The organism is Microbacterium sp. LMI1-1-1.1, assembly GCF_040815675.1.
Lineage (GTDB): Bacteria > Actinomycetota > Actinomycetes > Actinomycetales > Microbacteriaceae > Microbacterium.
This window is the reverse complement of the sequence record NZ_JBFPNN010000007.1, coordinates 1-56,914: the sequence shown is the minus strand read 5'-3', so window position 1 is coordinate 56,914 and position 56,914 is coordinate 1. Positions and strand designations below refer to the sequence as shown.

General features: G+C 71.7%; 52 protein-coding genes and 1 tRNA gene (1 of these 53 cut by a window edge). 25 read left to right on the top strand and 28 right to left on the bottom strand.

The genetic code is table 11. The features are described from left to right. A protein-coding gene (locus MRBLMI1_RS06200) for an MFS transporter (protein ID WP_367728369.1) crosses the window boundary here: on the top strand, positions 1-557 show its final stretch. It extends 775 nt beyond the left edge of the window; the window shows 557 of its 1,332 coding nt (coding positions 776-1,332); the start codon falls outside the window, past its left edge; the stop codon is at positions 555-557. Positions 558-561: 4 nt separating this feature from the next. On the opposite strand, the gene MRBLMI1_RS06195 is transcribed toward MRBLMI1_RS06200, so the two are convergent. Continuing rightward, on the bottom strand, positions 562-1,524 hold the full coding sequence (locus MRBLMI1_RS06195; protein ID WP_367728368.1) for a serine hydrolase: 963 nt from the start codon (positions 1,522-1,524) through the stop codon (positions 562-564). A 47-nt stretch (positions 1,525-1,571) separates the two neighbouring features. Then, positions 1,572-3,863, bottom strand: coding sequence for a M13 family metallopeptidase (locus MRBLMI1_RS06190; RefSeq protein WP_367728366.1), 2,292 nt, complete (start codon positions 3,861-3,863; stop codon positions 1,572-1,574). A 91-nt stretch (positions 3,864-3,954) separates the two neighbouring features. Here MRBLMI1_RS06190 and MRBLMI1_RS06185 point away from each other — a divergent pair, with 91 nt between their 5' ends. Both MRBLMI1_RS06185 and MRBLMI1_RS06180 read left to right on the top strand, forming a co-directional pair. Then, entirely contained in the window at positions 3,955-5,277 is a 1,323-nt protein-coding gene (locus tag MRBLMI1_RS06185; RefSeq protein WP_367728364.1) for an MATE family efflux transporter, read from the top strand. Between the two features lie 49 nt (positions 5,278-5,326). Beyond that, positions 5,327-5,866, top strand: coding sequence for a hypothetical protein (locus MRBLMI1_RS06180; RefSeq protein ID WP_367728360.1), 540 nt, complete (start codon positions 5,327-5,329; stop codon positions 5,864-5,866). 177 nt (positions 5,867-6,043) lie between these two features. Here the strand turns inward: MRBLMI1_RS06180 and MRBLMI1_RS06175 are convergent, their stop codons facing one another. Continuing rightward, positions 6,044-7,294: an acyl-CoA dehydrogenase family protein gene (locus MRBLMI1_RS06175; protein ID WP_367728357.1), complete on the bottom strand. Its 1,251-nt coding sequence runs from the start codon at positions 7,292-7,294 to the stop codon at positions 6,044-6,046. A gap of 330 nt (positions 7,295-7,624) precedes the next feature. Then, a complete protein-coding gene (locus tag MRBLMI1_RS06170) occupies positions 7,625-8,263 on the bottom strand; it encodes a TrmH family RNA methyltransferase (protein WP_367728356.1) in 639 nt (212 codons plus the stop codon). A 183-nt stretch (positions 8,264-8,446) separates the two neighbouring features. Here MRBLMI1_RS06170 and MRBLMI1_RS06165 point away from each other — a divergent pair, with 183 nt between their 5' ends. Next, positions 8,447-9,823, top strand: a complete 1,377-nt coding sequence (locus MRBLMI1_RS06165) for an Nramp family divalent metal transporter (RefSeq protein ID WP_414685811.1) — start codon at positions 8,447-8,449, stop codon at positions 9,821-9,823. Positions 9,824-9,833: 10 nt separating this feature from the next. Next, positions 9,834-10,469, top strand: a complete 636-nt coding sequence (locus MRBLMI1_RS06160) for a metal-dependent transcriptional regulator (protein ID WP_367728354.1) — start codon at positions 9,834-9,836, stop codon at positions 10,467-10,469. A 284-nt stretch (positions 10,470-10,753) separates the two neighbouring features. Here the strand turns inward: MRBLMI1_RS06160 and MRBLMI1_RS06155 are convergent, their stop codons facing one another. After that, a complete protein-coding gene (locus tag MRBLMI1_RS06155; protein WP_367728352.1) occupies positions 10,754-11,695 on the bottom strand; it encodes an SDR family NAD(P)-dependent oxidoreductase in 942 nt (313 codons plus the stop codon). A 184-nt stretch (positions 11,696-11,879) separates the two neighbouring features. Here MRBLMI1_RS06155 and MRBLMI1_RS06150 point away from each other — a divergent pair, with 184 nt between their 5' ends. From MRBLMI1_RS06150 to MRBLMI1_RS06140, 3 genes are all read left to right on the top strand, one after another. After that, positions 11,880-12,050, top strand: a complete 171-nt coding sequence (locus tag MRBLMI1_RS06150) for a CsbD family protein (RefSeq protein ID WP_367728351.1) — start codon at positions 11,880-11,882, stop codon at positions 12,048-12,050. Positions 12,051-12,162: 112 nt separating this feature from the next. Next, a complete protein-coding gene (locus MRBLMI1_RS06145) occupies positions 12,163-12,993 on the top strand; it encodes an HAD-IIA family hydrolase (protein WP_367728348.1) in 831 nt (276 codons plus the stop codon). A gap of 13 nt (positions 12,994-13,006) precedes the next feature. Beyond that, positions 13,007-13,156: a hypothetical protein gene (locus MRBLMI1_RS06140; protein ID WP_367728346.1), complete on the top strand. Its 150-nt coding sequence runs from the start codon at positions 13,007-13,009 to the stop codon at positions 13,154-13,156. 238 nt (positions 13,157-13,394) lie between these two features. Here MRBLMI1_RS06140 and pyrE read toward each other — a convergent pair whose 3' ends face one another. Beyond that, the gene (pyrE, locus tag MRBLMI1_RS06135; protein WP_367728345.1) at positions 13,395-13,973 is read right to left on the bottom strand and encodes an orotate phosphoribosyltransferase; all 579 of its coding nucleotides are present in this window, start codon (positions 13,971-13,973) and stop codon (positions 13,395-13,397) included. A gap of 109 nt (positions 13,974-14,082) precedes the next feature. Here pyrE and MRBLMI1_RS06130 point away from each other — a divergent pair, with 109 nt between their 5' ends. From MRBLMI1_RS06130 to MRBLMI1_RS06115, 4 genes are all read left to right on the top strand, one after another. Beyond that, positions 14,083-15,291, top strand: coding sequence for a hypothetical protein (locus MRBLMI1_RS06130; protein ID WP_367728343.1), 1,209 nt, complete (start codon positions 14,083-14,085; stop codon positions 15,289-15,291). An 86-nt stretch (positions 15,292-15,377) separates the two neighbouring features. Further along, positions 15,378-16,220 (top strand): exodeoxyribonuclease III, encoded by an 843-nt coding sequence (locus MRBLMI1_RS06125; RefSeq protein WP_367728341.1) that lies wholly within the window; start codon positions 15,378-15,380, stop codon positions 16,218-16,220. A 610-nt stretch (positions 16,221-16,830) separates the two neighbouring features. Continuing rightward, positions 16,831-17,256: a YciI family protein gene (locus tag MRBLMI1_RS06120; RefSeq protein WP_367728334.1), complete on the top strand. Its 426-nt coding sequence runs from the start codon at positions 16,831-16,833 to the stop codon at positions 17,254-17,256. Then, the gene (locus MRBLMI1_RS06115) at positions 17,253-18,488 is read left to right on the top strand and encodes an RNA polymerase sigma factor (protein ID WP_367728333.1); all 1,236 of its coding nucleotides are present in this window, start codon (positions 17,253-17,255) and stop codon (positions 18,486-18,488) included. The genes MRBLMI1_RS06120 and MRBLMI1_RS06115 overlap by 4 nt, the downstream gene beginning before the upstream one ends. A 90-nt stretch (positions 18,489-18,578) precedes the next feature. On the opposite strand, the gene MRBLMI1_RS06110 is transcribed toward MRBLMI1_RS06115, so the two are convergent. After that, a complete protein-coding gene (locus MRBLMI1_RS06110) occupies positions 18,579-19,151 on the bottom strand; it encodes an NADPH-dependent FMN reductase (protein WP_367728331.1) in 573 nt (190 codons plus the stop codon). A 165-nt stretch (positions 19,152-19,316) separates the two neighbouring features. Beyond that, positions 19,317-19,574, bottom strand: a complete 258-nt coding sequence (locus tag MRBLMI1_RS06105; protein WP_367728328.1) for a hypothetical protein — start codon at positions 19,572-19,574, stop codon at positions 19,317-19,319. A gap of 192 nt (positions 19,575-19,766) precedes the next feature. Between MRBLMI1_RS06105 and MRBLMI1_RS06100 the strand changes: the two genes are divergently transcribed. The 4 genes from MRBLMI1_RS06100 to MRBLMI1_RS06085 all read left to right on the top strand — a co-directional run bounded on the left by MRBLMI1_RS06100 (position 19,767) and on the right by MRBLMI1_RS06085 (position 23,996). Then, a complete protein-coding gene (locus tag MRBLMI1_RS06100; RefSeq protein ID WP_367728327.1) occupies positions 19,767-21,098 on the top strand; it encodes a sensor histidine kinase in 1,332 nt (443 codons plus the stop codon). After that, complete coding sequence (locus tag MRBLMI1_RS06095; RefSeq protein ID WP_367728326.1) at positions 21,091-21,765, top strand: response regulator; 675 nt, start codon at positions 21,091-21,093, stop codon at positions 21,763-21,765. Before MRBLMI1_RS06100 ends, MRBLMI1_RS06095 begins: the two co-directional genes overlap by 8 nt. A gap of 228 nt (positions 21,766-21,993) precedes the next feature. Continuing rightward, positions 21,994-22,878, top strand: coding sequence for an ABC transporter ATP-binding protein (locus MRBLMI1_RS06090; protein ID WP_367728324.1), 885 nt, complete (start codon positions 21,994-21,996; stop codon positions 22,876-22,878). After that, entirely contained in the window at positions 22,875-23,996 is a 1,122-nt protein-coding gene (locus MRBLMI1_RS06085) for an ABC transporter permease (RefSeq protein ID WP_367728323.1), read from the top strand. The genes MRBLMI1_RS06090 and MRBLMI1_RS06085 overlap by 4 nt, the downstream gene beginning before the upstream one ends. A gap of 72 nt (positions 23,997-24,068) precedes the next feature. Here MRBLMI1_RS06085 and MRBLMI1_RS06080 read toward each other — a convergent pair whose 3' ends face one another. Next, positions 24,069-24,449 (bottom strand): VOC family protein, encoded by a 381-nt coding sequence (locus MRBLMI1_RS06080; RefSeq protein ID WP_367728321.1) that lies wholly within the window; start codon positions 24,447-24,449, stop codon positions 24,069-24,071. A 154-nt stretch (positions 24,450-24,603) separates the two neighbouring features. On the opposite strand from MRBLMI1_RS06080, the gene MRBLMI1_RS06075 reads away from it, so the two are divergent. After that, positions 24,604-25,242 (top strand): nucleoside deaminase, encoded by a 639-nt coding sequence (locus MRBLMI1_RS06075; protein WP_367728320.1) that lies wholly within the window; start codon positions 24,604-24,606, stop codon positions 25,240-25,242. 94 nt (positions 25,243-25,336) lie between these two features. Here MRBLMI1_RS06075 and MRBLMI1_RS06070 read toward each other — a convergent pair whose 3' ends face one another. Further along, positions 25,337-27,112: a glycoside hydrolase family 15 protein gene (locus MRBLMI1_RS06070; protein ID WP_367728318.1), complete on the bottom strand. Its 1,776-nt coding sequence runs from the start codon at positions 27,110-27,112 to the stop codon at positions 25,337-25,339. Positions 27,113-27,225: 113 nt separating this feature from the next. On the opposite strand from MRBLMI1_RS06070, the gene MRBLMI1_RS06065 reads away from it, so the two are divergent. Together MRBLMI1_RS06065 and MRBLMI1_RS06060 are read left to right on the top strand one after the other, a co-directional pair. Then, the gene (locus MRBLMI1_RS06065) at positions 27,226-28,611 is read left to right on the top strand and encodes a glucose-6-phosphate dehydrogenase (RefSeq protein ID WP_367728316.1); all 1,386 of its coding nucleotides are present in this window, start codon (positions 27,226-27,228) and stop codon (positions 28,609-28,611) included. 139 nt (positions 28,612-28,750) lie between these two features. Then, a complete protein-coding gene (locus MRBLMI1_RS06060) occupies positions 28,751-29,335 on the top strand; it encodes a nitroreductase family protein (protein ID WP_367728315.1) in 585 nt (194 codons plus the stop codon). A 281-nt stretch (positions 29,336-29,616) separates the two neighbouring features. On the opposite strand, the gene MRBLMI1_RS06055 is transcribed toward MRBLMI1_RS06060, so the two are convergent. Both MRBLMI1_RS06055 and MRBLMI1_RS06050 read right to left on the bottom strand, forming a co-directional pair. Beyond that, complete coding sequence (locus MRBLMI1_RS06055) at positions 29,617-31,812, bottom strand: ATP-dependent Clp protease ATP-binding subunit (RefSeq protein WP_367728313.1); 2,196 nt, start codon at positions 31,810-31,812, stop codon at positions 29,617-29,619. Between the two features lie 205 nt (positions 31,813-32,017). Beyond that, a complete protein-coding gene (locus MRBLMI1_RS06050; protein ID WP_367728311.1) occupies positions 32,018-33,025 on the bottom strand; it encodes a GlxA family transcriptional regulator in 1,008 nt (335 codons plus the stop codon). An 86-nt stretch (positions 33,026-33,111) separates the two neighbouring features. On the opposite strand from MRBLMI1_RS06050, the gene MRBLMI1_RS06045 reads away from it, so the two are divergent. Then, complete coding sequence (locus MRBLMI1_RS06045; protein WP_367728309.1) at positions 33,112-33,324, top strand: hypothetical protein; 213 nt, start codon at positions 33,112-33,114, stop codon at positions 33,322-33,324. A 7-nt stretch (positions 33,325-33,331) separates the two neighbouring features. Here the strand turns inward: MRBLMI1_RS06045 and MRBLMI1_RS06040 are convergent, their stop codons facing one another. The 4 genes from MRBLMI1_RS06040 to MRBLMI1_RS06025 all read right to left on the bottom strand — a co-directional run bounded on the left by MRBLMI1_RS06040 (position 33,332) and on the right by MRBLMI1_RS06025 (position 39,759). Next, entirely contained in the window at positions 33,332-34,567 is a 1,236-nt protein-coding gene (locus MRBLMI1_RS06040; protein WP_367728292.1) for a glycosyltransferase, read from the bottom strand. A 4-nt stretch (positions 34,568-34,571) separates the two neighbouring features. Further along, positions 34,572-35,780 carry a glycosyltransferase gene (locus MRBLMI1_RS06035; protein ID WP_367728290.1) on the bottom strand — a complete coding sequence of 403 codons (1,209 nt, stop codon included), beginning with the start codon at positions 35,778-35,780 and terminating at the stop codon, positions 34,572-34,574. A gap of 101 nt (positions 35,781-35,881) precedes the next feature. Further along, positions 35,882-38,035, bottom strand: coding sequence for an ABC transporter ATP-binding protein (locus tag MRBLMI1_RS06030; protein WP_367728288.1), 2,154 nt, complete (start codon positions 38,033-38,035; stop codon positions 35,882-35,884). Further along, a complete protein-coding gene (locus tag MRBLMI1_RS06025; RefSeq protein ID WP_367728287.1) occupies positions 38,032-39,759 on the bottom strand; it encodes an ABC transporter ATP-binding protein in 1,728 nt (575 codons plus the stop codon). Before MRBLMI1_RS06025 ends, MRBLMI1_RS06030 begins: the two co-directional genes overlap by 4 nt. Positions 39,760-39,938: 179 nt before the next feature. Between MRBLMI1_RS06025 and MRBLMI1_RS06020 the strand changes: the two genes are divergently transcribed. Continuing rightward, entirely contained in the window at positions 39,939-40,529 is a 591-nt protein-coding gene (locus MRBLMI1_RS06020) for a hypothetical protein (RefSeq protein WP_367728286.1), read from the top strand. A gap of 61 nt (positions 40,530-40,590) precedes the next feature. Here MRBLMI1_RS06020 and MRBLMI1_RS06015 read toward each other — a convergent pair whose 3' ends face one another. From MRBLMI1_RS06015 to MRBLMI1_RS05980, 8 genes are all read right to left on the bottom strand, one after another. Continuing rightward, positions 40,591-42,102, bottom strand: coding sequence for a glycosyltransferase family 2 protein (locus MRBLMI1_RS06015; RefSeq protein WP_367728284.1), 1,512 nt, complete (start codon positions 42,100-42,102; stop codon positions 40,591-40,593). A 158-nt stretch (positions 42,103-42,260) separates the two neighbouring features. Next, on the bottom strand, positions 42,261-42,950 hold the full coding sequence (locus tag MRBLMI1_RS06010; protein ID WP_367728280.1) for a response regulator transcription factor: 690 nt from the start codon (positions 42,948-42,950) through the stop codon (positions 42,261-42,263). A 22-nt stretch (positions 42,951-42,972) separates the two neighbouring features. Continuing rightward, positions 42,973-44,262, bottom strand: a complete 1,290-nt coding sequence (locus tag MRBLMI1_RS06005) for a sensor histidine kinase (RefSeq protein WP_367728269.1) — start codon at positions 44,260-44,262, stop codon at positions 42,973-42,975. A gap of 113 nt (positions 44,263-44,375) precedes the next feature. Further along, on the bottom strand, positions 44,376-44,819 hold the full coding sequence (locus MRBLMI1_RS06000; protein ID WP_367728267.1) for a heat shock protein transcriptional repressor HspR: 444 nt from the start codon (positions 44,817-44,819) through the stop codon (positions 44,376-44,378). A 75-nt stretch (positions 44,820-44,894) separates the two neighbouring features. Beyond that, positions 44,895-45,890, bottom strand: coding sequence for a DnaJ C-terminal domain-containing protein (locus tag MRBLMI1_RS05995; protein WP_367728265.1), 996 nt, complete (start codon positions 45,888-45,890; stop codon positions 44,895-44,897). A gap of 8 nt (positions 45,891-45,898) precedes the next feature. Continuing rightward, complete coding sequence (locus MRBLMI1_RS05990; protein ID WP_367728261.1) at positions 45,899-46,510, bottom strand: nucleotide exchange factor GrpE; 612 nt, start codon at positions 46,508-46,510, stop codon at positions 45,899-45,901. A 10-nt stretch (positions 46,511-46,520) separates the two neighbouring features. Beyond that, on the bottom strand, positions 46,521-48,395 hold the full coding sequence (dnaK, locus tag MRBLMI1_RS05985) for a molecular chaperone DnaK (RefSeq protein WP_367728258.1): 1,875 nt from the start codon (positions 48,393-48,395) through the stop codon (positions 46,521-46,523). Between the two features lie 336 nt (positions 48,396-48,731). After that, positions 48,732-50,486, bottom strand: a complete 1,755-nt coding sequence (locus MRBLMI1_RS05980) for a DEAD/DEAH box helicase (protein WP_367728255.1) — start codon at positions 50,484-50,486, stop codon at positions 48,732-48,734. 115 nt (positions 50,487-50,601) lie between these two features. Here MRBLMI1_RS05980 and MRBLMI1_RS05975 point away from each other — a divergent pair, with 115 nt between their 5' ends. Continuing rightward, a complete protein-coding gene (locus MRBLMI1_RS05975; RefSeq protein WP_367728251.1) occupies positions 50,602-51,978 on the top strand; it encodes an MFS transporter in 1,377 nt (458 codons plus the stop codon). 131 nt (positions 51,979-52,109) lie between these two features. On the opposite strand, the gene MRBLMI1_RS05970 is transcribed toward MRBLMI1_RS05975, so the two are convergent. Further along, positions 52,110-52,637 (bottom strand): MarR family winged helix-turn-helix transcriptional regulator, encoded by a 528-nt coding sequence (locus MRBLMI1_RS05970; RefSeq protein ID WP_367728245.1) that lies wholly within the window; start codon positions 52,635-52,637, stop codon positions 52,110-52,112. 106 nt (positions 52,638-52,743) lie between these two features. On the opposite strand from MRBLMI1_RS05970, the gene MRBLMI1_RS05965 reads away from it, so the two are divergent. Then, the gene (locus MRBLMI1_RS05965) at positions 52,744-53,481 is read left to right on the top strand and encodes a hypothetical protein (protein ID WP_367728243.1); all 738 of its coding nucleotides are present in this window, start codon (positions 52,744-52,746) and stop codon (positions 53,479-53,481) included. A gap of 57 nt (positions 53,482-53,538) precedes the next feature. Here MRBLMI1_RS05965 and dcd read toward each other — a convergent pair whose 3' ends face one another. After that, on the bottom strand, positions 53,539-54,144 hold the full coding sequence (gene dcd / locus MRBLMI1_RS05960) for a dCTP deaminase (RefSeq protein ID WP_367728241.1): 606 nt from the start codon (positions 54,142-54,144) through the stop codon (positions 53,539-53,541). A 130-nt stretch (positions 54,145-54,274) separates the two neighbouring features. On the opposite strand from dcd, the gene MRBLMI1_RS05955 reads away from it, so the two are divergent. After that, positions 54,275-54,345, top strand: a tRNA-Gly gene (locus MRBLMI1_RS05955). Positions 54,346-54,595: 250 nt separating this feature from the next. On the opposite strand, the gene MRBLMI1_RS05950 is transcribed toward MRBLMI1_RS05955, so the two are convergent. Continuing rightward, complete coding sequence (locus tag MRBLMI1_RS05950; protein WP_367728230.1) at positions 54,596-55,306, bottom strand: TetR/AcrR family transcriptional regulator C-terminal domain-containing protein; 711 nt, start codon at positions 55,304-55,306, stop codon at positions 54,596-54,598. Positions 55,307-55,462: 156 nt separating this feature from the next. Further along, positions 55,463-56,281 carry an aquaporin Z gene (gene aqpZ / locus MRBLMI1_RS05945; RefSeq protein ID WP_367728228.1) on the bottom strand — a complete coding sequence of 273 codons (819 nt, stop codon included), beginning with the start codon at positions 56,279-56,281 and terminating at the stop codon, positions 55,463-55,465. Between the two features lie 320 nt (positions 56,282-56,601). Between aqpZ and MRBLMI1_RS05940 the strand changes: the two genes are divergently transcribed. Next, positions 56,602-56,914: Asp23/Gls24 family envelope stress response protein (locus MRBLMI1_RS05940; protein WP_367728226.1), on the top strand; the 313-nt coding region annotated here is incomplete at its 3' end.

Genomic DNA, 56,914 nt, shown 5'->3' with positions numbered 1-56,914 from the left:
GCCGCTGGATCTGGATCGTCGTGCTGCAGTTCGCCGTGCTCAACGCCGCCTTCACGGGCGCGGTGACGGTGCTCGGACCGCTCGTCGCCGACGAGAGCTTCGGCCGCGCCGGGTGGGGGCTGGTCGTGGCGGCGCAGACGGTCGGGTTCGGCGCCGGCGCACTCCTCGCCCTGCGCTGGCGCCCGCGCCGGGCGCTCGGGATCGGCGTCGCCGCCATGGCGGCCGCAGCCATCCCGGTGGTGGCGCTCGCCCTGACGCCGACGCTCCCCGCGCTCGTCGCGGCGTTCGCCCTCGGCGGTCTGGCCATCGAGCTGTTCGCCATCGCGTGGGACCAGTCGCTGCAGGCGCATGTCCCCCGTGCCGCGCTGTCGCGGGTCTACTCGTACGACATGGTCGGGTCCTTCGTCGCGGTCCCGCTCGGGGAGATCCTCGTCGGCCCGCTCGCGCACGGCCTCGGCACCGTGCCGGTGCTGCTCGGGTGCGCGGCGGTGATCGTCATCGCCACCGCCGCCGCGTCGAGCTCCCGCAGCGTGTGGCGGATCCGCGCGACCGCCTAACGGGTCAGAACACGTACTCCATCAGCTCGACGCCCAGCACGCGGAAGGCGTCGTGCGCCCGCAGGCGGTGGGCGATGGAGAGGTCGTCGAAGTTGACGATGAGCGCGTAGGCGACCCCGGCCCGCGGACCGCCGAGGACCCCGGCCTCGGCGCGCACCCCGCCTGCCCGTCCCGTCTTGTTGACGAAGAGCAGCCCGTGCTGGTCGTTCTCGTGCGCGAACGGGTCGAGACCGGTCGCGGACGCCACGAGCGACAAGTCGCTGTTGAGGCTGAGCCATTCCGCGACCTGCGCGCTCACCCCAGGCGAGACGAGCGACGAGTTGACGAGGCCGGCGAACAGCTGCGCCATCTCTCCCGCCGTGGACAGGGCCAGGTGCGGGGCGTCGTCCGGGCCGCGGTCGTCGCGGAACCGGTCGAGCAGCGCCGTACGCCGCAGGCCCAGCTGCTCGACGCGCGCGCGGACGCTCTGCAGACCCACCCGGTGGAGCAGCGCGTTCGCGGCCAGCGCGTCTCCGGTGGCCGCCGCCAGGACCGCGAGGTCCGACAACGGCAGCGCCGGCGCCTTGAGGTGCTGCCAGACGCCCGCGACGGCCACGCCGGGCAGCTGCGCGCGATCGACGATCTCGAGCGCGTCCAGGCGTCCCGACTCGATCGCCGCGGCCGTCTCGATGAGCAGCGGCACGACGCCGAGGCCACCCACCGGCAACGTCACGTGGTCGTCGCCGGCGAGCACCACCGAACCGCCGTCGAGCTCGTCGATGCGCACCGACACGCGTGCGCCCGACGTGGCGAGCTCGTCCAGGGCGCGCAGCGTCGAGGTGAACGACCGTCGCCCCGCCGCCGCACGGCGGGGCAGCCGCTTATGCCCCTTGCGCCCCGCACCCCGTAACGAGGGCGCGTCCCGCCTCGACGACTCCGCCGGGGCGCCGGCAGGGTCGGGCGCGGCGGGTTCGGGGAGCGGGGGCATGCCCACGAGTGTGACTCCTTCGCATCAGGAGGGCGACAAACGGGGTCTCACCAGATGGTGACGCGTTGGTCCTCGTCGAGCCACAGGGCGTCGCCCTCGGTGACGTCGAACGCTTCGTAGAACGCCTCGATATTACGCACGATCTGATTGCACCGGAACTCGTTCGGCGAGTGCGGGTCGATCGTGAGCAGCCGGATCGTCTCGGCCTCCCGGCCCTTCTGCTGCCACACCTGCGCCCAGCTCAGCAGCAGCCGCTGAATGCCCGTGTACCCGTCGACCACCGGGCCGTCCGCCGTCGGACCGTGGACGATCGCGGCGTCCCCCGCGGGGGCGTCGGGGAGGGATGCCGCCCCCTCCGAGCCGTCGTCGGTGCGTGCGGGCGCGGCGTCGTCGTCCGACGCGTCGAGGGTGCCCTCCGCGGCGGCCGCGGTGTCCGGGGCCGCGTCGCCGTCGGAGACGGTCTCGATGGCGGCGCCCTCGTCCGACGCGGTGTCGTCGTCCGCGGCGGCCGCGGCGGCGTCGTCGTCCGCGGCGTCCGCGGTCGCGCCGGTCGTGGCGTCGGACCGGGCCTCGTCGTCGTCCGCGGTCGACAGGGACCCCGCCGGGGCGGCATCCGGAGTCGACTCCAGCGACAGACGGTACGCCGCGATGGCGATGCCCAGACCACCGAGGTCGCCGATGTTCTCACCGATCGTGAGGGCGCCGTTGACGTGGTGCTCCTCGCCGAGGCCCTGCGGGACGAGCGCGTCGTACTGGGCGATGAGGGCCTTGGTCCGCTCCTCGAACGCGGCGCGGTCGGCATCCGTCCACCAGTCGCGCAGGGACCCGTCGCCGTCGAAGCGGCTGCCCTGGTCGTCGAAGCCGTGACCGATCTCGTGACCGATGACCGCGCCGATCCCGCCGTAGTTGGCGGCGGCGTCGCGGTCGGCGTCGAAGAAGGGGTACTGGAGGATCGCGGCGGGGAAGACGATCTCGTTCATCAGCGGGTTGTAGTACGCGTTGACCGTCTGCGGGGTCATGTACCACTCGTCGCGGTCGATCGGCCGCCCCACCTTGGCGAGCTGGCGGTCGTGGTCCCACACGTGCGCCCGGCGCACGTTGCCGACGAGGTCCGCGGCGTCGATCTCGAGGTCCGAGTAGTCCTTCCACCGCACGGGGTAGCCGATCTTCGGGGTGAATGCGTCGAGCTTGGCGAGCGCGCGCTCGCGGGTCTCGGGGGTCATCCACTCGAGGGAGGAGATCGACCGGCGGTAGGCCTCGATGAGGTTGTCGACGAGGACGTCCATCTCCTCCTTGGCCGTCGGCGGGAAGTGCCGCTCGACGTAGACCTTGCCGACGGCCTCGCCGAGGGCGGCCTCGACGAGGCTGACGCCGCGCTTCCAGCGCTCCCGGTTCACGGGGACACCGGTCAGCTGCGTGCCGTAGAACGCGAAGTTCTCGGCGACGAACGGCTCCGACAGGAAGGCCGCGGAGGCGTGCACGATCTTGAACCGCAGCCACGCCTTCCAGTCCTCGAGGCGGTCCTCGCGCAGGAGGGTGCCGAGCGACTCGACGAAGCTCGGCTGGTAGACGACGGCCTCGGCGAAGACGTCGTCGTAGCCGGGGGCGACCCCCGCACGCCACGGCTCGAGGTCGACGCCAGCGAGGGCGACCGTCTCGTCCCAGGTCTTGAGGTTGTACGTCTTGACCGCGTCGCGGCTGTCCTCGCGCGACCAGTGGTGGCCGGCGAGCTCGGACTCCAGCGCGAAGATGCGCGCGGCAGCCTCGGCGGGCTCGGCGACCCCGGCCAGATCGAGGATGCGCTCGATGTGCGACCGGTAGGCGGCGCGGGTCTCCTCGAAGTTGTCGAGGCGGTAGTAGCTCTCGTCGGGCATCGACAGCCCGCCCTGGTAGAGCACCGGCACGTAGCGGGTCGGGTCGCCCGGATCGGGCTCCACGAAGAGCGTGACCAGGCCGCTGATCCCGTCGCGTTCCAGCTCGCCGATGAGGCGGAGGAGGGATGCCACGTCCCCGACCTCGTCGACGCGGTCGAGCTGCGCGGCGAGCGGCGTGCGGCCGAGCTCCTCGATGCGGTCGGTGTCCATGAAGCTCGCGAAGAGGTCGCCGATCTTGCGGGCCTCGCTGCCCGCCTCGGCATCCTGCGACTCCTCGACGATCGCGCGGACGTGCTTCTCGGCCTGCTCCGCGATGAGGTGGAAGGAGCCCCAGCGGGCCTTGTCGTCGGGGATCTCGGTGCGCTCCAGCCAACGTCCGTTCACGTGGCGGAACAGATCGTCCTGCGGGCGGATCTCGTCACTCAGCTCGTCGAGGGCGAGTCCGGAGCGGGGGGTCTCGGTCATGGAGACAGAATATGTGCCCCGCATCGGTGCGGGCGCGGGGGTGGACACGCCGCGCCATCGGCATCCCGTCCGCCCGCCCTAGGCTCGGAGGGTGACGAGCAGGCCGACCCTGAACCGCGAGATCCTGCGCCTGGCCCTGCCCGCGCTCGGTGCGCTGATCGCGGAGCCGCTGTTCCTCATCGTCGACTCCGCCATGGTCGGCCACCTCGGCGTCGCCCCGCTGGCGGGTCTCGGCATCGCCGGTGCGGTCCTGCACACGATCGTCGGCCTCATGGTGTTCCTCGCGTACTCGACGACCCCCGCCGTCGCCCGCCGCTTCGGCGCGGGCGAGTTCGGCCGCGCGGTGTCGGTCGGGATCGACGGCATGTGGCTCGCGCTCACGCTGGGCGCGGTCCTCGCCCTGGCCGGTGTGCTGACGACCCCGGCCATCGTCGACGTGTTCGGCGCCGCGCCCGACGTCGCCGAGCAGGCGCGCATCTACCTGTCGATCTCGATGTGGGGCCTGCCGGCGATGCTCATCGTCTTCGCCGCGACGGGCCTCCTGCGCGGCATGCAGGACACCGTCACCCCCCTGTGGATCGCCGGGCTCGGCTTCGGCGCGAACGCGCTGCTGAACGCCCTCTTCATCTACGGCTTCGGCTGGGGCGTCGCGGGTTCCGCGGCGGGGACGGTCGTCGCCCAATGGGGGATGGTCGGCGCCTACGTGATCGTCGTCGGTCGACTGGCCCGCCGGCACGAGGCATCCCTCCGCCCCGAGCGGGCCGGACTCAGCGGGACCGCGCAGTCCGGCGGCTGGCTGTTCCTTCGGACGCTGAGCCTGCGCGCGGCCTTCCTCGCGACGGTCGCCGTCGCCACCGGCCTCGGCTCGGCCGAGCTCGCCGGATGGCAGATCGCGTTCACCATCTTCTCCACGGCCGCCTTCGCCCTCGACGCCCTCGCGATCGCCGCTCAGGCGCTCGTCGGCAAGGCGCTCGGCGCCGGCGACCACGACAGCGTCACGCGCGTGCTCGGTCGCACCGTCGCGTGGGGCGTCTGGTTCGGCGTGATCGTCGGTGGCCTCATCGCGGCGGCGTCCGGCGTCATCGGGATCCTCTTCACGGGGGATGCCGCGGTGGCGGCCCTCATCCAGCCGGCGTTGCTCGTGCTCGCGGTGGCCCAGCCGCTCGCGGCCTTCGTCTTCGTCCTCGACGGCGTGCTGATCGGCGCGGGCGATGCCCGGTACCTCGCGCTCGCGGGCGTGCTCAACCTCGTGCCCTACATCCCCGCCCTCCTCCTCGTCGCCGCCCTCGCCGGCGGCGGCGGCGGAGGATTGGCCTGGCTGGCCGCCGCCTTCTTCGGCGTGTACCTGCTCGCCCGCGCCGTGACGTTGGGCCTGCGCGTGCGGGGCCGGGCCTGGATGACGGCGGGAGCGTGAGGCATCCCTCCCCTGGTCGTTCCCAGCCGCGGGGCGTACGGTGCGGGGCATGAGGTCGTCCCGCTCGGCCGTCGTCGCCGTCCTGTCCCTGTCCGCCGTCCTGCTGGCCGGCTGCACCGGCGCGGCCGACGAGTCCGCGCCGTCCTCGTCCGCTCCGGATGCGAGCCCCACCGCGCGGGCCACCGCCACCCCGACCGTGACCGTGTCGCCGCCGACCGCGCCGGACGCACTCCCCCGGGACGCGGCGTCGCTGCAGGCGTGGGCGGCTCTCGCTCTGCCCGAGAACGCGCTGGGCGGCAGCACCGCCATCGCCCGCGGCACCGGCCAGGTCGGTGAGACGGGCGCCAGCGTGACGCTCCCCGAGGACGCGGGAGCGTTCGAGGTGGTTCTCGCGTGCCAGAGCCTCGACGGGTCCGCGCTCGGGGTGCGGTTCGGCTCGCCGGGCGAGCTGTTCGAAGTCCCCTGCTCCGCGCCGGGCGGCGATCAGCCGGCGCCCACGCGCCTTCCCGTGCAGGCGGGCGCGGTGCTGGTCGACGCCACGGCCGACGCGGTGTTCGTCTACGAGGTCCACCCCCGCTCCGGCACCTGAGAGGTCAGCGGAGCCCCTGTGCTCCGACGTGCCGCAGATGCACGCCGAGCCCCCCGTCGTGCGTACATCTGCGCCCCCGTCACGGCCACAGGGCAAACCCCCAGCGCTGACTTGCCGCAAATGCACGCGAAAGACGCCGCCACGCGTACATCTGCGACAAGTCAGCGCAGGAAGACGTCAGGTGTACCAGGTGGGCGTCGGCACTTGGTTCAGCAGCACGTACTCGCCGACCTCGCGCTTCTTGTACGCGATCGGGTCGTGCAGGCTGTGCGTCCGGAGGTTGCGCCAGAAGATGTCGAGCCCGACGGCGTTCGACGTGGCCCGCGCCCCGGTCAGCTCGAACACCTTCGACGCGACCTCGAGGCCGTCGTCGACGATGCGGAGCTTGCCCGCGGCGATGCGCACGGCGATCTCACCGCGCCGACGCTCGGTGAGCTCTTCGCGCGGCGCGTGCAGCACGGCGCTGATCTCGGCCCCGGCGGCATCCAGGAGGGCTTCGTCCGCCCACAGCCGGGACTGCAGCTCGCCGTACCCCTCGAGGAGGTACCACTCGTCCGCGGCGCGGGCCTTGTCGTCACCGCCGTACGGCCACGGGCGGGTGCGCTCGCGCGTATACGCCGACGCGGTCTCCAGCGCCCCCTGCGCGATGCCCAGATAGAAGTTCGCGAAGACGAGCTGGATCGCCGGGACGTTCAACGTGTTGTACACGAGGGGCTGGAACTGCTTGTCGACGAAGCCGGCGGCATCCGCCCAGTTCACCCGGACGTCGCGGATCTCCACCGACCCCGACTCGGTGAGGCGCTGGCCGAGGTTGTCCCAGTCGCCGGCGAAGACGATGCCCTCCTGCGCGGTCGGGACGATGGCGAAGACATGCGTGTCGGTGCCCTCGAGCACCCCTTCGAGCACGGTGAGGTCGGACACGCGTCCGCCGGTCGAGAACGATTTCCGCCCCGAGAACACCAGCTCGTCGCCCTCCTCGCGGATGACGAGGTCGGAGTCGCGGGGGTTCACCGCTCCGCCGAACAGGAATGTGTTGCGCGTGTAGAGCTCCTCGACCGCGGAGATCTGCTCGTCGGTCGCGACCAGACGGGCCGCCCACGCCCACAGGTAGTGGTAGCCGAGAAGCTGCCCGATCGACCCGTCGCCGCGGGCCACCGCCCGGATCACGCGGTAGGCGGTGTCCCACGTCTCGCCCGCGCCGCCGTGCTCGCGCGGACCGAGCAGGGTCACCAGTCCGGAACGCTTGAGCAGCTCGACCTCGGTGAACGGCGCGAGGTTGGCACGGTCGCGCTCGACCGCGTCGGCGGCGAGGATGTCGCCGACCTCCCGGGCGCGGTCGATCCAGCCGGCGCTAGTGTGAGGAGCGGCTGCGTCCCGCCAACGGTCGGCCAGGCCCGTGGTCACTGAATCCGTGATCGTCATGGTCATTCCTTCCAGGGTGTGCGATTCGGTGTCGTGCCCTCCCCGGCTGCCACCGGCGATGGGCAGGTCCGCTCGGCGAGCGGCGGGACGCATCCGTCCTCATCGCCCGTGTCGCGGCTTCGTGGCCACAGTCAACAACCGTCCGCGCCCGCGGCCGAGGTTTGTTACCGACGAAGACCGTGTGCGTCGTCACACTCGCCGAACGGCGGGTTGGGTCTCGCGCCGGACGGTTGGCGGGGCGCTGCGCCGGACGGTTGGCGGGGCGTTTCGCCGGACGGTTGGCGGGGGGCGTCACGCCCAGCGGCGGGGGGCGCTGCGCCGGACGGCGGGGGGGCGTCAGGCCCAGCGACGGCACCACTCGTACATCACGACCGCGGCCGCGGAGGCGGCGTTGATCGATCGCGTCGAGCCGTACTGGGTGATCTCGACGACACCGGTGGCGGCGGCGAGCGCCTCGGGCGACAGCCCCGGCCCCTCCTGCCCGAACAGCAGCACGCACGCCTCGGGGAGCTCGGCCCGGTCGACCGGGACGGACCCGTCGACGTTGTCCACCGCGACGACGGGGAGGGATGCCGCCGCCGCCCACGCGGCGAACGCCGCCACGTCCTCGTGGTGCCGCACGTGCTGGTACCGGTCGGTGACCATCGCGCCGCGGCGGTTCCAGCGGCGTTTGCCGATGATGTGGACCTCGGCCGCGAGGAACGCGTTCGCGCTGCGGACGATCGACCCGATGTTCAGGTCGTGCTGCCAGTTCTCGATCGCGACGTGGAAGGGGTGCCTCTTGGCATCCAGGTCCGCGACGATGGCCTCCATCGTCCAGTACCGGTAGGCGTCGACGACGTTGCGGGTGTCGCCGTCGGCGAGCAGGTCCGGGTCGTAGCGCGGGTCGTCGGGCCACGCGTCCGGGCCGCCCGGCCAGGGCCCGACCCCGTGCGTCGGAGCCGGAGAGGTGCTGTCGTCGGCGTCCGTCGTCACCGGCCCAGGCTACCGGCGCCCCCGCGTCGTGCCCGGCGGCGACGGTCGGGGCTCGCGTTGCCGTGCGAGCCCGGCAGCTCGCAAGTGGCCCCGGGGCGCGGAGGGTGGCCCCGGGGCCACTCGCGCCGCACGGCGGACTCGCGCAGACTTTTCGGCATCCCGAAATCTCGCTAGGGTTTCGGCATGCCGAAAAATACGATGGATGCCGCCCCCACGACGGCCGCCCCGGACAGGCGCCACCGGCCGGGGCGCGCCGCCTGGCTCCTCGGCCCGGCGCTCGTCGCCGGCGTCGCGTACCTGGACCCGGGGAACGTCGCCAGCAACATGACGGCCGGGGCGGTCTTCGGCTACCTGCTGGTCTGGGTGGTCGTGCTCGGCAACGTGATGGCCTGGCTCATCCAGTACCTCTCGGCCAAGCTCGGCATCGTGACGGGCGAGAGCCTCCCGCAGGTGCTGGGCCGCCGCATCCGCCGTCCGTGGGCCCGTCGCGCGTACTGGCTGCAGGCCGAGCTCGTCGCGATGGCCACCGACGTCGCCGAGGTCATCGGCGGCGCCGTCGCACTGAACCTCCTCTTCGGCGTCCCGCTCGTGTGGGGCGGGGCGATCACGGGGGTGGTGTCGATGCTGCTGCTCGTCGTGCAGTCCCGCCGCGGCGCGCGCGCCTTCGAGACCGTGCTCATCGGGCTGCTCGTCATCATCGCGGCGGGCTTCACCTTCGGTCTCTTCCTCGCGCCGCCGGACGCGGGCAGCGTGGTCGAGGGTCTGGTCCCGCGGTTCGACGGGACGAGCTCGGTGCTGCTGGCGGCATCCATCCTCGGCGCCACGATCATGCCCCACGCGATCTACGCCCACTCGGCGCTCACCCGCGACCGCTTCGCCCCCGCGGCACCGGCGACCACCCCGGCGACCGGCGCCACGGCCGCCGCCACCCCGGCCGAGGCCACTCCCCCCGCCCCCGCCCCCGTCGTCGCCCCCGGCGCCGACCTGGAGCGGGCCCGCGGCATCGCCACCCCGCGCCTGCTGCGCGCCACCCGCTGGGACGTCACGATCGCCCTCGCCGTCGCCGGCACCGTCAACCTGGCGATCCTGCTGCTCGCCGCCGCGAACCTCGCCGGCGTCGACGGCACGGACAGCCTCGAGGGCGCCTACACGGCCCTCCGCGATGGGCTCGGACCGCTCGTCGCGACGATGTTCGCCGTGGGCCTGCTCGCCAGTGGCCTGGCCTCGACCTCGGTGGGCGCCTACGCCGGCGCGGAGATCATGCACGGCCTCCTGCGCGTCCGCGTCCCGCTCCTCGCCCGGCGGCTCGTCACCCTCCTCCCGGCGCTCGGCATCCTGGCCCTCGGCGTCGACCCCACGCTCGCGCTCGTGCTGAGTCAAGTGGTGCTGTCGTTCGGCATCCCGTTCGCCCTCGTGCCGCTGGTCGCCCTGACCGCACGGCGGGACCTGCTCGGCGCCTACCGCAACCACATGCTGACCACGGTCGCGGGAGTCCTGGCATCCCTCTTCCTGATCACGCTCAACGGGGTGCTCCTCTGGCTGGTCTTCACCGGCGCATAGACTGACGCCCGTGGAATCGCCCGTGGCCGACGACTACCTCAAGGCCATCTACCACCACACCGAGTGGCAGGACGACCCGATCACGCCGTCGCAGCTCGCGACGGTCCTGGGGCTCGCCCCCTCGAGCGTGACGGAGATGGTCAAGAAGCTCGCGGCGCAGGGGCTCGTGACGCATCGACCGTACGGCCCGGTCTCGCTCACCCCCGCGGGGCGGAAGCGGGCGGCCGGGGTCATCCGTCGGCACCGTCTCGTCGAGACCTGGCTGGTCCGCGAGTTCGGCTACGCCTGGCACGAGGTGCACGACGAGGCCGAGGTCCTGGAGCATGCGCTCAGCGAGCGTCTGCTCGACGGCATCGACGACCGCCTCGGTCACCCCCGGTTCGACCCGCACGGGGATGCGATCCCGGATGCCACCGGCGCCGTGCACCGCGAGCCCTTCGTCCTGCTGGCCGAGGCCGCGTCGGGTCATTCCGGCCGCGTGCTGCGCGTGAGCGACCGCGACCCGGAGCTGCTGCAGGCCATGGTGGAGCGGGGGATCGACGTGGGCCACGAGCTGGAGGTCGTCGGAGACGGCGTCGTGCGCGCCGACGGCGTCGCGGTGACGCTGCCGGCGGGGGCGCCGACGTCGGTCTGGCTCACGCGCTGACCCCCGGGTCTCGGCCGCGTTCGCGCCGACCCCCGCGCTGACTTGTCGCATATGCACGCCAGGGAGCGCCTCCGGCGTACATATGGGGCAAGTCACCGCTGTGGGCGCGAGGTCCCTGAAGCGCTGACTTGTCGCATATGCACGCCAGGGAGCGCCTCCGGCGTACATATGGGGCAAGTCACCGTCGTGGGCGCGAGGTCCCTGAAGCGCTGACTTGGCGCATATGCACGCCAGGGAGCGCCTCCGGCGTACATATGGGGCAACTCACCGCCGTGAGCGCGGCGTCAGGCGCGGCGGACCTTCGCGAACGGCCAGCGCACGTGCGTGGCCTTCTCGCACGCCTCCCAGAGGCCGGCACCCAGCGCGTCGCCGCGGGTCCGCCGGGCCGGCGTCGCCCGGCGCGGCCGACCGCGCGCGACGAGCGCGGGGCCGTACATCTGCCCGCCCTCGGCGAGCGGGTCGACGAGCGCGCGGACGAGGGACCACGCCCCCTCCTCCTTGGACTGCGTGACGGGCGCCTGGAGGTTGTCGAGGAACCGCGACAGGCGCGACGGCTCGTTGACCCCGCGGATGCCGCGCGTCCGGCCGCTCGTGGAGTAGCCGGGGTGCGCGACGAGACTCTCGACCGGGACGTCGTGGGCGCGCAGCCGACGATCGGCCTCGAGCGCGAGCGCGGTCGTCGCGGCCTTGGACTGGACGTACGCGCGCCAGGGCGTGTAGCCCTCGGTCAGCTCGGGGTCCGTGGGCACGTGGTTCCAGAGCGACGTGGACATGCTGCCCACCCACACCATGCGCCCGCGCGCGGCGGCGAGCGGCTTGAGGAGCTCCCCGCCGAGCGCGAAGTGCCCCAGGACGTTCGTCGCGAAGACGAGCTCGTGTCCGCCGGCCAGCTGCCGCTCCTTCGGCGGATGCACGACCCCCGCGTTGAGCAGGAGCCCGTCGAGGCGGCCGCGCGCGCGGACCGTCGCCGCGGCGGCACGCACCGACCCGAGGTTGCTCGTGTCGAGCAGGAGCGTCTCGATGTCGGCATCCGGAGTGCTGCGCAGCACGGCCGCCTTCGCCGTGACGAGCTTGTTCGGATGGCGTCCGGTGAGGATGACGTGCGCGCCGGCGCCGGCGAGCTGCTCGCACGCGAAGAAGCCGAGACCGCGGGTGGCGCCGGTGACGAGGTACGTGCGCCCCGAGAGGTCGCGAAGGCTCTCGGGGTCCCAGTCGTCGCGCGTCACCCCTCGACACTAACGAGAACACTCCCCGTCGTCACGGGTGCATTCCGGGAGGGGAATGCGGCCCGCTCGGAAGTTTTTTCCCGCGGCGCGTGACGAATCCGCCGCTCGACACGTCTCCATGGTGAACAACGCTCCGCACGGCGAACCCGCCGCTTGCGACGTCGATACGAGAAAGGGACAGATCATGGGTCTGGACGACAAGATCAAGAACGCCGCTCAGGACATCGTGGGCAAGGCCAAGGAGACCATCGGCAACGCCACCGACAACGACAAGCTCGCCGCCGAGGGCAAGGCCGACCAGGCCAAGGCCGACGCGAAGAAGGCCGGCGAGAACGTCAAGGACGCCTTCAAGTAAGCAGGCGCGACGGAACGGGGGCGGGGCCGCGAGGCTCCGCCCCCGTTGCCTGTTCCCGCCGGCCCCGAGGGGTACGCGGTGCCCGCGGAAGTGCCGGGTCTAGGCTGAGCGCATGCGAACCCGGCAGGACATCGAGTGCTGGCTGACCGACATGGACGGCGTGCTCGTCCACGAGAACACCCCGATCCCCGGAGCGTCCGAGCTCCTGGCGCAGTGGCGCGCCGAGGGGACGCCCTTCCTGGTGCTCACGAACAACTCGATCTTCACCCCGCGCGACCTGAGCGCGCGCCTGCGCGCGTCCGGACTGGTGGTGCCCGAGGCATCCATCTGGACCTCCGCACTCGCGACCGCGGACTTCCTCAAGGCGCAGATGCCCGGCGGGTCCGCCTTCGTCATCGGCGAGGCCGGACTCACCACGGCCCTGCACGAGGCCGGGTTCATCATGACCGAGACCGTGCCCGACTACGTCGTCGTCGGCGAGACGCGCAACTACTCCTTCGAGGCGATCACGAAGGCGATCCGCTTCATCCGCGCGGGCGCGCGGTTCATCGCGACGAATCCGGATGCCACCGGCCCCTCCACCGAAGGCGTCCTCCCCGCGACGGGCGCGATCGCGGCGCTCATCACGAAGGCCACCGGCAAGGAGCCCTACATCGTGGGCAAGCCGAACCCGATGATGTTCCGGTCGGCGCTGAACCGCATCGGGGCGCACAGCGAGAACACCGGCATGATCGGCGACCGCATGGACACCGACATCGTCGCCGGCATCGAGGCCGGGCTGCACACGGTGCTCGTGATGACGGGGATCAGCGATCAGCACGAGATCGAGAAGTACCCGTTCCGTCCGGACGAGATCCTCGGCTCCGTCGCCGAGCTCGTGCGCGACGAGCCGGTCGAGACGGACCTCGCCGACGGCGAGGACGGACTGTCCGCGGGGATCTGAGGGGATCGAGCGCATGGATGACCGCACACTCTGGCTGATCGTCGCCTTCTTCATCACCGCCGGCACGCTCGTGGCGTTCATCGTGCAGTGGGTGCGCGGACGGCGCGGCGGCGGGCACGATCCGTTCGACGGCCCCGGCCCGGACGACGACACCCCGCGCTGACGCCGGCCGCCGTTCCGGGACAGGCAGCGGCGCCGGGACAGGCAGCAGCGCCGGGACAGGCAGCGGCGCCGGGACAGGCAGCAGCGCCGGGACAGGCAGCGGCGCCGGGACAGGCAGCAGCGCCGGGACGGGGCACGGGAACAGGCAGCAGCGCCGGGACAGGCAGCGGCGCCGGGACAGGCGGATCCTCGGCGAAACGGCATGTCCTCGCCGTGGCGCCTGTCGCCGGTGAGGCGGGTTACTGCGGCTGCAGGCCCAGATCGTCGAGGTCGATCGAGCCGAGCCACTGCAGCCCCTCGGCCTCGACGGCGGCCTGGGCGCCGGTCTTGCGGTCGACGACGACGGCCACGGCGACCACCTCGGCGCCCTCGCGGCGCAGGACCTCGACGGCCTTCAGCGCGGACTGACCGGTGGTCGAGGTGTCCTCGACGACGACCACGCGCTTGCCGGCGACGTCGGCGCCCTCGACCTGACGGCCGCGGCCGTGGTCCTTGGGCTCCTTGCGCACGACGAACGCGTCGAACGGACGGCCCGCGCGCACGGACTCGTGCATGACCGCGTTGGCGATGGGGTCGGCGCCGAGCGTGAGGCCGCCGACGGCGACGACCCCGTCGATGTCCTTGACGAGGTCCAGCACCAGGCGGCCGATGGCCGGTGCGGCCCGGTGGTCGAGGGTCAGCTTGCGCATGTCGACGTAGTACGTCGCCTTCTTGCCGCTCGAGAGGGTGAAGTCGCCGTGGAACACCGCCTCGTCCGAGATGAGGCGGATGAGCGCCTGACGGTCTGCTTCGAGCTCGGGCGTGGAGGCGGCGGTCACGCCGTCGAGTCTATTGCGAATGGATGCCAGGGCCCGTGGCATCCATCCCCCTCGCCGCCCTGCGGAGTCGGGGTCCGTGTCGGGCACCGGAGCCGGGCATACTCGAGCCGTGCAGAAGAAGGGCTCCGCTCAGCTGATCGCAGCCCTCGAGGCAAGCGGGCGCGACGTCGATCCCGACGCCCGCGAGGAGGCGAAGCTGCGCGCGGGCACCGACGACGCCGTCCGGCGCGCGCTCGCCGAGCACTACCGCCGGATCCGCCAGCCTGCGCAGGCCGGGCGCTGGGGCATCGTCTTCCCGGGATGGGGGAGACCCCACGAGGTCGCGCAGCTGCGGCTCTGGCTCGCCGGCACCGCCGACCGCGGCGACTACGTCCGTCGAAGCCTGTCGCTCGCGGCATCCACGCCCCTCCCTCACGCCGTCGCCGATCTCTCGGACCCTGCCCTGAGGGAACGACGCCCGGGCGCGCGACGAGAGACCGTCGCCGAGGTCAGCGGCTGCGTGGCGGCGGCCCTGCTGGCGGCGGTCGCCCTGGTGCCGGTGTTCGGTATCGGGAAGGTCATCGTGGACGGCCTCGCCGGGGCGAGGTCGGCGGACGGGCCCGTCCTGGTGGTGACGGCGGCCGTCCTCCTCGGGCTCGCGCTGGTGTTCGGCCTCATCAGGACCGTCCGACCGCGACTCGGCCTCGATCCGACGTTCTTGCAGATGCGCGCCGCGGAACTCATGATCACCCGACCGCGCGAGGGACGGGCGATGCTGCGCGCGCTCGTCGCCGTCGACGATACGGACACGGCGCGACACGCTCTCGTCGACGACGCGCGCCGTCGTGGGCGTCCGGCTGAGGCGGCACGGTGGGGATGCACCATCGCGGGACTGACGACGGCGGAGGAGCGTTCGGCCTACGCCGACGTGTTGCTCAGCGGATCGCGCCCTGCGTACGCCGACGATCGCCTGGTCGACGCCTCCCGCGTGCCGTACGACGACCCGAGCGCAGGCGACGTCGACGCGGTGCGGGCGCTGCTCGGAGCACGCCCACCGCGGCCCGCTGTCGACCTCCCCCCACCCGACGGCGGGCCGCGTGTGCGGTTCCTGCTCCTCGCCCTCCTCAGCATCCCCGTCGGGGCGGGCGTCATCGTGTGGAGCGACGCCGCGCCCCGCGTGATCGCGTCGCTGAGCCTGGCGTTCACCGCCGGCATGTGGACCGTGCTCTTCGCTATCGCCGCGGTGCAGCACCCCCGCCGACCCGCCACCGGCCTGGTGTCGACCGCCATCGTCAGCGCCATCGCGACGGGCGCGGCCGTCGTCTTCGCGTTCGTCTGACCGTCGCCGTTCCTCGATCCGAGTGGCGATTCAGACGACGCCCCCGCGGGCGTCGGGTGTCGGCGGCCGAAAGTAGGCTGGATGCCATGCGCCTGGCCACCTGGAACGTCAACTCCATCCGTGCTCGCATCGACCGCACGGTCGAGTTCTGCGTCCGCGAGCACATCGACGTGCTGGCGATGCAGGAGATCAAGTGCAAGACGGAGCAGTTCCCGTACGCCGCCTTCGAGGAGGCCGGCTACCACGTGGCCGCGCACGGACTGAACCAGTGGAACGGTGTGGCGATCGCCAGCCGCGAGCCGCTGGAGGACGTGCAGATCGGCTTCCCCGGCATGCCGGGCTTCGAGAAGGGCAAGGAGGGCCCCGACCTGCCGAAGGAGGCCCGCGCGCTCGGCGCCACTGTCGGCGGCGTTCGCGTGTGGAGCCTGTACGTGCCGAACGGTCGCTCGCTCGACGACCCGCACTACGTCTACAAGCTCGACTGGCTTGAAGCGCTGCGGCAGTACACCGCGGACCAGCTCGCGGCCGACCCGCGCCTCGCGCTCGCGCTGACGGGCGACTTCAACATCGCCCCGACCGACGACGACAACGGCGACCCGACCGTCGTGGAGGGTGCCACCACCCACGTCTCCCCGCCGGAGCGCGCCGCGTTCGCCGCGTTCGAGGCGGCAGGGCTGACGGACGTCGTCCGCCCGCTCATCCCCACCGGTTACACCTACTGGGACTACAAGCAGCTGCGCTTCCCCCGCAACGAGGGGCTGCGCATCGACTTCATCCTCGGGTCCCCGGCGTTCGCCGACGCCGTGCAGGGCGCCGAGATCCACCGCAACGAGCGTAAGGGCGAGGTCCCGAGCGACCACGTCCCGGTCGTCGCCGACCTCGACCTCACCGGCGAGGACGACGACGACCTGCCGATGATCTTCGGCTGACGCGGCGCCGCTTCCGCGGCATCCGGGTACTGTTCCGCCCGCGCGGCGGGCTCGTCGGTGCGGGCCGCGGCGGCGCGGAATCGGATCAGAGCGCCGGAATCGGAGCGACTGGGCGGACCGGTCCGAATCCGAGGCATCCATCCGAATCTGCCGACCGCCACGTCGCTCGATCCTGCGGCGCGGAATCGGATCAGAGCACCGGAATCGGAGCGATCGGGCGGAAAGGTCCGAATCCGAGGCATCCATCCGAATCTGCTGACCACCACGCCGCGCGATCCTCGCAGTCCGGCACGCTTCTCGCAGATGCGCGACCGGAAACTGCGAGAGAGCCGCCATTCTGCGAGGAGCGCGGTCGGCGGCGGCGCGGAATCGGATCAGAGCGCCGGAATCGGAGCGATCGGGCGGAAAGGTCCGAATCCGAGGCATCCATCCGATTCCGCGACGCCCGCGCAAGCTCCGCACCTCCCGCGCGAGCCCTCCCCGGCCCCCGGCCCCCGCAAACTTTTCCCGCGCGCTGTCGATTCCGCTGGTCGCCGTTCGACGCGATAGTAAGGGGAGGCATTCGCTCCCCTCAGATCGCTCCAGAGAGCACCGACGAGAAGAGTTCACGATGAAGTTCATGCTGATCATGCGCGGCACCGACGAGGCGTACGCCGCGTACAAGCAGATCCCCTTCGAGCAGATCATCAACGACATGGGCGCGTACAACGAGTCCATGATGACCGCGGGCGTCCTTGTGGCCGGCGACGGCCTCGCCGAGGACATGAGCAAGAACTTCGTCGTGGAGTTCGGCGGCGAGGAGCCGGTCGTCACCGATGGCCCCTACGGCGAGACGCACGAGCTGTTCAACGGGTTCTGGATCATCGAGGTGTCCACCCGCGAGGAGGCGATCGAATGGGCGCGGCGCGCGCCGCTGATCGCCGGCAACAAGCTCGAGGTGCGCCGGGTGACCGACGAGACCGACTTCGCGGCCTTCGCCGACAACGAGTACATCCAGAAGGAGGAGGGCTGGCGCGAGGAGCAGGCCTCGCGGTGACCACCGACGTCGCGCGACGCGTCGCGGCGATCTGGCGCATCGAAGGCGCCCGGGTCGTCGCGACGCTCGCGCGCGTGGTCGGCGACCTCGGCACGGCCGAGGACCTTGCACAGGATGCCGTCGCGGAAGCCCTCGTACAGTGGCCGCGCAACGGCATCCCGAACAATCCCGGCGCGTGGCTGACAACCGTCGCCAAGCGCCGCGCGATCGACGGCTGGCGTCGACAGCAGAGGCTGGAGGAGCGGTACCGGCTGCTGGGCGCGGACCTCGAGGACGTCCCGGATGCCGACTGGCAGCCCATCCCCGATGACGTGCTGCGACTGGTGTTCGCTGCATGCCATCCGGTGCTGTCGCGGGAAGCGCAGGTGGCGCTGACGCTCAAGGTGGTCGGCGGCCTCGACACCGAGGCGATCGCGCGGTTGTTCCTCGTCCCGGTACCGACGATGCAGCAGCGGATCGTCCGCGCGAAGAAGGCGCTGAGCGCGGCACGGGTGCCGTTCGCGGTGCCGGAGCCGACGGAGTGGCCGGCGCGGCGGGCGGCGGTGCTCACGGTGATCTACCTGGTCTTCACCGAGGGCTACGGCGCGAGCTCCGGCGACGCGGTGCTGCGCACCGAGCTGGCGCACGAGGCCATCCGACTGGGTCGCGTGCTCGGCGCCCTGCTCCCGCGCGAGCACGAGGTGCTCGCGTTGTCCGCGCTCATGGAGCTGCAGGCCTCGCGCTTCGCGGCCCGCGTCGATGCGCGCGGGGATGCCGTCCTCCTCGCCGACCAGGACCGTCGCCGCTGGGACCGGTCGGCGATCGCACGCGGGCGGGATCTCCTTCAGCGGGCGGACGCCCTGGACCGGGGGCGCGGCCCGTACGCGCTGCAGGCAGCGATCGCCCTCTGCCACGCGGAGGCGCGGAGCGTCGAGCACACCGACTGGGACCGCATCGTGCTGCTGTACGAGATGCTCGGTCGGATCGCGCCGAGCCCCGTCGTGGAGTTGAACCGTGCGGTGGCGGTGTCGATGGCATCCGGTCCCCTCGACGCCCTCGCGATCGTCGACGGGCTCGCCGGCACCGGGGCGCTGAAGGGATCGCACCTCCTCCCCTCGGTGCGCGGGGAGCTGCTGTCGCGGCTGGGCCGGACGCGCGAGGCGCGTGAGGAGCTGCGCTCGGCCGCGGAGTCGACCCGGAACGAGCGCGAGGCGGCGCTGCTGCGACGGAAGGCCGACGCGCTGTCCGATTAGCCGCCGCCCGACGAGAGTGCGGAAGACGAATACCGCTGCGGCGAACGACGGCGGGGCCGGAGCGAACCCCGACCCCGCTGAGACCGTGCGTCAGGCCGCGGGGACCTCGGCCGGCTTCACGCGCTCGATGAGCGTGACGAGCGCCTCGATGATCGAGCGGAGGAACGCGGCGGTCGACTCGTCGGTGACGGTGCCGTCCTCCTCGAAGAGGCCGGGCGTGGACTGGATGTAGCCCTCCGGCTGGCCGAGGACGAGGGCGTTGTAGTGCAGGAGGACCGAGCGCAGGTGCTGCTGGCCGGCAGCGGTGGCGATGCCGCCCTGCGAGGTGCCGATGACGGCGGTCGGCTTGTCGTTGAAGGACGCCTCGCCGTAGGGGCGCGCCGACCAGTCGAGGGCGTTCTTCAGGACGCCGGGGATGGAGCGGCTGTACTCGGGCGTGACGATGAAGACGCCGTCGGCATCCTCGATGGCCTTCTTGAAGTCGACCGCGACCTCGGGGAATTTTCCGTCGGCGTCGGGCGAGTAGAAGGGGAGGTCCTTGATCGGGATCTCCTTGAGCGTGACGCCCTCCGGGGCGACCTTCTCGAGCGCCTTCGCCAGACGGCGGTTGATGGACGTGCTCGAGATGCTTCCGACGATGTAGCCGATCGTGTGGTCCGTCACGATGATCCTCCTGTGTGGGTGTCGTCGGCGGCGCGCGGCCGCCAGGTACATTCACGGGAAAGAATCCCGGATGCCCCTGTATTCCCGACCCGCTTGACGGACGGATGCCAGGGGTGCAGGGCTCCGCTCACCGCAGGGCCCCCGCCCCGCCAGGGGAAGAGACGCTCACGTCTCCCGGGGTGCGCCCGCCACCTGCGTCGCAAGGAAGCGCGCCGGCTTCAACGACAGACGCGGCTCCGCATCCCGCAGCACCTTGATGACGCGGAGCTCGTCGTCGGTGCTGACACCCGCTGCGGCGACGACCTCGCTCGCCCACTGTCGGGCAGCCGCGAGGCTCCCGCGCTCGATGGAGGGGAACAGCTCCCGCAGCTCGTCCCGGGGGTCGGCACGGTCTCCCCAGAGGAGCTTGTCCAGTCTCGCCATGATCGACGTCCTCTCGTTCGGACGGAGCGCGCGGCATCCGTCGGGTCGGACGGAGCGCGCGGCATCCGTCGGGTCGGACGGAGCGCGCGGCATCCGTCCGACAAGCCTCGCCCGCCCCGGGCGGCATGCACCTCCCCCGGGCGACGGAATCGCCCCTGGGGCGGCGGGATGACCCGACCTAGACTGTTGGACGTGTCCACCCCCTCGCGAGGACCCGTGACCGCCACGGCGCGCCACCGCAGTCCGACCGCCGAGGAAATCGCGCGACCCGTCTCCACGAACCGCGTCGACCTCGTCCTCGGCGCCGTCGTCCTGTTCGGCGCTCTCGTGAGCGCGGGCCTGACGGCGATCTCCGGCTACTACGGCAGCGTCGACGTGGCCGGCCTCGCGGTCCCCTACGCGCTCGTCCTGGGTGCCGCGGTGGCCCTGCGGCGGAAGTGGCCCGCCACGATGCTCATCGTTGTCGCCGTCGCGTACTTCGTGGCCGTGACCATCGGCATCCCGGAGCTCTACGCGGGCAACGTCAGCCTGTTCATCGTCTTCTACACCGTCGGCGCGCACGTCCCGGACCGGCGACGGGCCCTCGTCATCCGGGTGGTGGTGATGGTGGCGATGGCCGCCTGGCTGACGGTCACCATCGTTCAGGCCGCCCTCTCCGGCCTCGATGCCGGGACGCTCGGCCCTTCGCAGGTGCCCGCGTTCGTCGCCAGTCAGCTGGCGGGCCTGCTCATCAACGTCCTCTACTTCGGCGGCGCCTACTACTTCGGGGAGCGCTCGCATCAGCAGGCGCAGGAGCGGGCCGCCCTGGAGCAGCGCACGGCGGAGCTCGAGGCCGAGCGGGAGGTCACCGCCGCCCAGGCGGTCGCCCTCGACCGCGTCCGTATCGCCCGCGAGCTGCACGACGTCGTCGCGCACCACGTGTCGCTGATGGGCGTGCAGGCCGGCGCCGCCCGCTCGATCCTCACGCGCGACCCGGACAAGTCCCGCGACCTGCTCACGGGTGTCGAGGAGTCGGCGCGCACGTCGCTGCGGGAGCTGCGCCAACTGCTGGAGACCCTGCGCACGTCCGGCGGCGACGCCCCGGACACGGCGCCCACGACGCACGGCCTCGCGACGATCCCGGCCCTCGTGGAGGAGGCGACCGAGGCGGGTCTTCCCACGACGTTCACGGTCATCGGGGAGATCGACGCGGAGCCGTCCCCGCTCCTGCAGGTCAACCTGTACCGGATCGCTCAAGAGGCCCTGACCAACGCCCGGCGTCATGCGGGTCCGGGCGCCACCGCCGACGTCCGACTGCGCTTCGACCCGGATGCCGTCGAGCTCGAGATCGCCAACACCGGCCGACACGGTCCCGTGCGCACGGGCCTCGGGCACCTGGGCATGCGCGAACGCGCCGCGGTCTCGGGCGGCACCGTCGAGATCGGCCCGCGGACCCGCGGCGGCTACCTCGTGCGCGCCCGTCTGCCGCTCACCTTCGCGGCGGACGCATCCGCCCCGACCCCTCCGGAGGCGACCCGTGCCTGAGCTGCGCGTGCTGCTCGTCGACGACCACGCCATGATGCGCGCGGGTTTCCGCACCATCCTGACCCTCGAGGACGACATCGACGTCGTCGGGGAGGCGTCCACGGGGCTCGAAGCGCTCGCGGTCGCCCGCCGCACGCGTCCCGACGTCATCTGCATGGACGTGCAGATGCCCGACATGGACGGGCTCGAGGCGACCCGACGCCTCCTCGCCGACCCGGATGTGGATGCCGCCGTCCTCATCGTCACCACGTTCGACAGCGACGACTACGTGTTCGCCGCCCTGGCCGCCGGCGCCAGCGGGTTCCTGCTGAAGAACGCCGGCCCCGAGGAGCTCGTCGCGGCGGTGCGCGTCGTGGGCGCCGGCGACGCGCTGCTCGCCCCCGAGGTCACGCGCCGGGTCATCGAACGCTTCGCCGGGCGCGGCGGGGAGGCCGCGGCATCCCTCCCTCCCCGCGTTCCGCCCCTGACGCTCGGCGAACCGCTGACCGATCGGGAGTCCGAGGTGCTGCGCCTCGTCGCCGAGGCCTTGAGCAACGCCGAGATCGCTGCACGCCTGTTCATCGGCGAGGCGACGGTCAAGACGCACGTGTCCAACGTCCTGCAGAAGCTCGGCGCCCGCGACCGCGTGCAGGCGGTCGTGCTCGCGCACCGGCACGGCCTGGCCTGAGCGCCGAGCCTTCCCCGCGATACCTCGGCCGGTACCGCTCCCGCACGGCCCCCGCGCGACGGCTCTCCCCCGCACGACGGCCTCCCCGCGCGACGGCTCTCCCCCGCACGACGGCCTGCCCCGCACGACGGCTCTCCCCCGCACGGGGGAGGACGGCAACCCTTCCCCCGACGGATGCCGCCGCGCCCGGCCCTCACTAGCGTGAGGGGACGAGGAGAGGGGACGACTGTGCTCGAACTGGACGGCATCACCAAGAGCTACGGCGGACGCCGCGTGCTCGACGACGTGAGCTTCGCCGTGGCCCCGGGGCGGCTCACGGGATTCGTCGGCGGCAACGGCGCGGGCAAGACCACCACGATGCGCATCGCGCTCGGGGTGCTCGCCAAGGACGGCGGGACCGTCGCGCTCAACGGCGCGCCCGTGACGACGGCGGACCGCCGCCGCTTCGGCTACATGCCCGAGGAGCGCGGGCTGTACCCGAAGATGAAGGTCGTCGAGCACATCGCCTACCTGGCCCGCCTGCACGGCTTCGGCAAGGCCGAAGCGACGACGAAGGCCACGGCGCTGCTCGAACGACTCGGGCTCGGCGAGCGCCTCGGCGACCTCGTCGAGACGCTGTCGCTCGGCAACCAGCAGCGCGCGCAGATCGCCGCCGCGCTCGTGCACGAACCCGACGTGCTGATCCTCGACGAACCGTTCTCGGGCCTCGATCCGCTCGCCGTGGACGTCGTCGCCGGCGTCCTTCAGGAGAAGGCCGCGACGGGAGCGGCCGTGCTGTTCTCGTCGCACCAGCTCGACGTCGTCGAGCGGCTGTGCGACGACCTCGTCATCATCGCCGGCGGCACCATCCGCGCGACCGGCACCCGCGAGGAGCTTCGCGCACAGCACGCGACGCACCGCTACGAGCTGCTGTCGCACGGCGACGCGGGCTGGCTCCGGGAGGAGTCCGGCGTCACCGTGATCGACTTCGACGGCGGCTACGCACTCTTCGACGCCTCCGACGACGAGGCCGCGCAGCGGGTGCTCCGCCAGGCCGTCGCCCGCGGCGACGTCGCCAGCTTCGCCCCGCAACGCCCGACCCTGGCCGAGATCTTCAAGGAGGTCATCCAGTGAGCACGCAGACCCCCACCGGGCACCGGTCCCCCGGCGAGCTGCAGAGCGTGTGGCTCGTCGCCGAACGAGAGATCGGCTCCAAGCTGCGCAGCAAGGCGTTCGTCATCTCGACCGCCTTCCTCCTCGTCGCGGCCCTCGCGAGTGTGCTGTGGGGCGGGTTCGCCGCGGGCGACGCGCGATCGGACTCCGGCATCCCCGTCGCCGTGACCTCTCAGACCGAGAACGCGGTGACGGGCGTCGCGGGTCTCGACGTGACCGTCGCCGACTCCGACGACGCGGCCCAGGCGCTCGTCGAGGACGGGACGGTGGATGCCGCCCTCGTCCCGAACCCGTCGGGCGGGTCGTTCGACTACACCGTGCTCGTGGAGGACAGCGTCCCCTCGGCGCTCCTGCAGCTGCTGAGCGAGTCGCCCCCGGTGCAGATGCTCGACCCGGCGGCCGGAGCGGCCGACGCCCTGCGCTACCTGATCGCCTTCGGCTTCGGCCTGGTGTTCCTCATCGCCGCGAGCACGTTCGGCGGCACGATCGCGCAGAGCGTCGTCGAGGAGAAGCAGACGCGTGTGGTCGAGATCCTGATCTCGGCGATCCCCGTCCGCGTGCTGCTGGCGGGCAAGGTGCTCGGCAACACCGTGCTGGCGATGGCGCAGATCGTGCTCCTCGCCGCGATCGCGGTCGTCGGCCTGAGCGTGACCGGACAGGCGAGCGTGCTGACGACCCTGGGCGCTCCGATCGCGTGGTTCGCCGTGTTCTTCCTGTTCGGGTTCGTGCTGCTGGCGTCGCTGTTCGCCGCGGCGGCCGCCATGGTCTCCCGTCAGGAGGACATCGGCTCCACCACGACCCCGCTGACGATGCTCGTGCTCGCGCCGTACTTCCTCGTGATCTTCTTCAACGACAACCCGCTCGTGCTGGCGATCATGTCGTACGTGCCGTTCTCCGCCCCGGTCGGGATGCCGCTGCGCCTGTACATCGGCGACGCGCAGTGGTGGGAGCCCCTGCTGTCGCTGCTCATCCTCGTCGCGGCCTGCGTCGCCGCGATCCTCGTCGCCGCGCGCATCTACCAGAACTCGCTCCTGCGCATGGGCGCACGCGTGAAGCTGGCCGAGGCCCTGCGCGGCTGACACCCCCGCCGGTTCGTCCGGGGATGGATGCCGCCGCCTCGCGGCATCCATCCCCTCCACCGTCGCGCGAGGTCAGCCCTCGAGGACGGCGAGGACATTGCCGGCCGGGTCGCGGAACCACGCGATGGCCGGGCCCATCTCGCGCATGATGCCGCGGGAGTCGGTCGGGAACTCGGAGTCGTCGTAGATCTTGGTGTCCACCCCGCGGGCGATCAGGTCGTCGACGGCGGCGTCGATGTCGTCGACGGGGAAGTTGAGCACGGTGAACGACGCCGGCTCGTGATTCGGCTTGCCGTAGACGAGCACGCGGCCGCCCGAGCCCAGCGTCAGCTGCAGGAAGCCGGAACCCTCGAGCACCTCCACGTCGAGGCCGAGGGTGTCCTGATAGAAGCGCCGGGCCGCGTCGAGGTCGTCGACCGAGAAGCCGCTGAACGCGTGGTCGGTGGTGAACATGGACGTCCTCTCGTCGGGAGTGATGCGTCCAGGGTCCTCCGTGTCGGGCGCGCTGTCGAGGGCGCTGCCGAGAAGGCCGGCGCCCCTGCCGTAAGTTCGACCGGAATGCGACGCTTCCGTTCGCTCCGACCTGCCCCACGAGAGAAGGACTCCCATGCACCTCGCCACCCTCGCGACCTCGTACCGCGTCGACCTGCCCGCGTGGATCGGGGACGAGCTCGCCGATGTGCCGGACGTCATCCCGGACCGCACCGAGCGCATGCGTCTCGTGCACCGCCTCGCCGCCCGCAACTTCCGCGAGGGCAACGGCGGCCCGTTCGCCGCTCTCGTCGCCGAGACCGCCACCGGACGCATCGTCTCGGTGGGGGTCAACGTCGTCCTGGGCAGCAACGTCTCCAGCGGGCACGCCGAGGTCACCGCGCTCGGTCTCGCGCAGACCGCGCTGGGGTCGTGGGATCTCGGAGGAGAAGGGATGCCGAGCCACGAGCTCGTCGTCAACTGGCGCCCCTGCATCCAGTGCTACGGCGCCACGATGTGGTCGGGCGTGCGCACGCTCGTCGTCGCCGGGGAGGGACCCGAGCTCGAGGCGATCACGACGTTCGACGAAGGCCCCCTCACCTCGGACTGGGCGGCCGAGTTCGAAGCGCGCGGGATCGAGGTCGTGCAGGACGTCCTGCGCGACGAGGCCCTCGCCGTCTTCCGGGACTACCGGGCGATGGTCGATGCCGGCGGCGCTCTCGTCTACAACGCCCGCAGCGGCGAGAACGCGGTCGAGGCGACTGCGGCGCGCTGAGCCCGGCCCGGCGGTCCGGCGCGGTCCTCCGGTCGGGCGACCGGTGGGTCCTTCCGCGCGTCACCGTGCCGGGCCGACCCCGCGGGACGGCCGGTCAGTCGGTCGGCGGCGCCGTGGCATCCAGGGCGTCGGCCGCACCGACGAGCGCGAGGTGCGAGAGCGCCTGCGGGGTGTTGCCCACCTGCCGGCCGCTCACCGGGTCGTACTCCTCTGACAGCAGGCCCAGGTCGTTCGCGACGGCGGTGGCGCGCCGCATCAGCGCGACCGCGTCGTCCCGGCGACCGCTGCGCGCGTACTGCTCGACCAGCCAGAAGGTGCAGGCGAGGAACGGATGCTCGTCACCGGCGAGACCGTCGACGCCCGTGGTCCGGTAGCGCAGCAGCCAGCCGTCGGGCATCAGGGTCTCCTCCATGCGGGCCACCGTGGCCAGCATCCGCGGATCGTCGGGGGCGCAGAACCCGACCTGCGGGAGGATCAACAGGGATGCGTCGACCTCGTCCGTGTCGAAGTGCTGGGTGAACCAGCCGCCGGTGTGGACGCCGCGGCGGTCGATGTCGTCGCGAACCCGGTCGCGGAGAGCGCGCCAGGTCGCGACGTCGCCGTCCTGACCGGCCTCCTCGACGGCCCGGATGCCACGGTCGAAGGCCGCCCACACCATGGCCCGGGAGTGCGTGAAGAAGTGCGGGTCGCCGCGCATCTCCCAGATGCCGTTGTCGGGCCGGTCGACCCAGTGCGTGAGCTGATCCAGGAGCGCCCGCTGCAGGGCCCACGAGAACGACGTCTCCTCCACACCCGCCTGCCGAGCGGCCTGGAGCGCGACCATGACCTCGCCAATGACGTCCGCCTGGTACTGGCCCACGGCGGCGTTGCCGATGCGGACCGGTGCGGCGCCCTCGTAGCCGGGCAGGCTGTCGATCTCCCGCTCGGGGAGATCCCGCTCCCCCGCGATCCCGTACATGATCTGCACGTCCGCGGGGTCGCCCGCGATCGCGCGCAGCAGCCAGTCGCGCCACCGACGGGCGGCGTCGAGGTAGCCGTGGTCGATGTAGGCGGCCAGCGTGAGCGCCGCATCGCGCAGCCACACGTAGCGGTAGTCCCAGTTGCGCGCGCCGCCGAAGGCCTCCGGCAGCGAGGTGGTCGCCGCGGCCACGATCCCGCCGGTCTCGGCGTGGGTGAGCGCCCGGAGCACCAGCAGCGACCGCGTGACGTGCGCGGCATGCGAGCCGGCGGACTGCACGCGCCCCGCCCATTCGGCCCACCAGTCTCGGGTGCGCTGGAGGGCGGCATCCACGTCGAACGGTCCCGGCGCGGGCTGCCAGGACGGGCCCCACGACAGCACGGAGTCCACGTTCTCGCCCGCGGCGGTGGTCCAGCGGGCGAGGTGCGCGGTGTCGACCGCGATGAGCCGGGGGCCGCGGAGGACGACCGCGTCCGGGCCCGCGACGGCGAGGATCGCGTGCTCCCCGTCGCGGCCGACCTGGCGCACCCAGGGCACGGCGCGGGCGTAGTCGAAGCGCAGGCGCACCTCGCTGACGAAGTCGACCTCGCCGGAGATGCCGACGACACGACGGACGAGGGAGTCGCCGTCGTCGACGGGCATCGCGTCGTGCACCTCCGCGACACCCGTCGAGGTCTCCCACCTCGTTACGAGCACGAACGTGTCGCCGTCGTAGCGGCGCGTCGACCGGGCGTCCGCGTCGGCCGGACGGAGCGACCAGCTCCCGTGGGACCGGTCGCCGAGCAGGGCTCCGAACATCGAGCCGCTGTCGTAGCGCGGCAAGCAGAGCCAGTCGACGCTGCCCGCGGACGACACCAGCGCGGCGGAGCGGCAGTTGCTCAGAACGGCGTAGTCCTCGATCGGAGTGCTCACCTTCGGATCATTGCAGGCCGAGACTCCTCCACTGGAGGGCTTTTCCGATGGAGTTTCCACGAAGGTTCCGCAAGCCTCTGGGCACGAGACACGGCGTGGATACAGTGAGGCCCATGACGGCCGACACGACCCTGATCATCCTCGGAGCCTCCGGCGACCTCACCTCGCGACTGCTCCTGCCGGCCCTCGGCCAGCTGCTCGCGCGCGAGCCGAAGCGCTCGGTGCGCCTGCACGGCGCCGGCATGGAGGACTGGACCGACGAGCACTGGCGCGACGTCGTGCACAAGGCCTTCCAGTCGATGGATGCCGAGGCCGCGTTCGACGCGGTCTCCGCGACGACGTACTCGCAGGCCGACATCACGAAGGCGGCCGATCTCCAGACCCTGCTCGACGAGGCCGAGGGGCGCCCGGCGCTGTACTTCGCCGTCCCGCCGGCCGTCACCGAGAAGGCCTGCGTCGCCCTCGCCGACGTGACCATCCCGGACGGCACCATCCTCGCGCTCGAGAAGCCGTTCGGCACCGACGAGGCCAGCGCGCACCGGCTCAACGGGCAGCTCGCGTCCCTCGTGCCCGAGGAGCAGGTCTTCCGCATCGACCACTTCCTCGGCCGCTCGACCGTACTCAACCTGCTCGGGGTCCGCTTCGCCAACCGCCTCATCGAGAGCGTCTGGTCGGCGGACGACATCGCCGCCATCACCGTGGACTTCCCCGAGAAGCTGGGCCTCGAAGGTCGCGCCGGGTACTACGACACCGCCGGCGCGCTCGTCGACATGATCCAGAGCCACCTGCTGCAGGTGATGGCGTTCGTCACGATGGAGCCGCCGTCCAGCCTCGACCAGCTGGACCTGCGCGACGCCACCTCGGCGGTTCTGCGCGCCACCCACGTGCTCGACGACGACCCCGTGAAGAACTCGCGCCGCGCCCGCTACACCGCCGGCGACGTCGGCGACCGCCACTTCGTGTCTTACGTCGACGAGCCGGGCGTCGACCCCTCGCACGAGACCGAGACCCTGGCCGAGATGACCGTCGAGGTGCGCACCGCCCGGTGGCAGGGCGTCCCCATCACCCTGCGATCCGGCAAGGGACTGGATGCCGGCTACCCCGCGGTCACCGTCACCTTCAAGCCCGTGCGGCACCTTCCCGGCGGCTTCGTCGGTGAGAGCGACCCCTCGAAGCTCGTCTTCTCGCTCGGACCCGACACGATGAGCCTCGAGCTCAACGTCAACGGCGCCGACGACCCCCTCGAGCTCGAGCGCGTGACCCTGGCCGCCGACCTCGGCGCGGGCGCGTTGAAGGCGTACGGCGAAGTCCTGTCGGGCATCCTCGACGGCGACGCGATGCTCGCCGTCCGCGGCGACGCCGCCGAGCAGTGCTGGCGCATCGTGCAGCCCGTGATCGACGCGTGGCGGCAGGGCAAGGTGCCGCTCGACGAGTACCCCGCGGGCTCCGCGGGACCGGAGTCCTGGCACGCGACGCCGGCCCCCGCGTCGGCGGGCTGACGAACGGCTGCGGCGGGCTGACAGGCGGCGTTCCGCGCTCCGACATCGACCGTCATACGGGAACAGGATGCCGCCCGATGGCGTTCACTGGTGCGGGTCGATGATGCCCCGCTCATCCGATTCTTCGCTGGAGGCCCCCATGTCCACCACTCTCGACCGCGTCGCCCCCACCGACGCCCCCATCCTCGACGTGCTCGCCGAGCGCTGGAGCACCCGCGTCTTCGATCCTGAGACGCCCATTGATGAGGCGGCCCTCCGCTCCGCCCTCGAGGCCGCCCGCTGGGCTCCGTCCGGCATGAATCATCAGCCGTGGCGTTTCATCGTCGCCCGCCGCGGTACCGAGGCGCACGACCGTCTCTCCGCGGCCCTCATGGGCTTCAACCAGGCCTGGGCCCCCGCCGCGGGCGCGCTGCTGGTCGTGCTGGCCGAGACCGAGACCGAGGACGGCGAGGCCCGCGCGTGGGCGTACTACGACGCCGGCCAGGCCGCCGCCCACTTCACGGTCCAGGCGCACGCCGAGGGCCTCGCGACCCACCAGATGGGCGGCTTCGTGGCCGAGGACCTGCGCGCGGCCTTCGACGTCGAGCCGCGCTTCGCCCCCGTCACGGTGATCGCCGTCGGCGCGCTCGGCGACATCGATGCCGCCGAGGAGGGCCTGCGTCAGCGCGAGCTCGCGCCGCGCCAGCGCCGCCCCATCGCCGAGTCCCTTCTCGTCGACGCCTGATCCGCGGCATCCCTCCGCGAACGCCCCCTGCACCGAAACGCCTCACCCGGCGCACTTCGGGCAGGGGGCGTTTCGCGTCGCCGCGGCGCCGGCGGGGACAATCTGCAGGGCCGAGCCGGGCCGCACCGCCCCACCCGCCCCTGGCGGCAACTCCCGCCCCACCGGTCCTCCAAACGCGCGCGCAAGCGCCACTCCCGCCCCACCGGTCCTGCAAACGCGCGCGCAAGCGCCACTCCCGCCCCACCGGTCCTGCAAACAAGCGCGCGCCGCGCGCGCCGCCGCTAGTCGACGATCTCCGCCTCGATGACGTCGTCGTCGCCGGCTTCGGCGGCCGGACCGGCGCTGGCCAGCACGAGCGACTCGCCGTCCGAGGCGACGTCGACGCGGACGAGGTCGCCGTCGCGCACGCTGCCGGCCAGGATCGCCATGGCCAGGCGGTCCTGCACCTCGGACTGGATGAGCCGACGCAACGGCCGGGCGCCGTACACCGGGTCGTACCCGCGCTCGGCGAGCCACGACCGGGCGTCGGGCGTCACTGCGAGGGTCAACCGGCGCTCGCGCAGCCGCTTGTGCAGCGCGTCGACCGTGAGCTCGACGATCTGCGCGAGGTCGTCCTCGGTGAGGGCCTGGAAGATGACGATGTCATCGAGGCGGTTGACGAACTCCGGCTTGAAGGCCTGCCGCACGAGCGCCTGCACCTGGTCCCGCTTGGTCTGCAGCGACAGCGTCGGATCGATGAGGATCGGCGAGCCGAGATTCGACGTCAGGATCAGGATGACGTTGGTGAAGTCGACCGTCCGACCCTGGCCGTCGGTCAGGCGACCGTCGTCCATCACCTGCAGCAGCACGTCGAACACCTCGGGGTGCGCCTTCTCGACCTCGTCGAGCAGCACGACGCTGTACGGACGACGGCGCACCGCCTCCGTCAGCTGCCCGCCCTGCTCGTACCCGATGTACCCGGGAGGGGCACCGACCAGCCGGGCGACGGAGTGCTTCTCGCCGTACTCCGACATGTCGATGCGCACCATCGCGTGCTCGTCGTCGAAGAGGAAGTCGGCCAGCGCCTTGGCCAGCTCCGTCTTGCCGACGCCGGTGGGGCCCAGGAAGAGGAACGAGCCCACGGGCCGGTTGGGGTCGCTGACGCCCGCGCGCGAGCGGCGCACCGCGTCGGACACGGCCTTCACGGCATCCTTCTGCCCGATGAGCCGCTTGCCGAGCTCGCGCTCGAGGTGGAGCAGCTTCTCGGTCTCGCCCTGCAGCAGGCGCCCCACGGGGATGCCCGTCCACGCGGCGATGACGGCCGCGATGTCCTCGTCGGTGACCTGCTCGTTGACCATCCGGTCGCCCGTGGGCTCTTCGCGCTCGGCCAGCATCAGCTCGCGCTCCAGCGCCGGGATGTCGGCGTACAGCAGCCGGGACGCCCGCTCGAGGTTGCCTTCGCGCTGTGCGCGCTCGGCGTCGACACGGGCGGCATCCAATCGGGTCTTCAGATCGCCGACGCGGTTCAGCGACGCGCGCTCCCGCTCCCACCGGGCCTGCAGCTCGTCGAGCTTCGCCTGCTCCGACGCGAGGCTCTCGCGCAACGTCGCGAGGCGCTCCTTGGACGCCGCGTCCTTCTCCTTCTTCAGCGCGAGCTCTTCGAGCTTCAGCCGGTCGACGTGCCGCCGCAGCTCGTCGATCTCCAGCGGGGCGGAGTCGATCTCCATGCGCAGCCGTGACGCCGCCTCGTCGATGAGGTCGATGGCCTTGTCGGGCAGCTGGCGCGACGGGATGTAGCGGTTGGACAGGGATGCCGCGGCCACCAGCGCGGCGTCGGCGATGGCGACCTTGTGGTGCGCCTCGTACCGCTCCTTGAGGCCGCGCAGGATGGCGATGGTGTCCTCGACGGTGGGCTCGCCGACGTACACCTGCTGGAAGCGGCGCTCCAGGGCGGCATCCTTCTCGATGAACTCGCGGTACTCGTCGAGCGTCGTGGCGCCGATCAGGCGGAGCTCGCCGCGGGCCAGCATGGGCTTGAGCATGTTGGATGCCGCGACCGATCCCTCGCCGCCGCCCGCCCCCATGAGCACGTGCAGCTCGTCGATGAACGTGATGACGCGACCGTCGGACTCGGTGATCTCCTTCAGGACGCTCTTCAGCCGCTCCTCGAACTGGCCGCGGTACATCGCCCCCGCGACGAGCGCGGAGATGTCGAGCGCGACGAGCTCCTTGTTCTTCAGGCTCTCGGCGACGTCGCCCGCGACGATGCGCTGGGCGAGCCCCTCGACGACGGCGGTCTTGCCGACGCCGGGCTCGCCGATGAGGACGGGGTTGTTCTTGCTGCGGCGCGTGAGCACCTGACTGACCCGCCGGATCTCGCCGTCGCGCCCGATGACGGGATCGAGCTTTCCTTGACGGGCCCGGTCGGTGAGGTTGATGCCGAACTGCTCGAGGGCGCTGCGCGCGTCCTCCTGCCCCGGCTGTTGTGTGGCGTTCATGTGGTCTCCCGAAGTTTCTGCGCAGAACTTGAGCCGCGCTGACTCAAGTTTACCAGCGGTCCCGAACGGGAGCAATGGATGCCACCACCTCGGCGCCCCGCTCGCGCACCCCTTGCGCCCCGTGGCGCGGCGTGTGCCGGGACCGCGCAGCGGCGGGGCGTGTGCCGGGACCGCGCGCCCGCGCGACCAGGGACCGCGGGGCCGCTCAGGCGAGGACCGGCTCGGCGCTCTGCAACGCCGGCGCGGGGCCGGCCATGGCGGCCTCCCCGCACGAGAAGCGGGCGCGGTACGCGGTCGGGGTGAGTCCGAGCGTCCGGGCGAAGTTCTGCCGCAGCACCGCGGCGGACCCGAATCCGCACTCCGTGGCGATCCGGTCCAGCCCGAGATCGGTCTCTTCGAGCAGCCGCTGCGCGTGCAGCAGGCGCTGCCGGGCGAGCCAGGCCGCCGGGGTCGCCCCGAAGTCGGCCTTGAACCGCCGGGCGAACGTCCGGGGCGACATGTGCGCGCGGGCCGCGAGGCGCTCGACGGACAGGTCGGCATCCAGGTGCTGCATCATCCACTCGGTGACGGGCGCGAGCGACATCGATGCGCTGACCGGCAGCGGCGACGCGATGAACTGCGCCTGTCCCCCGTCGCGCAACGGGGCGACGACCATGCGCCGGGCGATGCGGTTGGCGAGCTCGGACCCCAGCTCCTGCCGGAGCAGATGCAGGCACGCGTCCAGGCCGGCGGCCGTGCCCGCGCTGGTGATGATGCGACCGGACTGCACGTACAACACGTCGGGGTCGACGTCGATGGACGGGTGCAGCCGGCTCATCGTGTCGGCGTACATCCAGTGGGTGGTGGCGCGCTGACCGTCGAGGACGCCCGCGGCGGCGATGACGAACGCCCCGCTGCAGACGCTCAGCAGCCAGGCGTCGCGGGCGTGCGCCTCGCGGACCACCTCGATGACGCGCGGGTCGACGTCGTCCCACTGCGCGCGCGGGATCGGCGCGAGCACGACGATGTCGGCATCCCGGGCATCTTCCAGTCCGCGCTCGACGTTCACCGAGAACCCGATGTTGGACGGCACGACGCCCGGGTCCGGCGCGACGATGCGGAAGTCGAAGTTCGGGATGCCGTCGTCGCTGCGGTCCAGCCCGAAGGCCTCGCAGGCGAGACCGAACTCGAAGGGGGCGAAGCCGGGCTGAATGACGACGGCGACCGATCGCATGGCGACCTCCGGTGTGGCAGGAATCGAACGAACAGCGTCCACTATGCCACTCGAGGCGGTATCACGCCAGGCGTAGCTTTCCTGCCATGGCACTCCTGCTCATCCTCCTGGCCCTTTCGCTCCTCGGGATCGCCGCCACCGTCCACGCGATGGCGACCGACGGCTACCGCCGTGTCCCGGTCGATCCCGCACGACGACCCGAGGCGCCGCCGCGCGCCGCGTCGACCGGGGCGTCTTCTCGGGTCCCTTCCCGCGACGAGTGCGGCGTGCCGACGCTGCGGGTCCACCCCACCGCGTGACGCGCTGCTACCGGCGGGCCTGCGCGATGGTCCGCTCGTACACGCCGACCATGGCAGCCGTCCGGGACGACTGGCGGAACCGTTCGGCGATGTCGCGGTCCACGGCCGGGGTCGTCCCGGCGGTGATGTCGGCGGCGGCGCGGCGGAGAGCATCCGCGAGGGCCGGCACCGTGGCATCCCGCACTCCCCACGTGCCGGAGCCGAGCTCGGCGGCGACGTCCGGGTCGCTGACGACCGCCGGCGTGCCGAGCGAGGCCGCCTCGAACACCGTCATGCCCTGCGTCTCGAACCCGATCGAGGTCTGCACGACGGCGTCCGCGTCGGCCAGCCGGGCGAGCGTCTCGGCGTAGGGCAGGCGGCCGGAGAAGACGATGGACGCTTCCCCCCACCCGCGCTCCACGAGCCGTCGCGCCGCTCGCAGCTGCACGCCGCCGCCGATGATCTCGACCTCGGCCTGGATGCCGGAGTGCGCCACCGCCGTGAGGAACGGGAGAAGCCGTTTCTCGGGGCTCATCCGGCCGAGCCAGACGAACCGCGGGGGTCCCGGGCGCCGCGCGACGCGCTGCGTGGAGACCGCGTCGAGGAGCTCGTCGTCGATGCCGTTCCAGATGACGTCGACGGATCCGGCGGCGGGGACCGCCCCGTGCCGCTCCAAGCGGCGGGCGAAGTGGGACGAGGGTGCCGTCACGGCGTCGGACAGGCGCGCCAGCCGGCGGAGGTAGGCCCAGCCGTCGCTGCGGCCGTCGGTGAGGGAGTCGCCGCCACGCTCAGCACGACGGCGGGCGAGGGCGGGCCGGAGCGCCGTCCGCGCCCACGCGTTGAGGGCGCGCAGCACCAGTCCCGGGACGGGCACGGTGGCCTCGATGCCCACGTCCGCGCGGTTGTGCATCGTGTGGACGACGGGCAGGCCGTGCCGGGCGGCGAACCGGTGGCCGATGAAGGCGCCCCAGAAGTCCGCCTGCACGTGGACGATGTCGATGGGCGGACGCCGGGCGAGGGCGGCATCCACTTCCCTGTCGCTGCGGCGTCCGGGCCAGCTGAAGCCGTACTCGCGGTCGGGGGTCGCCGAGGTCGAGCGCAGGTCAATGTACGCCGGGTCGCCGGGGACGGGCCGATGCATGCGCGGGGCGACGACGGTGACGGTGTGCCCGGCGCGCTCGAGGAACCGTCGTTGCAGTCGCATCGACACCTGTGCACCGCCCAGCGACTCGATGTGCTGGTCGGCGAACATCACGACGTGCACGCGGTCACTCCGGGATCGGCTCGCCGCGGTAGAGCGCCGTGAAGGTGTCGAGCGTCCGCGTGATGTCGTGGACGGCGACGCCGTCGAGGGAGGCCTGCTGCATGCGCCGGCGATCCTCGGGGGAGGCGGTCAGCACGTCGGTGAGACGCGCGGCGGCGTCGTCCGCGTCTCCCGGCGTGAAGAGGTAGCCGTTCTCACCGTGGTGCACGAGGTGCGGCAGGGCGACGGCGTCTGCGGCGACGACGGGGAGACCGGATGCCATGGCCTCCATCGTCGCGATGGACTGCAGCTCGGCGATCGAGGCGATCGCGAAGACGCTGGCCCGCGAGTAGAGGGAGCGCAGCTCCTCCTCGGAGGTGTGACCGTGGAAGGTGACGCGCTCGCTGACGCCGAGCTGGGCGGCGAGGTTCTCGAGGTTCTTGCGCTGGTCGCCCCCGCCGACGACATCGAAGGTCGCGTCGAGCGCCGGGTCGAGCTGCGCGAGGGCGCGGAGGATGACGTCGATGCCCTTCTCGGTCGTGAGGCGACCGACGAAGAGGATGCGATTCTGGTCGCGCGGGCTCAGGTCGGGCCGGTAGTTGGACCGGTCGATTCCGCACGAGATGGGGATGACACCGTCGATGTCGATCGTCGACTCGAGGAAGTCCGCCGCCTTGCGGGTGGGGGTCGTGACGGCGCGCGTCATCGCGAAGGTGCGCGCGGCGTCGGCCCAGGCCAGCCGGACGACGATCTTGTCCAGGACCGGCGGCAGGGTGGTGAAGTCGAGGATGTTCTCGGCCATCACGTGGTTCGTGGCCACGATCGGGATGCCGCGCTTGCGGGCCTCGCGGGCGAGCGCACGTCCGATGATGATGTGCGACTGGATGTGCACGACGTCGGGGGTCGTCTCGTCGAGGATGCGACGGACGTGGTGCTTCGCTCGCCAGGGCCAGACGAACCGCAGCCAGTCGTGCGGGGGCCAGCGCACCGAAGGCAAGCGGTGCAACGTCATCGGCTCGCCCTCGATGACCTCGGTGTGGGCCTTCTCGCGGCGGTAGCGGGTCCCGGGCGCGACGACGTGCACGTCGTGCCCGCGCTGGACGAGGCCGGCGGCGAGGCGTTCGGCGAACCGCGCCGCCCCGTTGATGTGCGGCTCGAACGTGTCGCAGCCGATGAGGATGGTGAGCGGTCGGTCGGCGGGGGGATGGTCGCCGGGCGTCGCAGGAGAAGTCACGGGTGGTGAGGCCTATCTGTGCGGCAGGGGTCGCACGGGCGGTGCTTGCGAGCGTCCACTGTACCGGAGGGGTCCCGGAGTTCCCGGATGCGTCCCCGTTCTCAGAGCCGCGGGTCGGGCTCGGGCGAGCCGTGGGCGGGACGCGGCGGTCCGTCGGTGCCGGCGGGGGCGGCCACGTCCGGCGCCGCGGCCGCCATCGCGGACACGACGAGCGCGTCGTCGTCCGCCGGGGGACGCTCCGGCTCGATGCCGTCCGCGTCCGCGTCGGACTCGGCGGCGGCCTTCTCGAACTGCGACTGGTAGAGCCGCCAGTACGCTCCGCGGCGGTCGATGAGCTCGTCGTGGGTGCCCTTCTCGACGATGTCGCCGTGCTCCATCACGAGGATCAGGTCGGCGTCCCGGATCGTGGACAGGCGGTGGGCGATGACGAACGACGTCCGCCCCTCGCGCAGGGCGGCCATCGCCTGCTGCAGCAGCAGCTCGGTGCGGGTGTCGACGGACGACGTGGCCTCGTCGAGGATGAGCACGGACGGACGCGCGACGAAGGCCCGCGCGATCGTGATGAGCTGCTTCTCGCCGGCGGAGACGTTCGCGGCGTCCTCGTCGAGCACGGTGTCGTACCCGTTGGGGAGGGAGTGCACGAACTGGTCGACGCGGGTGGCGGCGGCGGCCCCGTGGATCTCCTCGTCGGTGGCGGTGGCGCGGCCGTAGCGGATGTTCTCGCGGATCGAGCCGGCGAACAGCCACGGGTCCTGCAGCACCATGCCGGTGCGCGAGCGGACGTCGTCGCGGCGCATGTCGGCGATGTCCTGCCCGTCGAGCAGGATGCGTCCGCCGTCGAGCTCGTAGAACCGCATGATGAGGTTGACCAGGGTCGTCTTGCCGGCTCCCGTGGGCCCGACGATCGCGACCGTCTGCCCCGGCTCGACCCGGAACGAGAGGTCGGTGATGAGCGGCCGGTCGGGGCTGTAGGCGAAGCGTACGTTCTCGAACTCGATGACGCCGCGGCCTTCGGCGGGGCCGGGGGCGTCGGCGGCATCCGGTTCCTGCTCCTCCGCGTCGAGCAGCGCGAAGACGCGCTCGGCGGATGCCGTGCCGGACTGGACGACCGCGGCCATGCCGCCCAGCTGCGACAGCGGCTGGGTGAATTGCTGCGAGTACTGGATGAAGGCCTGGACGTCGCCGAGTCGGATCTGTCCGCCGGCGACCATTAGCCCGCCGAGGACGGCGATGCCGACGTAGGTCAGGTTCCCGACGAACATCATGCCGGGCATGATCATCCCCGACAGGAACTGCGCCCGGAAGCTGGCCTGATACAGCTCTTCGTTCTCGACCTCGAACTTGTCGCGCGCATCGCGCTCGCGCCCGTAGACCTTGACCAGCGCGTGACCGGAGAAGGACTCCTCCACGCGGGCGTTCAGGCGGCCGACCTTCTTCCACTGCTCGCCGAACGCCTTCTGCGACTTCGGGCCGATGACACCGAAGATCACGGCCATGAGGGGCAGCGAGACCAGCGCGACCAGCGCGAGCTGCCACGAGATCGTGAACATCATGATGAGCACGCCGACGACCGTCAGCACCGAGGTGAGCGCGCTCGAGAGCGACTGCTGCATGGTCTGGGTGATGTTGTCGATGTCGTTCGTCACCCGCGAGATGAGTTCGCCGCGCTGGACGCGGTCGAAGTAGGACAGCGGCAGACGGTTGATCTTCGCCTCGACCGACTCGCGCAGGCGCCACATCGTGCGGACCATGATGACGTTGATGACGTACCCCTGCACCCACGACAGCAGCGAGGAGCCGACGTAGATCGCGAGAACCGTCACGATCGTGACGCGCAGGGCGTCGAAGTCGACGCCGGCGCCGACCTGGAAGCTGTCCATGGCGCCGACGATGTTGGCGATGTCGGTCTGGCCCGCGGTGCGCAGGGCCTCGACGACGGCGTCCTTCGACGTCCCCGCCGGGAACTGTTCCGCCAGGCCGCGCGAGACGACGCCCTCGAAGATGATGTTCGTGGCGTTGCCGAGCACGCGGGGCGCGAGGACGGCGAGGACGACGCCGAGCGCTCCCAGGGCGGAGACCAGGGCGAACGTCCACGCGTAGGGCCGCAGCAGGCCGATCATCCGCCCGAAACTCGCGCCGAAGTCCGACGCCTTGCCGGGCGCGACGCTGTCCCAGTCGCCGGAGGTGCGGCGGGCCTCCTCGGCCAGCTCGAGCTCGGCGCGCTCCTCCTCGGTGAGGGTGTCGGTGGTGCTCACGCCTCCACCCCCAGCTGCGACTCGACGATCTCGCGGTAGGTGGGGCTGGTGCGCAGCAGCTCCTCGTGGGTGCCGAGACCGGCCATCCGCCCGTCCTCGAGGACGACGATGCGGTCAGCATCGACGATCGTGGAGACGCGCTGCGCCACGACGATCTTCGTCACCTCCGGCAGCTCGGACCACAGCGCCTGCCGCAGGCGGGCGTCGGTGGTGAGGTCGAGCGCCGAGAAGGAGTCGTCGAAGACGAGCACCCGCGGACGGTGGACGATCGCGCGGGCGATGGCGAGACGCTGCCGCTGACCGCCCGACACGTTCGTGCCGCCCTGCGCGATCCGCGCGTCGAGCCCGCCCTCCATCCGTTCCACGAAGTCCCGACCCTGCGCGATCTCGAGCGCCCGCCAGAGCTCCTCGTCGGTCGCCTCCTCACGACCGAAACGGAGATTGGATGCCACCGTCCCGCTGAACAGGAACGGGCGCTGCGGCACGAGGCCGATGCTCTGCCACAGCACGTCGAGGTCGGCCTGCCGGACGTCGACGCCGCCGACCCGCACCGCGCCGCCGGTCACGTCGAACAGGCGCGGGACGAGCGACACCAGCGTGGTCTTGCCGGATCCGGTGGACCCGACGATGGCGACCGTCTCGCCGGGGGCGGCGGCGAAGCTCACGCCGCTCACGACGGGCGCCTCCGCGCCGGGGTAGGCGAACGCGACATCGTCGAACTCGACGGCGCCCGGCGCGGGGAAGGTCGCGACCGGGTCGGAGGGACGCTCGAGCGTCGAGTGGCTGTCGAGCACCTCGCCGATGCGCTCGGCCGAGACGGCGGCGCGCGGGATCATCACGGTCATGAAGCTCGCCATGAGCACGCCCATGAGGATCTGCGCGACGTACTGCATGAAGGCGAAGATCGTGCCGATCTGCACGGCGCCGGCATCGACCTGGATGCCGCCGAACCAGATGACCCCGACGACGGTGACGTTGAGCACGAGCATCGCCAGGGGGAACAGCAGGACGAACAGCGAGCCGACCTTGCGGCCCACGATCATGATGTCCGTGTTGGCCTCGCGGAAGCGCTCCTCCTCGATGCGCTCGCGGACGAAGGCCCGCACGACGCGGACGCCGGTCAGCTGCTCCCGCATGACGCGGTTCACGCCGTCGAGCTTGGACTGGTAGCTGCGGAAGAGCGGCACCATGCGCGCGATGATGAGACCCGCGGCGATGAGCAGCGCCGGGACCGAGACCCCGATCAGCCAGCTCAGCCCCACGTCCTGCTGCAGCGCCATCACGACGCCGCCGATGGCCAGCAGCGGCGCGCTGACGAGCATGGTGGCGCCCATCATCGCGAGCATCTGGACCTGCTGCACGTCGTTCGTGTTGCGCGTGATGAGGGAGCCCGCCCCGAACTGCGTCAGCTCCCGCTCCGAGAACCCGCTCACCTTCTCGAACACGTCGCGGCGGATGTCGCGCCCGGCCGACATCGCCGCGCGCGCGGCGAAGTAGGTCGCGATGACGGATGCCGTGATCTGACCGAGCGAGATGACCAGCATCAGCATGCCCCGCGACCAGATGTACCCGGTGTCCCCACGGGCGACGCCCTGGTCGATGATGTCCGCGTTGAGACGAGGCAGATAGAGGGATGCCATCGCGGCGGCGAACTGGAAGATCAGGAGGGCGATGAGCAGCGCGCGATAGCGCGTGAGATATCGGGTGAGGATCTTTCCGAGCACAGGGGGCCCTCCGTAGATGAGGCGAGCGGCGACGGGACCGCTCCCCCAGCCTGGCACGGACCTCCGACACGGGCGAGACCCCCCGCGCGCGGCCGCTGCGGGTCCCGACTACTCAGTCGCGGAGCGGAGCCGTGACAGGTGGCATCCACAGTCCCCGGGTCGGCTCGTAAGCTGGGGCCATGTCGCGACTGCAGGCCGACGCCCCCGCCGACCTCTGGGTGCCCGTGACGGGCTCCCTCGGGCTCCGCGGCCGCCGTCACCGCAAGGCCGCCATCCGGATGCTCCTGAGCCAGGGGCGGGGTGCCGGTGCGACGCCCCGACCGGGCGGCGGAGTGTTCGCCTGGGCGCTCAGCCAGGCCACGCCGCTGCTCATGCGGCGGGCGGACGGTCGCGTGCTCGTGTGGGTGTGGAAGTCCGACCCCGAGCTGCTCGTCGTGATGGCCCAGCTGCAGCAGGCCACTCCCCAGCTGCGCACGGCTCGGGCGATGATGCCGATGGAGTACGACGACACCGAGGCCTTCCCGAACCCCCACCTCGGGGTGGGCGAGAAGCTCGCCATGCCGCTGCCGAAGGAGCCCGCGGCGCCGCCGTTCGCGACCTACACGTGGGACACGGGCGCGCACTTCGTCACGCTCACCGCCGTGAGCTCCGACCGCGAACGCTTCGGCACCGTCCTGCGCCCGGTCGACGACATCGCCCGGACCCTCCGCGTCGTCGACGACCTCAACGTGGGCGAGGCCCCGACCGTCCTGCGGCTCGGCCCCGCCTGACCGGCGGCCGCGTCAGGCCGGCGGCGCCCCGGCGACGGCTCGGCGGCGACGGCCGCACCCGTCACGCCGCCAACCGCAGATCCTCGCGCGGGCTCGCCGTCTCCCACCGGCCGCTGCGCACGCTGTAGTACACCGCGCACGCCGCGGCGGTGGCGACGCTCAGGGCGGGGACCGGGGAGCCGCAGCCGGCGACGGTGAGCGCCAGCAGCACCGCCGCGACGACGACGTCCGTCCGACAGGTCGCGGCGCGCGAGCGCGTGCGGGTCTTCGGCGTCACGATGAACCGTGCGCGTCGACCGCCGAGGACGCCGATCACCGCGCCGGCGGTCGAGAGCAGCATCGACGAGTACAGGGCCATGGCGCGGACGACGAACAGCAGCGCCGACACGGGGTCGCGCCCGCGGAGGCGGCGGAGGGTCTCCGGCACGAGCGGCAGCACACCGCCCGCCCCGAGCGTCAGCCCGACCCACGCCGGGAACGACGCCCCCGCCGAAGCGGTGAGCGTGGCCGCCGAGAAGACGAGCAGCAGCGCCGTCACGGCCACCCCCACCGTCGCCGTCGTCATCTCCAGCATCAGGTCGATCTTGTGCCATGCCCGCAACGGCGAGCGCAGCAGCGAGCCCGCGTACCGCCGCAGCATCTCCACGTTGCTCTGGCTGAACTTCTCGTGCTGGGTCTTGAAGGCGGCGTAGTCGACGGGGAAGTCCTCGACGCTCACGAGATCCGCGGCGTACGACACGTCGAAACCGTGCCGGGCCGCCTCGATGCTGAAGGCCATGTCCTCGGCGACGACCTCCGGGAACCCGCCCGTGGCCCGCAGACAGGTCGTGCTCACCAGGCCGCCGCGCCCCAGGAAGCAGGTGGAACCGAACGCGGAACGCACGAGCATCGTCGTGTGCACATGCGACTCCAGGAGCGGGCCGAACTCGTCGGCGAAGCCGGTCACGCCGCGCCGGGTCGTCTGACGCCCCTGCACCACTCCGACCCGCACGCCCGAGGCGGCCCGGTCGGCGGCGTGATCGAGAGCCCGACGGACGAACGTCGGCGGCAGTTCCTGGTCGCTGTCCATGACCACGACCCAGTCGTGCGCGTGTCCGAGCGACAGGAAGTGGTTGAGGTTCCCCGCCTTGAACCCGCTCCGGTCGGCGCGACGCACGACCTCGACACCGGTCCGGCGGGCGAAGGCGTCGATCGCGGCGCGGCTGTCCGTCCGGCGCGAGTCGTCGAGGATGCACGTCGTCACCGGGTGCGTCTGCTGCATGGATGCCGCGAGCCGGGCGCCGTCAAAGTCGTCGGCGGTGCAGTAGAGCAGCGCCACACTGTCATCCGAGGGGCGGTGCGGGACGGGGCGCTGCCGACGCCGCAACAGCGGGTACGCGGCCAGGACGACGAGCGAGCGCACGGCCATCGCCCACACCGTGCCGATCACCGCTCCCGCCAACAGGGTCGCCGTCGCACCCGCCCACGGCACGCCGAGGTCCACAGGTGGCAGGACGCTCACGGCGAGGGCGACGAGACCCGCCCACAGCGTGAGGAGACCGGCGAGCAGCAGACGGTCGGTTCGAGTGCGCATGGGTCCATCCCATCGGCACCGCGGCCCGCGCGGGATGGGTGCGACCGCACTCCGGGGTGCAGCGGACTGCCACGGGGGCGGGCGGCCCGCACACCCGGCGGGGTGCAACTCCGGCGGGGTGCCCCTCCGGCGGGCGGCCCGCCCACCCGGCGGCGCGGTCACCCCACGCCGAACCCCACCGGCTCGCCGTCCCGCGACCGTGCGGCATCCAGGTAGAGGAGGACGGCCCGCACACGGCGATGACCCGGATCGGACTCGTCGAGACCCAGCTTGGCGAAGATCGACCCGATGTGCTTGGAGACGGCGCTGTCGCTGAGGTGCAGGAGCCGGCCGATCTCGGTGTTGGACCGCGCCTGCGCGATCAGCGCCAGCACCTCCCCCTCGCGAGGGGTGAGCGCATCCAGGGCCGTGCCCCCCGTGCGCCGTCCGACGACGGTCGCGAGGATCTCGGGGTCGATGACCGTGCCGCCGCCGACGATGATCTCGATGCTCCGCAGGAAGTCGTCGACGCGGCCGATTCGGTCCTTCAGCAGGTATCCGAGCGACCGGCTGCTCTGGGCGAACAGGTCGTTCAGGTAGGCGCTCGCGACGTAGTTCGACAGCAGCAGGACGGGGAGATCGGGGAACTCGCGTCGCAGGACCAGTGCGGCGTCGACGCCGTCGCTGCGGTGACCGGGCGGCATCCGGACGTCCGTGACGACGAGGTCCGTCGACGTCGGGCCCGACCGGACGACCCGCAGGAGCGCGGTGGCGTCCGCCGCCGTGGTGACGGCATGTCCGGCGCCGGTCAGCAGGGAGCAGATGCCCTCGCGCAGCAGGGCCGAGTCGTCGGCGACGACGATGTTCATCCGGGGGGACCTCTCGATCGCGTCACTCCTCGGGGATGGCAGGGACCTCGAGGGTGAGGGTGGTGGGCCCACCGACGGGGCTCGAGACCGCGAGCGTACCCCCCAGGTTCCGGGCGCGTTCGCGCAGACCCCGGATGCCGCGGCCGCCGTCGACCGCCGCGCCTCCGGCGCCGTCGTCCATGACGCGCACCACGAGGCTGTCCCCCTCGGTCGTCAACGTGACACGGATGGCGCTCGCGTCCGCGTGCTTGAGGGTGTTCGTGACCGCCTCGCTGACCGTGAAGTAGGCGCAGCGCTCGACGTCGGCGCGAAAACGCCGGTCGAGGGCCGAATGCACGGTGAGGGGGAGGACGGACCGCTGCGCGAGCTCCTCCACCGCCGCCGTGAGGCCGTGGTCGACGAGCACGTCGCTGTGCAGTCCGAGGACGGTGCGCCGCAGTGTCGCCAGGGCGAGTTCGGCGCTCTCCTGGGCTTTCACCAGCTGGTTCACGACCTCGGGCATCTTCTCTTCACCCTCATGCGCACGCGCCTGCGACAGCGCCGTCCCTACGCGGAGCGTCGTCATGACGAGATGCTGCTGGGCGCCGTCGTGCAGATCGCGCTCGATGCGCTCCCGATCGCTCTCGAACGCGGTGATGAGAACGGACCGCGAGCCGCGCAGCTCGATGACGGCGGTCTCGAGATCCGCCTCGCGTGTGGACAGGAGCAGCTGCACCACCCGGGCCTGCACCCGGGCGAGCACCCCCGTCAGATACCACCCGACGAGGACGACGAGGACTCCGGTGATCATCCAGAACGTCAGCGACCCGGAGTCCCCGACCCGCGTGAAGGGGCCTCCGGGGAACGGCAGCGGCTCGGGGGGCTGGACCCCGGACCCCGCGGCCTTCACGTCGTCGTGGTAGCGGAAGACGGCCGCGGGCAGCACGATGACGAGCAGCAGCACGACCGCGCAATAGGCGAGGACGGCCAGCTGCACCAGCCCGAAGACCACGGTGATGACGTACAGCGCGGCGACACGGCCGGCCCGGTCCGGACGGTAGGCCCGGCGCACCCACCCGACCGGACCCGCCGGCGGCGGAGGACCTGCCGACCCGGTGATCGGCCGTCCGATCAGCGCGCCCCGGCGCCGTTCGATCGCGATGAGCGCCTGAGCCACGAGCGGGACGAGCGGCAGCGTGATGAGGCCGATGAGCGTGGCGGCACCCCAGGTCGCGAGCAGGATGCTGGTCAGCCGGTAGAGCAGGAGGAGCGGCGCCTGGCTCACGCGACGCATGAACGCGCGCAGGCGGGTGACGTCGTTCGGGGCGGGCACACGGACGACGCTAGGCCGCGCACACGGGCGGGCCCGAGGGAGGGGTCCTCACTCTGCGGTGCATCGCGCTGCACTCTTGCCCTGAGCCCACCCGGGCAGGCGGCCGGCGGGGCTCAGTCGTCGCGACCGAACGGGTCCCGCGGTCGCCAGAGGACGACGTCGGTGGCGCGCCGCACGCGCGCCCCGTGGCGGAGGGTCACGACGGATCCGGTGGCTCCGGCCGCGAAGACACGGGCACCGGGGCGGGCCTGGCGCTCGGCGACGAGCTGCCGTTCGAGCTCGCTGACGCGGCGCGACAGCTCGTGCACCCGCTGCTCCAGATCGAGCAGCCGTGCGATCGCCGGCAGGCTCATGCCCTCGCCGGACAGGCGGGCGACCTCGCGCAGCTGGGCCACGTGACGGCTGGAGTACCGACGCGATCCGCCCTGCGTGCGCGCGGGGACGACCAGTCCGAGCCGGTCGTACTGACGGAGGGTCTGTGGGTGCATGTTGGACAGCTCCGCGGCGACCGCGATGGCGAAGATCGGCGCGTCCTCGTCGATCTCTCTGTCGGACACGTCTTCTCCTCTCGTCGCTCCGATGGGGCACGGGCTCCTGGCATCCGATCATTCCGGATGCCAGGAGCCGCGGTGTCACGAACGCGCTTTGGACATCAGGTCCGCGCGCGGGTTCTCCTTGGGCTCGAGCGCGTGGAAGCGCTCGAGCGCCTCGCGGGCCGCGTCATCGAGGTGGGCGGGCACCGCGACCTGGACCTCGGCGAGCAGGTCGCCGGTCGCCTTGGTGGTCTGGATGCCTCTGCCCTTCACACGCAGGACCCGCCCCGACGGCGTGCCGGGTGCGACGCGCAGCCGGACCGGCTCTCCGCCCAGGGTGGGGACCTCGATGGTCGCGCCGAGCGCGGCCTCGGTGAACGTCACCGGGACGGTCACGCGCAGGTTGACCCCGTCGCGGGCGAACACGGGGTGGGGACGGACGGCGACGGTCACGACGATGTCGCCGGCCTCTCCCCCGTCGGGCGAGGGCCGGCCGCGACCGCGCAGCCGGATCTTCTGTCCGTCCGCGACGCCGGCGGGGATCTTCACCTTGAAGGGCTTGTTGTCCTCGCCCTGCAGGGTGATCGTCTCGCCCTTGGCGGCGGTGACGAAGTCGATCGTCGTCCGCGCCGTGACGTCGGCACCGCGCTGCGGCCCGCCGAACCCGCGGTAGCCGCCGCTGGTCTGGCCGAACCGGCCGGAGCCGAAGCCCGTCCCCTGCTGCTCGAACACCGAGAAGAAGTCGTCGAAACCGCCCGGCATCGGACCGGAGCCGCCTCCGCGGCTCTGCCCGAACCTGCTGAACACGTCCTCGAAGCCGCCGCCGGCGCCCTGGCCCCCCGCGGAGAAGCGGGCGCCCGACCCCATCGCGCGGATCTGGTCGTACTCCTCCCGCTGCTCCGGGTCGTTCAGGACGGAGTAGGCCTCGCTGATCTCCTTGAACTTCGCCTCGGCCTTGACGTCACCCGGGTTCGAGTCGGGGTGGTACTGGCGCGCGAGCTTGCGGTACGTCTTCTTGAGATCGGCCGCGCTCACGTCCTTCTCGACGCCGAGGACCTTGTAGAAGTCCTTGTCGAACCAGTCCTGACTCGCCATGGATCCTCCTACTCGGCGGGGACGGCGACGACGACCTTGGCGGGTCGCAGCTCCGTCGAGCCGAGGCGGTAGCCGACCTCGACGACCTCGAGCACGGTGGCCACGGTCACGCCGGGGGTCGGAGCCTGGAAGATCGCCTCGTGCTGCTGCGGGTCGAACGGCTCGCCCGCGGTGCCGTACGACACCACGCCCAGGCGCTCGGCGACGGCACGGATCTTGCCGCCGATGGCCGCGAACGGCGTGCCCTCGACGAGGTCGCCGTGCTTCTCGGCGCGGTCGAGGTCGTCCATCACCGGCAGCAGGCCCTTCACGGCCTCGCCCTTGGCGCGCTCGATCTCGCGCTCGCGCTGCTCCTCGGTGCGCCGACGGTAGTTGGCGTACTCGGCCTGCACGCGCTTGAGGTCGGTCAGCAGCGTCGACTCGGGGTCGGTCCCGTCCTCGGCCGCCGCCTCCGGCGTCTGCTCTGCGCCCAGGATGTCGTCGACGGTCAGACCGTCGTCATCCCCCTCGGTCGCGGACTGCGGGTCCGACGGCGCGGGGCCGGAGGTGTTCTCCTCCGGCCCCGTCTCGTCAGGACCGGCGCCCGAGCCCTGGGGCTGTTCGTCGTCCTTGTGTGCCATGTCCTATCGCTTACTTCTTGTCGTCCTGCTGGGGCTCGTCGTCGACGACCTCGGCGTCGATGACGTCTTCCTCGGGGTTCGGCGTCTCGCCGTTGCCGGGCTGGCCGACGTTGGGGTCGGCCGGCTCGCCCTGGGCCTGCGACGACTTGTAGATGGCCTCGCCGATCTGGCTCTGGCTGGCGTTGAGCTTGTCGAACGCGGTCTTGACCGCGTCGTCGTCGTCGCCGGCGAGGGCCGACTTGAGGGCGTCGACGTCGGCCTGCACCGAGGTCTTGACCTCCTCGGGCAGCTTGTCGTCGTTGTCCTTGATCAGCTTGTCGACGGAGTACGACAGCGTCTCGGCCTGGTTGCGGGTCTCGGCGGACTCGCGGCGCTTCTTGTCCTCGGCCGCGTTCTCCTCGGCCTCGCGGACCATGCGCTCGATGTCTTCCTTGGGCAGCGACGAGCCGCCCGTGATGGTCATCGACTGCTCCTTGCCGGTGCCCTTGTCCTTCGCGGACACGTGGACGATGCCGTTCGCGTCGATGTCGAAGGTGACCTCGACCTGCGGGATGCCACGGGGAGCCGGCGCGATGCCGGTCAGCTCGAAGGTGCCGAGCGGCTTGTTGTCGCGGGTGAACTCGCGCTCGCCCTGGAAGACCTGGATCGCGACCGACGGCTGGTTGTCGTCGGCGGTGGTGAAGGTCTCGCTGCGCTTGGTCGGGATGGCCGTGTTGCGCTCGATGAGCTTGGTCATGATGCCGCCCTTGGTCTCGATGCCGAGGCTCAGGGGGGTGACGTCGATGAGGAGGACGTCCTTGCGCTCGCCCTTCAGGACACCGGCCTGCAGAGCGGCGCCGACGGCGACGACCTCGTCCGGGTTCACGCCCTTGTTGGCGTCCTTGCCGGTCTCCTTCTTGACCAGCTCGGCGACCGCGGGCATGCGGGTCGAGCCACCGACGAGCACGACGTGGGCGATGTCCTCGACCTTGACGCCGGCCTCGCGGATGACATCCGAGAAGGGCTTGCGGGTGCGGTCGAGCAGGTCCTTGGTCAGATCCTCGAACTTGGCGCGCGACAGGGTCTCCGACAGCGAGACGGGACCGGAGTCCGTCAGCGACAGGTAGGGGAGGTTGATGCTCGTCGACGTGGAGCTCGAGAGCTCCTTCTTCGCCTGCTCCGCGGCCTCCTTGAGGCGCTGCAGGGCGATCTTGTCGCCGGAGACGTCGACGCCGGTCGTGTCCTTGAACTGCTTGATCAGGTAGTCGACGACGCGCTGGTCCCAGTCGTCTCCACCGAGGCGGTTGTCACCGGCGGTGGCGCGCACCTGGATGGTCGAGAAGTCGTCGTCCTTGCCCACCTCGAGCAGCGAGACGTCGAACGTTCCACCACCGAGGTCGAAGACGAGGATGAGCTCGTCCTCCTTGCCCTTGTCGAGGCCGTAGGCGAGGGCCGCGGCGGTCGGCTCGTTGATGATGCGCAGGACGTTGAGGCCCGCGATCTCACCGGCCTCCTTGGTGGCCTGACGCTCGGCGTCGTTGAAGTACGCCGGCACGGTGATGACGGCGTCGGTGACGCTGTCGCCCAGGTACTCCTCGGCGTCGCGCTTCAGCTTCTGGAGGATGCGGGCCGAGATCTCCTGCGGCGTCCACTTCTTGCCGTCGACGTCGAAGGTCCAGGTGGTGCCCATGTGGCGCTTCACGCTGGAGATGGTGCGGTCGACGTTGGTGACGGCCTGGCGCTTGGCGGTTTCGCCGACGAGCACCTCGCCGTCCTTCGTGTACGCGACCACCGACGGGGTGGTGCGGAAGCCCTCCGCGTTCGCGATGACCTTGGGCTCGCCGCCCTCGAGGACGCTCACGACCGAGTTGGTGGTACCCAGGTCGATTCCCACTGCACGAGGCATGTGTCTTCTCCTTGATCCGAGCCGGGGATCACCACGGCTCCTGGTTGCTGCGAAGTCTTCGGCGACTCGAACCGAGGTTGAGCCGCGATGACTCAACGTTATCGCAGGCCCGCCGAGCGGTCAAGGAGAGTTGATATGAATTGGCTCAACTTCCGCGGCATCCCTTCCTTCTGCTCCCGGTCGCCGAAGTGGCCCCGGGGCCACGCACGGCGCCCCGGGGCCACTCGCGCACACCCGCCCCCCGCCACGCGCCTCCCCCGGTACCCGACGCCCCCGGTTCACGACGACGCCCCCGGCCCGAAGGGGGCGCGGGGGCGTCGACGGGATGCCGCGACCTCAGTCGCGATCGCGCGGACGGCGCTGCGGCCGGTCGCTGCGCTTGGCGGAACGGCCGCCCTGGTCCAGGCGCAGGTCGATGAGCTGGCCCGAGATGCGGGTGTCGGCGAGACGGTCGATCGTGTCGCGCGGGAGGTCCGCGGGCAGTTCGACGAGCGAGAAGTCCTGGCGGATCTGGATCGCCCCGAAGTCGTTGCGGCGCAGACCGCCCTCGTTCGCGAGCGCGCCGACGATCTGGCGCGGCTCGACCCGCTGACGGCGGCCGACGGCGATGCGGTAGGTGGCGAACCGGCCGTTGCTCTCGCGGCGCTCGCGCGTGCCGCCGTCGCGGGAGCCGCCGTCGCGCGAGGGGCGGTCCGAGCGATCGCGGTCGAACCGCGGCTGCTGGATCGTCTCCTCTTCGAGCAGCAGCGGGGTGTCGCCCTGCGCGACCACGGCGAGGGCCGCGGCCACGTCGGCCTCGGGCACGTCGTGGTGCTCGACGTAGTGCGCGACGACGTCGCGGAACGTCGCGATCGCCGCGGTGTCCTCGAGGGCGGCGGTGATGGCGTCGTCGAAGCGGGTCAGTCGCGTGGCGTTGACGTCGTCGACGCTGGGCAGCGACATCTCGGTCAGCGGCTGGCGCGTGGCCTTCTCGATCGCGGTGAGCATGCGGCGCTCGCGCGGGGTGACGAAGCTGATGGCGTCACCGGTGCGACCGGCGCGGCCCGTGCGGCCGATGCGGTGCACGTACGACTCGGTGTCGATCGGCAGGTCGTAGTTGACGACGTGGCTGATGCGCTCGACGTCGAGACCGCGGGCGGCGACGTCGGTGGCGACGAGGATGTCGAGCTTGCCCGACTTGAGCTGGTTGACCGTGCGCTCGCGCTGCACCTGGGCGATGTCGCCGTTGATGGCGGCGGCCGTGTAGCCGCGGGCGCGCAGCTTCTCGGCGACCGTCTCGGTCTCGTTCTTCGTGCGGGTGAAGACGATCATGCCCTCGAAGTTCTCGACCTCGAGGATGCGCGTGAGCGCGTCGATCTTCTGCTGGTACGAGACCACCAGGTAGCGCTGGGTGATGTTCGCCGAGGTCGTGGTCTTGGTCTTGACCGTGATCTCTTCGGGGTCGTTGAGGTACTGCGCCGAGATGCGGCGGATCTGCGCCGGCATCGTGGCCGAGAACAGCGCGACCTGCTTGGTCGAGGGCGTGTCGGCGAGGATCGTCTCGACGTCCTCGGCGAAGCCCATCTTGAGCATCTCGTCGGCCTCGTCGAGCACGAGGAACTTCAGCTCGCTCAGGTCGAGCGTGCCCTTGTCGAGGTGGTCCATGATGCGCCCGGGGGTGCCGACGATCACGTCCACGCCGCGGCGGAGGGCCGACAGCTGCTGGCCGTAGCCCTGACCGCCGTAGACGGGCAGCACCGAGACGCCCTTGATGTGCGCGGCGTACTTCTCGAACGCCTCGCACACCTGCAGGGCGAGCTCGCGGGTGGGGGCGAGCACGAGGGCCTGCGGGTTCTTGTGGCCGGTCTCCATCTGCGACAGCACCGGCAGCGCGAAGGCCGCGGTCTTGCCGGTTCCGGTCTGGGCGAGACCGACGACATCGCGGCCCTGCAGCAGCACCGGGATGGTGGCCGCCTGGATGGCGGAGGGGGTCTCGTAGCCGACGTCCTTCAGGGCCTTGAGCACGGCGGCATCCAGTCCCAGATCGGCGAAGGTGAGCTGGGCGGGGGCGGTGTCGGACTCGACGGAGTCGACGGGGGAATCGGATGCCATGGGTCCACGGTACTTCGCCGCGCGTCGCGGCGTCGGCACCACTAGCGTGAGCGGTGCGCCGTTGCGGTCGCAGCCCCCCTCCCGGACGCCCGGGCGCTCATCGAAGGATCCGCGCGTGACCGACAACAGTTCCCCCGGCCCGACGCCGTCGACGCCCGCCCGACGCCCCGTCCTCGCGTGGGCCCTGTGGGACTGGGGATCGGCCGCCTTCAACGCGGTCGTCACGACGTTCGTCTTCAGCACCTACCTGGCCAGCTCGCTCTTCGTCGACCCCGCCGTGGTCGCGGCCGCGGGCGGCGACCCCGACGATCCCGCGCTCGTCCGGGCCCTCGCGCAGAACGCGAGTACCGTCGGCGTCGCCCTCATGATCGCCGGCATCGCCGTCGCCGTGCTCGCTCCGGTGCTGGGTCAGCGCTCCGACGGCACCGGCCGCCGCAAGCTGTGGCTGGGCGTCAACACCGGCGTCGTCGTCCTCGCGATGGCGGCGATGGTCTTCGTGGAGGGCACGCCGGAGCTCCTCGTTCTGGGGGCGACGCTGCTCGCCGTGGGCAACGTGTTCTTCGAGTTCGCGAGCGTCAACTACTACGCGATGCTCACCCAGGTGTCGACCCGCGAGAACATCGGGCGCGTGTCCGGCTTCGGCTGGGGCATGGGATACGTGGGCGGGATCGTCCTGCTGCTCGTCCTGCTGGTGCTGTTCATCCAGAGCTTCGGCGACCCCGCGACGGGCGGTCTCCTCGCCGTGACGGAGGAGGGCGGCCTCAACATCCGGCTCGCCGTCCTCGCCTCCGCCGTGTGGTTCGCGGCCTTCGCCATCCCGGTGCTCGTGCGCGTGCCCGAGATCCCTGCGCAGAAGCGTCGCGTCCGTGTCGGCTTCCTGCAGTCCTACGTCGTGCTGTGGGGCACGCTCCGCTCCCTCTGGCGCGACAGCCGTCAAGTGCTGATGTTCCTGCTGGCGAGTGCGGTCTTCCGCGACGGCCTCGCCGGCGTGTTCACCTTCGGCGCCATCATCGCCGCCCAGGTGTTCGGGTTCTCCTCGACCGAGGTCCTCTACTTCGCCGTGGCCGCCAACGTCGTCGCCGGGATCAGCACGATGGTGTCGGGCCGGCTGGACGACCGCTTCGGACCGAAGCGCGTCATCGTCGTCGCCCTGACGGGGCTCATCGTCGCGGGGACGGCCGTGCTCTTCATCGGCACGTCGCAGGCCGCGTTCTGGGTGGCCGGCCTCGTCCTGACGATGTTCGTCGGACCGGTGCAGTCCGCGAGCCGTTCCTTCCTCGCCCGCGTCGCCCCCGAGGGACGGGAGGGCGAGATGTTCGGCCTCTACGCCACGACGGGCCGCGCGGTGTCGTTCCTCGCCCCCGGCCTGTTCGCGCTGTTCGTCGCGACCACCGGCGACACCCGGCTGGGCATCCTCGGCATCGTCCTCGTGCTCGCCGCGGGCCTGGCGCTCCTCCTGCCCGTGGCGGCGCGTCCGGCCGTCATCCGCTGAGCCCCCGCCCGGCCGGGTTCGTCCTCGCCGAGATCACACGTTCCGCGCGAGATCACGCGATCCCGGCGGCTTCGACCGTGTGATCTCGCGCCGAACGTGTGGTCTCGAGGCGGATCCCGGATGCCGCGGGCTCAGTCCCGCGGCCAGGAGTCGGCGAGCTTCGAGAGCAGACGGGCGAGCTCGGCGCGCTCGGCATCGGTGAAGGAGTCGAGCGCGGAGCGCACGGCATCCATCCTCCTCCCCCGCACCCGGGAGACGAGACGCTCCCCCTCGGGGGTGAGACGCACACGGGTGCGGCGGGCGTCGTCCGGATCGGGCTCGCGTTCGATCAACCCCATCTGCACCGCCTGCTGCACCAGGCGGGAGGCGCGCGGCTGATCGACGCCGACCGCCTCGGCGATCGCGCCCACCGACAACGCATCGCCGGCCGCGAGGAGGGCGTCGAGCATGCGCAGGCGCGCCGGTCCGCCGAAGCGTCCGTGCGCGGGGTCCGCCCAGGGCGGCGCGCCGCGTCCCCACGGTCCGCCGTGGTGGCCGTGCGCGTGGCCGGGGCCGTGCTCGCGCGGGTCGCGGTCGTCGGCGGCGAACGGCGGCCGCGGGCGGCGTCCGCGCAGGCGTCCCAGGGCTGCCGCGATCTCGTCGGCGGGGTCGGTGGTCACCCTCGGATTTTACATGTCGCTTGACAAGCATTCGAAATACATGTCAGAGTACATCCGTTGTCACATGACATGTAACGGCGGACAGCCCGCCGACGAAAGGACTCCCATGAACACCTCTGCACCGACAGATCCCCGCAGCCTCGCCCACCGCCTCACGACGGTCGGCCACGCGCTGCACCACCGCCTCTTCGCGCAGCTGCGCGACAGCGGCCTGCACCCGAAGACCGTCCTGGTCCTCTCCGTGATCGACGGGCGTATCGACGCCCCGTGGATCAGCGACCGCATCGCCCGCGGCGGCAAGCGCCTCAGCGCCCTCGCCGACCGTGGATGGATCGCCCCCGCCGACGACGGCTGGACGCTGACGGACGAGGGCCGCGAGGTCCTCGAACGGATGGATGCCGACAAGCAGGCGCTTCTCGCCGAGGTCCCCGCGGAGGAGATCGAACGTCTCACCGCCGCCCTCGACGTGGTCTCCTCAGCCCTCGGTCTCGATGAGGACGAAGCCGCCCGCGGACCCCGCGGACGCGGACCCCGTGGATTCGGCTTCGGCCCCGGTTCGTTCGGACCCGGCGCCGGCCGCGGGTCCGGGCCGGGGTTCGGCTCCGGTGAGCGCCGCGGCTTCGGCGGACCCCGGTTCGACGACGGAGACGGCGACGAGCACGGGCGCGAGCGCGGGCGCCACGAGCACCGCGGCTCGCACGGCCGCGGTCCGTGCCACGAGAACGGCCACCGGCACGATCGCGGGCAGCGCCACGGCCGCGGGCAGCGGGTGGCGGAGAGCGCTTACGAGCGCGGCTTCGACGCCGGGTTCAGCCGCGGCCGTGAGTCCGCGGCATCCGAGTGATCCCCGAGAACACGATGCGGCGGGTGCCCCTCGGGAGCCCGCCGCGTCGTGGTCCGGTCAGCGTCCGACGGAGCCGGCGTCGCTCGCACCGACGTCGGTGCGGTGGAAGTTGAGCGCGGAACGCGAGGCCGTCGGCCCGCGCTGCCCCTGGTACCGGTTGCCGTAAGGACCGGACCCGTAAGGGTTGTCGGCCGGCGAGCTGAGCCGGAAGTAGCAGACCTGCCCGATCTTCATCCCCGGCCACAGCTTGATGGGGAGCGTCGCGACGTTCGACAGCTCCAGGGTCACGTGCCCGGTGAAGCCGGGGTCGATAAACCCCGCCGTGGAGTGGGTGAGCAGACCGAGTCGCCCCAGCGACGACTTGCCCTCCAGCCGGGCGGCGATGTCGTCGGGAAGCGACACGCGCTCATACGTGGACCCGAGGGCGAACTCGCCCGGGTGCAGGATGAACGGCTCGTCCGGATCGACCTCGATCAATCGCGTGAGCTCGGGCTGATCCTCGGCCGGGTCGATGAAGGGGTACTTGTGGTTGTCGAACAGCCGGAAGTACCGGTCCAGCCGCACGTCCACGCTCGAGGGCTGCACCATGGCCGGGTCGAGGGGGTCGAGGCCCAGGCGCCCCGCGTCGAGCTCGGCCCGGATGTCGTGATCGGAGAGCAGCACGCCCCCAGCCTAGGGGGCGCACGGCCGGGCGCGTTTGGCGTCTTCACCCGGTCGTTCCGGGCCGCACGCGATCCGAACGATGGATGCCACCCCGTCGCTGTTATGCTGGGCGGGTTGCCGCGAGGCATCCGGGGCTGTAGTTCAATGGCAGAACTTCTGCTTCCCAAGCAGACAGCGCGGGTTCGATTCCCGTCAGCCCCTCAAAGCCCTCACGGGCGGCTTCAGCCGCTCGGGAGGGCTTTCGTGTTGTTGCGGATCGAACCCTTGGGTGGGCCCACGCCGCCAGAGGCTCCGCGCGCCGCGCAGCGGCGTGTGGAGGGGCGGTGGGGACGATTCCCGTCAGCCCCTCAAAGGTCCGACATGCCGGCGTCGCCGGCTTGTCGTATCTCGTCTACACGGGGCATCCCGACAGAGTCTCGGAGGACCGACTCGACCTGCTCCGAGTCGTCGCCTAGCGCGCGCGTCCGCCGTCCCGCGAGAGCTCGCGATCGAGGCGATCGAGGAGGGCTTCGAGAGTCACCTCGAACTCCTCCTCCGCGCGGTCCTCGCTGAGCAGGTCGCGGAGTCGGGACACGTGTGGGAGGTCGACCAGCCGCCGGGTCCCGTCCCGCTGCGGCACGTCCGCCCCGCCCTCGTCGAGCGGCTCGTCGTCCGGAGACGTGTCGGCGCCGCGGACGGCGGACTCGAGCAGCAGCTGACCGAGGAGGAAGCTGCTGAAGGACCGATAGGCATCCACGGCCTGCTGATCGGTGAAGCCGTACTCGATCAACGTCCCGAGGAAGATCTCGACGACCTCCACGCTGCGCAGCGGAGGCCGCAGCCAGGGTGCGGCCGGATGTCGCGTCGCGACGAGCGGGAACGCCCGGGGGTGGTCGATGGCGATGCGTCGCACCTCGTGGGCCGTGACCTGGAAGAACCGCTGCCACTGCCCGCGCTGCGCGTCCCGCATCGCGGGGGTGAGGTCGTGCAGGAGCAGATCGACGATGCCTTCGAGGAGGTCCTCTCGACCGTTGACGTAGCGGTAGAGCGACATCGCCTCGACGCGGAGCGTCTTCGCGAGGTTCCGCATCGACAACCCGGACAGCCCTCCCTCGTCGATCTGAGCGAGGGCGTACCGGATGACGACATCGCGGCTCAGTCTCGACAGAGGCTGCCCGCGCACCCCCCGTGCGTCGTGATCGGCCATCATCGCCCCTCTCGTTCCGGTCGATCAGGCGCGTGAATCGACGACGTGCATTGCCTGTGGGCGAGGGCCCGGTGGCTCCCCCACGAACCACCGGACCCCCGCGCTGCGTACCGCCGGACGACCGGCGGCGGGTCAGACGGCGACGGTGCGGCGCCCGAGGGCGCGGACGATGAGCCCGGCGACGGCCGCTCCGAGGATCGGGGCGACGATGAACACCCACAGCTGCGAGACCGGGAGCGCACCGCCGTAGACCGCGGACGCGACCGAGCGTGCGGGGTTCACCGAGGTGTTGCTGATCGGGATGCTGATGAGGTGGATGAGGGTCAGCGTCAGACCGATGCCGATCGGGGCGAAGGTGACGTACTCCTTCTTCGCGGTGATCGAGAGGATGACGGCGACGAAGATACCCGTCAGCACGGCCTCCGCGATGAAGACCGCCGCGAGTCCGAAGCCTCCGGGGCTTCCCTCGCCGAACCCGTTGCTGGCGAAGCCGGCGTCCTGAGCGGCCGCGAACCCGCCGTCCTTCCCCGTCAAGATCAGCGCGATGACGCTGGAGGCGGCGATACCGCCGACGAGCTGGGCGAGGATGTAGCCCGGCACATGGCGCGCATCGGTCCGGCCCGCGGCCAGGAGCCCGAGCGTCACCGCCGGGTTGAAATGACCGCCGGAGATGTGGCCCACAGCAGCGATCCCCGCGACGAGCGTGAGGCCGAACGCGAGCGCGACCCCGAGGAAGCCGACACCCGCCTGGTTGTCGTCGGCGGCGGGGAAGTTCGCGGCGAAGACGGCCGTGCCGACGCCTCCGAGCACGAGGAGGAAGGTCCCGAAGGCCTCCGCCCCGTAACGGGCGAGGGACGACCACTCGGAGGCGTTCTGCTTCCGCTGCTCGACGGTGGAGTCCGCGACCGCGACCGGCTCCTGCTCCTGCTTCGCATGCTTCTTCTTGCCCATGTGGCGGGGTCCTCTCGAAGGCCGGGATGCACTCCGGCGTCGTGTTCAGGGGAGGCCCGCGCCTGCGGGCCTGGACGACAGACGAGGGCGAGTTCCGCCTGCCGCATGAGAGACAGGATGGCCGTTCGACGCAACGTGCAGGAACTGTTGACTCCCGCTCCAGCGCTGATGTATACGGCGTAAGCGTATGCGTGTTCATACACATTCGGACAAACTGCGCAAGCCCCGCGTGACGTTTCGACGGGCCGGTACGTCTTGTAAGTACCGGCCGACGGGCCGCCCCGGTTCGCCGGGTCAACACACTCGAAAGGACTTCGACCATGGCTGAGAACGCCTCCACCCCCGCTGCCCAGAACGTTCCCCAGGCCGCCTCGCGCGTGAACCGTCCGCTCGGCGGACGCGGCTCGGAGGCCCCTGCCGCGGGCAAGACGACGATCGCTGATGGTGTGGTGGGCAAGGTCGCGGGTATCGCGGCGCGTGAGGTCTCGGGCGTGTACGCCCTGGGTGGCGGCGGTGCCCGTGCCCTGGGTGCGATCCGCGATGCGATCAACGCCACCGACCTGACCCAGGGTGTGAAGGTCGAAGTCGGCGAGACCCAGGCCGCGGCCGATGTGACGATCGTGGTCGAGTACG

Coding starts and splice junctions, on each gene's coding strand:
- MRBLMI1_RS06060 (WP_367728315.1), top strand. CDS start 28,751: ATGTCCACCACTCTCGACCGCGTCGCCCCCACCGACGCCCCCATCCTC.
- aqpZ (WP_367728228.1), bottom strand. CDS start 56,281: ATGGGCAAGAAGAAGCATGCGAAGCAGGAGCAGGAGCCGGTCGCGGTC.
- MRBLMI1_RS05965 (WP_367728243.1), top strand. CDS start 52,744: ATGAACACCTCTGCACCGACAGATCCCCGCAGCCTCGCCCACCGCCTC.
- MRBLMI1_RS05980 (WP_367728255.1), bottom strand. CDS start 50,486: ATGGCATCCGATTCCCCCGTCGACTCCGTCGAGTCCGACACCGCCCCC.
- MRBLMI1_RS05990 (WP_367728261.1), bottom strand. CDS start 46,510: ATGGCACACAAGGACGACGAACAGCCCCAGGGCTCGGGCGCCGGTCCT.
- MRBLMI1_RS06150 (WP_367728351.1), top strand. CDS start 11,880: ATGGGTCTGGACGACAAGATCAAGAACGCCGCTCAGGACATCGTGGGC.
- MRBLMI1_RS06045 (WP_367728309.1), top strand. CDS start 33,112: ATGGCACTCCTGCTCATCCTCCTGGCCCTTTCGCTCCTCGGGATCGCC.
- MRBLMI1_RS06125 (WP_367728341.1), top strand. CDS start 15,378: ATGCGCCTGGCCACCTGGAACGTCAACTCCATCCGTGCTCGCATCGAC.
- MRBLMI1_RS06055 (WP_367728313.1), bottom strand. CDS start 31,812: ATGAACGCCACACAACAGCCGGGGCAGGAGGACGCGCGCAGCGCCCTC.
- MRBLMI1_RS06080 (WP_367728321.1), bottom strand. CDS start 24,449: ATGTTCACCACCGACCACGCGTTCAGCGGCTTCTCGGTCGACGACCTC.
- MRBLMI1_RS06140 (WP_367728346.1), top strand. CDS start 13,007: ATGGATGACCGCACACTCTGGCTGATCGTCGCCTTCTTCATCACCGCC.
- MRBLMI1_RS05995 (WP_367728265.1), bottom strand. CDS start 45,890: ATGGCGAGTCAGGACTGGTTCGACAAGGACTTCTACAAGGTCCTCGGC.
- MRBLMI1_RS06145 (WP_367728348.1), top strand. CDS start 12,163: ATGCGAACCCGGCAGGACATCGAGTGCTGGCTGACCGACATGGACGGC.
- MRBLMI1_RS06165 (WP_414685811.1), top strand. CDS start 8,447: ATGCCGAAAAATACGATGGATGCCGCCCCCACGACGGCCGCCCCGGAC.
- MRBLMI1_RS06105 (WP_367728328.1), bottom strand. CDS start 19,574: ATGGCGAGACTGGACAAGCTCCTCTGGGGAGACCGTGCCGACCCCCGG.
- MRBLMI1_RS06180 (WP_367728360.1), top strand. CDS start 5,327: ATGAGGTCGTCCCGCTCGGCCGTCGTCGCCGTCCTGTCCCTGTCCGCC.
- MRBLMI1_RS06065 (WP_367728316.1), top strand. CDS start 27,226: ATGACGGCCGACACGACCCTGATCATCCTCGGAGCCTCCGGCGACCTC.
- MRBLMI1_RS06010 (WP_367728280.1), bottom strand. CDS start 42,950: ATGAACATCGTCGTCGCCGACGACTCGGCCCTGCTGCGCGAGGGCATC.
- MRBLMI1_RS06190 (WP_367728366.1), bottom strand. CDS start 3,863: ATGACCGAGACCCCCCGCTCCGGACTCGCCCTCGACGAGCTGAGTGAC.
- dnaK (WP_367728258.1), bottom strand. CDS start 48,395: ATGCCTCGTGCAGTGGGAATCGACCTGGGTACCACCAACTCGGTCGTG.
- MRBLMI1_RS06120 (WP_367728334.1), top strand. CDS start 16,831: ATGAAGTTCATGCTGATCATGCGCGGCACCGACGAGGCGTACGCCGCG.
- MRBLMI1_RS06050 (WP_367728311.1), bottom strand. CDS start 33,025: ATGCGATCGGTCGCCGTCGTCATTCAGCCCGGCTTCGCCCCCTTCGAG.
- MRBLMI1_RS06175 (WP_367728357.1), bottom strand. CDS start 7,294: ATGACCATGACGATCACGGATTCAGTGACCACGGGCCTGGCCGACCGT.
- MRBLMI1_RS06015 (WP_367728284.1), bottom strand. CDS start 42,102: ATGCGCACTCGAACCGACCGTCTGCTGCTCGCCGGTCTCCTCACGCTG.
- MRBLMI1_RS06020 (WP_367728286.1), top strand. CDS start 39,939: ATGTCGCGACTGCAGGCCGACGCCCCCGCCGACCTCTGGGTGCCCGTG.
- MRBLMI1_RS06195 (WP_367728368.1), bottom strand. CDS start 1,524: ATGCCCCCGCTCCCCGAACCCGCCGCGCCCGACCCTGCCGGCGCCCCG.
- MRBLMI1_RS06075 (WP_367728320.1), top strand. CDS start 24,604: ATGCACCTCGCCACCCTCGCGACCTCGTACCGCGTCGACCTGCCCGCG.